Raw genomic sequence first — 57,671 nt, forward strand, 5'->3', positions numbered from 1 at the left:
CTATTGGTGCGCCCATTATTGACAAAGGACATAGCAATGGAAGCGTATTTGTACCGTGCGGGATAAGTACGCTTGGTCTTGCAATTATGTCTGCAATTAATAGAAATATAGCACCCAAAATTGCCGAAATAGGCAATATTTTAGAATGTTTGGACGTACGACACATTATCTTAGCGATAATGGGCGTAAACATACCTATAAATGCTATAGGACCCGTAAAAGCTACTATTGTAGCTGTGAGCATACAAGAGAGTAGTATAAGCACTCTTTTGAAAGATTTTACATTTAAACCGACGCTTTTGGCATAATTATCTCCCAAAATATTTGCGTCAAGCTTTTTAGAAAGCATTATTACTATTAGAATCAACAGCGGAATAACAATTATTGCCATTATAATCAAGTAATTAACCGTTAAATTAGAAACTGACCCCATTCCCCAACTTAAAAAGTGGCTAAGTTTAGAATTATCATCCCCAAACATATCCCCCGTATATACTAACATAGTCGTTATTCCCGAGGTTATTGCTCCTATCATTATTCCTGAAATCAGTAAAGTTGAAGTTTGACGTGAAAATTTTGCTATTGAGGATATAACAAGCATTACGGCAATAGAACCTACATAAGCAGATAATATCATACCTATTGAAGATTTTGGAAGGTCAGACCATACCAATACGGATGTAAAGCCATATAAAACTACACCCAATGTTGCACCATTTGAAACGCCCATTAAATAAGGGTCTGCTAATGGATTTCTGAAATAACTTTGCATTAAGATTCCTGCGGTAGAAATACCCAGACCTGCTATTATAGCCCCCAAAGTTCTTAATATACGGATTTTGAAAATTATAGTGTCTGTGAGTTCTGTGCCCGATGTTCCCGTCAATAAATATCTTAAAATTTCATAAAAAGTAATGTTTGAAGTTCCAACGGTTAAACTAAGCATGGATAATACGAATAATAGTCCTAAAAATCCAAATAATAGTAATATATATCTTTTATCCATAATTCACCAGTTTGTCCGTATTGTTTGTTTGCATATATTTTAAATGATATATTAAAGTAAATTTTAATAAAATTAAGATAACTTTAATTATATAGATTAATTATATAAATGTTGCGAATCGAAGTATAATTATGAAAAATAATAAAATAAGATATAAAAATGGATAAAAAATAAAAAATAAAAAATAATAAAAATAAAAATAAAAATAAAAAATGATAAAATAATAATTAAATATAATTATTTTCTTGTTTTTTTAGTTTTACAACTATTACAGGACGTACATAATTTATAACTCTTTTTTATAGTCTCAATTCCCGTTCCATAAGGACATAAGTACCTACACCAAAAACGAGCTATAAATATAAGCCCAAGTAGTCCAATAATTACTAAAATTATCCTTGAATTCCTCAATATCTCGGTTTTCGCAATATCATAAATATAAGTACCTGCAATTGCCCTATTACGTCCAGTAGGGTTTAATAAATACGAACGCATACTTAAAGAAGCTGCTACAATAGCAAATAAAAATATGGCGTATTTTACGCCAATTATTATGTTTTTTAAGGTCTTGTGCTTTGATAAACTATAAGTTGTTTTTGAAATTTTCATTCGTAGTTTAAATAGTATATGGTTTAAAGTACCGAATGGGCATATTTTTGCACAAAAGTCAACTTTAAACACTGCCATATACCCTAAAACGCCTATTAATAACGGTGTACGGGCATATTTCATCGGACAATCGTAAAATGTACAATAATCGCAAGCTATGAATGGTACTACGTATATACAACGAAATATGGAGAATAAAACTGCTGGTATACCTACTAAAAACAATAAATATCTACCTTTGTTTACTGTAAAATCCCGAAACTTTTTAAACTGGCTCTTTTTAGGAGAATTACCCATTATATTACTGTTCGATTTTTCCAAAGTATCGCCTTTTTGTACACTTTACATATTACATTCAATTAAAATACAGATATTATTAATTTATAAAGTTAAATATATAAAAATGTTGAGCAACTATAAATTATGAAAATAGATTCGGGGCTATAAAATATTTAAAAATATTTAAAAAATAAATGTATCGGATAAAATTCCCAATAGTGCACTGATTACGACTATAGATACTATATATTTTAAAGTTTTTTTCAATCCATAACATTTATTTAACGCCAAAATTAATGGTAAACCCGTGGCAGGTGCGGAAATTAAAAATGAGAGGATTATACCCTTTGGAATCCCATCTATTGCAAAATTATTTATTAGGGGGATAAGTGCGTAAGGGCATAAAAATATCACAAGCCTTATTGCGGAAATTATGAAATAAGTAAATATATTGTTAGACAATAACATTATAATAACTTCACTGGGGATTAATGTAGCAAAAAACCCGGATAAGATATACCCCAGTAATATAGAAGGCATTATAAATTTTAATTGACTTATTAAGACTGATTTAAACGTATTTTCTTGTTGTTTTCCCTCTTTGAAGTAGGGCGTATATTTATCATTTAAAAATAAAGTACCTACGCTAATGGACAGTATTAATGATAAAATTACTTGATAAATCGCTAATTTATAACCAATAATTGAAAGAGTCATAAAAAAGCCTATGGGCGTAATTGATGCCGCAGAAATTATAAAAGCCATACTTGTACCCATATTTACGCCTTTTGAATTCATAGCGTTAGCTACAGGTACACCACTCGCCGAACATAGCGGTAATATTGCCCCCATTAGTGAAGACTTTAGTAGTGAAAATTTAGAATAATTTAAATTATGTACAATTTTTTTCCTCAAATCTCCTTTTAATTTTACTTTTAAAAATGCAGATATTACAAAACCTATTAATATAAATAAAATTGAATCTTTTAAAAAATTAACCGATTTTTCAAACGATTTTAATATTATGTATATTATATTATCATAATTCAATGAAATTAGATTTACGTTTAAATATGAATCTAAATAAGTATCTAAATATTTATCCAAATTAGTATTTACAATAATAGTTAACGAATTGTTTAAAAGTTCTATAAAGTCCATATTATCCCGATTTTGCTATTAAATATATTAATATCTAAATTAAAGTTATTTATGACTATGATTAATTAACATAAATACATTTGTATTTTTTGTTGTATTTAGGGGGATTTTACGTAATATTATACAATTGTATTACATTCGAATTTAGTAAAATCATATAAATAAAGCTTTAAAAAAATATATAAATAGGGGTGAAATAATGGTTTTAAATTCCAAAGACTATAAAAAAGAGTTTTCAGAAGCAATTGTAAATGCAGGAATTGACTTTTTGGGAGAAGACAAAAGCAATTCATTCAAAAGATGCTATCAGTGCGGTACCTGTACAGGAGCTTGCCCAAGTGGTAGATTAACAGGATTTAGGACGAGAAAAGTAATCAGACAAGCCCTATTGGGTTCTGAAGAATTACTATCCAGTGATGACTTATGGATGTGTACTACTTGCTATGAATGCTATGAAAAATGTCCGAGAGATGTTAAAATAACAGATTTAATTAAGGTAATCAGAAATTTAGCATCAGAAAAGGGATATATTGCTGATGCACATAGAAAAACATCACTTTACGTATTTAAAACAGGACACGCAGTGCCTGTTAATGCAGATATCAAAAAAGCAAGACTTGAATTAGGTTTAACAGAAATTCCACCGACTACGCACAAATATCCGGAAGCTTTACAAATGATAAAAGATATAATGAGCGAATTAGAATTCTGTAAAAAAGTAGGCATTTGCGAAGAAACGGGAGAATTAACAGAGCTTGATTTAAAATATGCGAGTGAATAACCATATAATCATTTTTGCAATATTTAATATTAAATATTTAATATTCGATATTTAAAAAATAACTAAGTAGAAATAATTAACTTAAACTAAATCTAAAATGATAATTATATAAATTGAGGGGATTTTATGGCAAATGCTAGGAATAAAGATATGAAAGACGAATATATATTCTTCCTTGGATGTATTGCACCTAACCGATACCCAGGTATTGAAAGTGCTACATACAAAGCTCTTGATAAATTAGATTTAAAGCTAAAACCATTTGAACAAGCTTCTTGTTGTCCAGCTCCTGGGGTATTTGGGTCATTTGACTTGATGACTTGGTTAACCATTGCAGCAAGAAACATTGTACTTGCAGAAGAGGAAGATTTAGACATTTTAACCATTTGTAATGGGTGTTATGGTTCGTTATTTGAAGCTGACCATATTTTAAAAGAAAATGAAACAGCTCGAGAAAAAGTAAATAAAGTGTTGGAAAAGCACGGTTTAGAGTATAAAGGAACTACAAACGTTAGACACTTGACCGAAGTGCTTTACTTTGATTTAGGTACTGAATACATCGCCGATAGGATAGAAAATCCATTGGATGCAAATGTAGCTGTGCACTATGGTTGCCACTACTTAAAACCGACTGATGTAAAGCATATTGAAAGTTCAGAAGTTCCTAAATCACTCGACGGTCTCGTAGAAGCTATTGGGGCTACATCAATACCTTATCGTGATAAAAACATGTGTTGCGGTGCCGGTGGTGGTGTAAGGGCAAGAAACCCCGAAGTAGCCCTTCAAATGTCTGAAACCAAAATTAAAAATATGCTTGCTGCGGGTGCTGATTGTGTAACCGAAGTATGTCCATTCTGCCACTTACAATTTGATAGGGGTCAGATTGAAATTGAAGAAACGTTTAAAAGACAGTACAATTTACCAGTTATACACTATTCACAGCTTTTAGGTTTGGCTATGAATATGTCTCCGAAAGATGTGGCTCTTGATTTACATTTTAAATCTGCTGACCCGCTCTTAAAAAAATTAGGATATATTGATGAATAAATTAAATAGATTAATAGATTAATAGATTGATAGAGTAATAAATTAAATAATTTTCTTCTTTTATTTTTAGTTTTATTTTTAGTTTTATTTTTTATTCTTTTATTTTAATTTTGATTAGTTTTCTTCGGTGAATTCTTCTTTATGTTTCATTACATAACTTTTTAAGAATATTGGCGGTAAAGTGGACGTTATAAGGGACAATATCACAATTGCGACAAAATATTGATATGGCAATAGTCCTAATTCTAAACCCAACGTTGCAGCCACTAAAGCAGTTGAAAGGGACGGTATTGTGAATACACCTCCACAGAAACTTTTTTTATGATTGTACTTCAAAATTCTAAGTGATATGTAGCCCGAAAAAGTTTTTAAAATTGCTAAAACGGAAACTGCTACTAATATAAGCGACAAATTACTTAAATCGGTTAAAACACCTATATTTGTATTCATACCCACAGTTAAGAAAAACAAAGGAATAAATAACCCGTATCCTATGGCGTTTAAATTCTCATTTAATAAAGTATCGTGTTCTTCTTTTGTAAGTTCTTCAGAAACTGCAATTCCTGTAATAAATGCGCCGATAATTGGATGTATTCCGATGTACTCTCCCGTAATAATAGAAATAAGTATCAATAGTAGGATAAAGTGAATTTTCGGAACGTGGAGTTCTTCTAATTTTTTGAAGATGTATTTTGACATAAGTGGTATTACGAGTAAAAGACCTATAATATATACCAAAACTAACCCTATGAACTGAAATATTTCAGAATTTAAGCTTAAACCTATTGTTGTTGCTGTTTCAGTTGCTTTAACAATTATGGATACGATTATAAGGCTTATAAGGTCTACAACTACCGTAGCACTTAGTAAAGTTGTACCAAGTTTAGATTTAATCATATTTAGCTCATCCATAAGTCCATAAACGATACCTACAGAGTGAGACGAAAATATAACTGCATAAATTAATGAACCGAAGAAATCCAGCCCGAAAAATTGAGCTACAAAATAACCCCCAATTGCCGGTATTACCATTGAAAAGAGACTTAAAACAGTAGAATTCTTAAATTCTTCCCTTAAAGTATCATTATCTACCTCTAAACCTGCTAAAAACATTAAAAACAACATTCCAAATGCACCAAACTGCATAAGGGACTCACTCATAGGTATTAAGTTAAAACCATATGGTCCTACGAATATACCTGCTAACATCATCGCTGTGATGCCGGGAATGTTAAAACGCTTTAAAATTTGTGGAAATACGAATATTAAGAGCATTACGATAAATAACATAATATAACTGTCCATAATATGCACCGTGTAAAAAACTTAAAAGTTGAATTGGTTGATAATGCCGTAAATTATATAAATTAATAAATTTTTAAGGTTTAAGATAAAAGAAAATTAATAGTTTAAATTAGATATTGTATGTATTTAAATAGTCCATATACTAAATATGTTGATAATATTATTTAATTAATCCTAAAATAATATTGGTATATTATTAAATTATTATTAAATTATTATTGAAGTATCTAATTCATACTATGCTCATTTTCTATAAAGCCTACGTATAAATTATATACTATAAATACTTTAACAATTAATAAATGGATAAATATAATAAAATAAACGATTTTACATTGATTTTTTTAAGAAAATATTAAGATATGTAAATGATATTAATATTTTAATTATGGATATTAAATTATTTAATAATTAAGTACAAGATATGATAAATTACAATAATATTATAGATATGGAAAATGGTGAAATTATGTTAATTATGGCAGGATTAGGATTATACGATGAAAAAGATTTAACCTTGAAAACACTTGAAAATGCTAAAAAAGCCGATAAAATTTATGCAGAATTCTACACTGCAATTTTAACAGGCACTACTTTGGAAAAAATCGAGGAAACACTTGGGAAAAAGGTAAATGTCTTAGACCGTGAAAAAGTAGAATATGAAACGGAGCAATTAATTGAAGAGTCAAAAGAAAAAAATATTATGTTTTTAACTGCAGGCGACCCAATGGTAGCCACTACACACGTCGATATAGCAGTAGAAGCTAAAAAGAAAGGTATTGAAGTTATAATTATTAACGCACCTTCCATATATTCCGCCATAGGAATTACAGGATTGCAAATATATAAATTTGGTAAAACTACATCTATTGTATTCCCAGAACCGAATTATTTCCCCGAAACACCTTATAATGTTATAAAGGACAATTTATCATTAGGTTATCATACGCTATGTTTATTAGATATACACGCTCACGAAAATAAATTTATGACAGCTAATGAAGGGTTACAAGTACTTTTGGACATTGAAAAAAGAAGAGAAGAGAAATTATTGAGTGAAGATACTAAAGTCTTAGTTGTTGCAAGGGCAGGAAGCTTAAAACCTAAATTAGTCTATGGAAAAATAAAAGATTTGATAAAACAGGACTTTGGAGCTCCATTACATAGTATCATAATTCTCGGAAACCTCCATTTTATGGAAGAGGAAGCTCTTGAAATTCTTGCAGAAAATGTATAATTTATTTTTTTATTATTTATTTTATATTTTATTATTTATTTTATATTTTATTATTTATTTTATATTTTATTATTTATTTTATATTTTATTATTTATTTTATATTTTATTATTTATTTTTTAAGTTATTTTTTAAGTTATTTTTTAAGTTATTTTTTAAGTTATTTTTTAAGTAATCTATTTTTACAACGTATAATACGCTATAAATTTACAATAATTTATAGTTTTTACATTAAAAATTAATTTACAATCGCCGTACTAATTAACAATATATATATACCTTTAATTCCATAATAAAATGTATTAAAGACACATAAACAAATAAATAACTTAAAAAAAGCAATAAATGAGGTAAAGTATGTATAAAAAACTATTTATGATACTTGCTGTAGTTTTAGCGATTTTGATGTCTGGTTGTGTTAACGAACAACCTGCAGGGGATATTAATCAATCAGTAAACCCTGATGACACCGCTAATTCTTCAAAATATGATGATGTTAACATAACACAACATTCAGAAAAGATGACATACAGTATTACAATTCCAAGATTTGCATCAATTCCTATAAAACTCGTAGAAAATCCATCAACAGGTTACACTTGGAACTACACTATTGAAGGAGATACTGACGCTATCCAAATCACAAGCGACAACTACATACCTGCAGATTCAGGTCTTGACGGAGCTCCAGGAACTCACGTTTATGAAGTTGAAGGTATGATGCCAGGAACTGCGGATATAGTATTCAAATACGAAAGAAATTGGGAAAATAACAGTGAAGTTAAAGAATACACATACACAATAAAAGTTATAAGTGCAGATAGATTTGACTTAGAAAAAGACCCTAACGTTGTAATGAAAGATGCTTCGATAAATACAATAAAAGGCGAAGAAATGAAAATTTCATTACCTGAAAATCCATCAACAGGCTACTACTGGGTAGTAAGTAATGGTGCACCTAAAATATTAAACTTAGTTTCATCAGAATTCGTTAGTGATAAAGCTGAAACCACTGGGGACGCAAAAGAAACTATGGTGGGTGTAGGGGGCAACAGAGTTTGGACTTACAAAGGTACAGACGCTTCTGAAATTTCATTAACATTCTACTTAATGTCAACAGCAGGTAAAGTAGTACAATACAATCACTACGATGTTTACATTGACTTAAAAGACGCTGAAAAAATAACAGAAAACAAAACTGTTCCTGTTTCAGAAGAATTTATGATTACACACGATGCACCTTCAGATTACGCTGGATATGCAATTGAAATTCAAGATAAAGATATTATAAGTTATGCAACAGTTTCCAACGAAGATTCTGCTTTAAGTACCACCTGGGTATTTAACGCTACAAAAGTAGGAAGTACAAAACTTATAATTAGAGATTACTACGGTGAAGAAAGTACTACTTCTGAAAAAATAACCACATACAACATTGTAGTTGAAGATAACGAAAACGAAAATGGCGTATCTGTAATACACAGTAGTTAATTACACTTTGTAATCTTTTAAATAATTAATTATTACTTATTTTTTTATTTTGTATTATTATTTTGTATTATTATTTTATAGGATATTATTTTTATTTTTTTATTAAATAATTAATTTTATTCAGTTTGCTATTTTATAACTCGTAAATAATACGTCTAAATTTATAAGATAAAATAAAAAGTAATAAATCTTTTAAATTGTATAATTATACTATAATATAATATTCAAAATAACGGTGTTTTTATGAGATATTTAGAACTTTTAGAAATAAAAGATGCAAAAAAAATTATAAATGATAAACTAAGTGAATTAAAAAATGAAGAAATTGATTTAATTTATTCAAATGGTCGTATTTTATCAGAAGATGTAATTTCGGAAGTAGATGTGCCACCATTTGACCGTTCACGTATGGATGGTTATGCAGTGCTTGCAAAAGACACATATGAAGCTGACGAAAGCAATCCAATTACATTAAAAATTATCGATAGCGTAAAAGCAGGTGCTTTTAGCGATAAAAAATTAACGGAAAAAACTTGCATTGAAATAGCTACTGGCGCACCTATGCCAAAAAGTGCGGACGCCGTCGTAATGGTTGAATATACGGAGCAAATAAGCGAAAATGAGATAAAAATCTATGATGCAGTAGCTCCTCACGAAAACATACAATATTGCGGTAGCGATATTATGGTTGGCGAATTGATATTAAGAAAAGGCACTAAATTAACCGCTCGTGATATTGGGGCGATTTCAGCAATCGGAAAAAACAAAATAAACGTTGAAAAAAGTTTAAACGTTGGTTTAATATCTACAGGGAATGAATTACAAGCATTAGGCAATGATTTAAAACCAAACAAAATATATGACGTTAATACATACACTTTAGCTTCATCAATACAGGAAAACGGCTGGAATTTTAATTTTTACGGGATTGTTGAAGACAATGAAAATGATTTAAAAGAAAAAATCACAAAAGCACTAAATAACGATGAAGATGTTATCATATTAAGTGGCGGAACTTCTGCGGGCGTTGGAGATTTAACAAGCACCGTTATCGAAGAATTGGGCGGTGAAATATTAGTGCACGGAATAAAAATAAAACCTGGTAAGCCTACAATAATCGGACAAATACATTTTAATAATAAAAATAAATTAGTTGTGGGGCTTCCAGGTTATCCTACGTCTTGTTTAACAATATTTGACGTATTATTCAATGAAAAAGGGAATTTATTAACTGCACATTTCCATCCTCGCTATCTTTCAGCAAAAGGGCGAGAAGAATACCTGCCGGTATCAATTATAAAAGGTTTAGAGGGTTATGGGGTATATCCTATCGTAAAAGGCAGTGGTGCAATCACATCACTCACATATGCCGATGGATATGTGATAATCCCAGAAAATAAGGAAATGTTAGAGGATGAAGTTGTTGACGTTCACCTTTTTGGCAATATTAAATTAGGGCTCAATATAATAGGTAGTCATTGTATTGGAATCGACCATATATTACAAAAAAGTGATTTAATAGCCAAAACCGTTAACGTAGGTTCTTTAGGTGGTATTAGCTCTATTAAAAGAGATGAAGCGGATATCGCAGGCGTTCATTTACTTGGAAACGATGGAGAATATAACATACCATTTTTAAAAAAATATGGGGTAAAAAATGCTTCATTAGTTAGAGGATACTTACGAGAACAGGGTTTTATGTTTAAAAAAGAATTAAATAAAAAAATTGAGGATAAAATTGGTTTTGAATTAAAAACAATTGAAGATATTGTAAAATTATTAAAATCTCCGATTGCTGAAGAAATTGACTTTATTAATCGAAATAAAGGAGCTGGCACAAGGGTACTATTTGATAAATTTTTAAAAGACAATTTAATTAATAAATCTAATATAAACGGCTATGACTTAGAAGCAAAGACTCACTCGGCGGTTGGGGCTTCAATTGCAATGAATAAGGTTGAGATGGGGGTTGGAATTAAAACCATTGCTGAAAAATACAATTTAGAATTTATAAAACTTGCCGATGAAAATTACGATTTATTGATTAGAAATGAGAAATTAAACGACCCTGAGGTTTTAGAATTTGTTGAATTGCTTAAAAAAGTGGATTTACCATTTAAAAAACCGGATAACTGTGGGGAAATTATATATAAAAGCATATAAAAATATAAAAAAGTAAATAAGTAAATAAGTAAATAAAAAAAGTAAATAGTAATTTTTTATTTTATCCCTTTTTATTTTTTAATCATTTGATTCTAATTCCGCATCTAAAATTGTATAACTTATTTTATTCTTATCAATTTCATTTAACACGTTTTCAGTCATTTTTCCCGTAACGAAAGCGATTACGTCGCACCCTCGTGTGCAAGCATTGGTAATGCCACTTGATACGCCAAATCTAATGTCTGGTTTTATATCTAATTTATGTAGTAATACTGCGCTAACAGTACCCATAGTTGCAATTACAGCATCAGGATTTTCTCCCATTATCTTTTTAACAAACTCTACATTTACTACACTTGTACCGCCCTTTACTTTAGGAGGTATTTTTAAAACGATTACTTTTCCTTTCCTTACATCAACATAACCCTCGAGTTCGTGTATAGAAATGTCATCGCCTTTTTTACCATCTTCATAAACAATAGCTGATGCTTCAGTGGTTTTTGTTTTAGAAATGTACATTAAACCCTTGTGCATATAAAGATATACTTTATCGCCTTTTTTTACATCTTCATTTGCAATTGCTGGCCAAGTGTCTTTATAACGGTATAAATTTTGATTTACTTCCGAAAGGTAATCTTTAAAGTCCCCAATCCATAATTTAAGGTGTTCCATACCCATATCTGTTATTACGTACTCTCCTCGACCTCTTGATTTAATAAAACCATTTTTTGCCAAGCTTCTGACGTGTTCGGAAACCCCTTGAACGGTTATACCCAAAACTTCCGCAATTTCCTTCTGTTTTATGTGAGGTTGTTTACGTACAATTTCAGAAAGTATTTGAAATTCAGTAATATTTCTTTTTTTCATTTTCACACCAAAAATATTATACAATTTAATCATATTTTATGTTAAATTATGTTAAATTATGTTTTAGATTATAGTTTAAATTATATTATTCAAGTGAGTTGAATAATTTATTAAATTTTATTTGATTTATTAATTCTATTTTTTTTAAGATATATAAAGGTTTGTAAATATTTTGTTTTTGATTATCTGAATTATTAATGGAGTTATACCTATTTAGCGTATTTTTATTCATAATATTATATTAATACCTTCTTACTAATCCATTATTATTAATTCCTTATTATTAATTCCTTATTACTAATCCATTTTTATTAGATTATCATAAATTCGAAGTATATTTAATTCCTAATATTATTACTTTTAAATTTATTTTTTATTAAAAGGTAAATATAAACCCCCTATCCATATATAATTATGTCTTATTGTGATAATTTTTAAAAATTGTTTCGTAAAATACATATAGTAGTAATTAAAAGTATAAAACGTAAAGCTAAATACAATCATTAATCATTTTTTTAATTAACTATATTCGTTAAAAAAAAAGAAAAAAGAAAAAAGAAACTACATATAAAATTTATAAAATTTATACATTGTACAAATATACCCCGAGGTGTTTTTATTAAAAAAATTATCTTAGTATTGGGTTGTATACTTGTATTGGCATTTTCTGGTTGCGTAAGTACCCCATCAAATGACGGAGACATTCCTACAATTAAATTGGGACATTTACCATCTGACCACGATGCACCATTACACGTAGCAACAGAAAACCCCGAATTATTTAGGGAAAAATACGGCGTTTACTTGAAAAATGTAGACGGAAATAACTATGAATTGTACGAAAACGACGAAAAAATAGCAAATGTTGAATCAGTTCTCATCACACAAGGTGGAGCCCAGATTATGACATTATTATCACAAGGTCAGCTCGATATGGGTATTAACGGAGTTCCTCCAGTTGTATTTTCCGTAGATAGCGGTACAAAAGCTAAAATTTTAGCGGGAATCAACGAAGAAGGTTCTGCATTTGTTGTAAGAAACGATATACCTGCAGAAACCTGGCCTGAATTCATTGCTTGGGTTAAAGAGCAAAACGCAGCAGGTAAACAAGTTAATATCGGTCATCCATTACCTGTTTCAATCCAATATGTGATGATAAAATCAGCATTGGATTACGAAAATATTACATATACTGAAAATAGCGAAGATAAAAGCGCTATGGTATACTTAATGAACTGTAAAGGTCAAGGTTCAATGTCTAAATTACTTGAAAAAGGAGACTTGGATGCAGTAATTGCTTGGGAACCTACGCCTGAAATATTAAAAATAAACAATATTGCGAAACCTGTAGCATACAGTGCTGAATTACCACCTGAAGGTGCTTGGATAGGTCATTCCTGCTGTGTTTTAGTTGCTTCAGAAGAAGCAATTTCAGACAACAGAGATGTAGTTAAAGCTATGACTAAATTAATGTTAGCTGCAAACAAAGAAATTAATAATAACCCTACGTTAGCAGTGAACGCTTGTTCAAAACAATTAGGTACTCCTTTAGAAGTAGAAGAATTATCTATTCCTAACATCAAATTTGCTGAAAGTGTGGACAAATTACAAGTATTTGGCCCTCAATTCGTAAAAGTTATGGATGAACAAGGAATGATGCAAAATGAATTGAAAGGTTTATCTGAAAAAGAAATCCAAGATAAATTATACGATTTCTCAATATTTGAAGAAGTTTCAAAAGAAGTTCAGGAAGCTTAATAATTTAAAAATACAATATCAATACCATAAAATAATAAAATAATAAAATAATTATCTCTTTTTTATTTTTAGTTTATAGTAATTAATTACTAAGTAATAATTAAAAAAATAGAATTTAAAATTATTGATTTTCTTTTTTACTGAATATCAATCCAAATTTAAGTAATATTTTACCAAATTCTGTTAATTGTATTATCGCATTCTCTTTTTCTGCAAAACCGTGTTTTAATATAGGGTCCACCCTATCATAAGCAGAACGTCTATGAATACCTAATGCTTTAGCTAATTCTTCAACTTTAACGGAACCACCTAACTCATCAATTTTTATCAAGGTTTCTCGAGTTGCAGGGTGCTTGGTTATCATATGAATACCCTCTTTTGCACTTATACTTACAAGGTCTGGGCAAATACCGCACATCGTAATATCATAATTCCGTATATCTCCAAAGATAATTTCCCCGTAAGTAGATAACCCCAATAAATCCCCAAGTTTATACTGTTCTAATCGGTCAGTTAGTAAATCTTTATGGGTTTCCATTAGCATTGTAGATACAGTACAAAATGTAATTGCAGGTTTATTATAGTAAGGGGGCGAATTTTCCAAAATATCAATATTTTGATTAAATAAGTCATCTACAATGTTATTATCAATTTTGATATGTTTTAATTCTTGATGATTACGAATGTAGGATGCTGTAGCCATATGGTTATCCAATAAATTTACAGGTCCTTTTAAATAGATTTCTTCATTATTTGCAACCATACCCACGGGATTTGCTAAATAAAACTGTTTATCTTTCTTCAAATCATTTACTGAACCATTGTATTTGATAAGTTCTTTATATTGCTCTATTGCATCCTTACCATTTATTTTAATAATTTTTCTCTTTGTATTTTCAGTTATTAAAAGCTTATTTTCTAAATAATGTATATCATCAAATTTTTCGATTTTATTGTCGTTATCATCTTTAATATCTTTAATATTTTTAGTATTTTTAATATCTTTAGTATTTTTATTATCTTTAATATTTTTAGTATTTTTATTATTTTTAACAACTTCAGTAATATTCAAATCTTCTTCAGTGTTCTTATAACGCCCATAGGAGATTTTAGGTATTAAATCACCTCCAAAAGCTACACAAACTACACTATCAAAGTAAGAATCATTACAGTATTGATACATTTTTTTAAATTCTAAATTATCTGAAGAGATGCCCCCAAAAATTGGAATGGTATATCCTACTTCATCGATTATACTTTCCATTACGCTTACTTCAGATTTACAAAAATCCATTAATACATATATTAATTTAGGAGACATTCCTAAATTATCGATTGCATCACGAACTGCGTTTCTTCCTGCTTCTTTTGGATTTACACTCGCACCTAAATCCACACCGATGCCTACACTAATATATTTCGAACTTAAAATACCTACTGAAACACCATTTGAAACAACTTTTTTGTTTACAATTTGAAAATTAGAGCTACTGCCTACAATTGGAGTATTTTTATCTAAAACCAATCTTACACCGTTTAAAACTTCCTCAGGATTGTATTCCGGTGAAGAATATAAAAAGGCAATAGTCGGGCTTTCAGAATGTTTTTCTATGTTTTTTAGAGCATCAGAAGTTGCGTGAGCCCCTGCTTTTAAGGGGTTATTATCTTCAGATGTTCCAAATCCATATTGTATAAATTGCACAATAGCACCACTATAATATTTAATAAAGTTTAGTAATTCACCACGATATATTTCTATTTAAGATATCCATAGCATTATTAAATATTGATAATTATTTTTAATAATACTATTCTATGTCCCATCTTTTATAAACACAACAAAATTATTTTAATTTTAAATAATTTACCACATTATAATTATGATATACATATATCTGTTGCACTAATATATTAATCATATTATTTAATTTAACACAGTATATATTATATTAGTATTATGAGTATATATGATTATTATGTAATTTATTAATTATATTTGTAATATTAATGGCAATAATTTAATACACCATATCTGTGTGAAAATTTGACAAATATTAAGTAAGATAAACATATATAACTATACAATCAATTATTACATTTTAACAATATATCCTCAAAAATAATGTATTAATAGATTATAATATTTTAATATATGATATTATCAAATAGGTGTTAATATGAAAATACTTGTTGTGGAAGATGAAGAAGATATATTAAATTTAGTAAAATTAATCCTTGAAATTGAAGGACACGACGTGAAAACTGTTTCAAGTGGCTCTATGGCAATAGAAGAATTGAAAAATGGAATTCCCGACTTAATAATACTCGATATTATGATGCCTGAGATGAATGGTTGGGAATTTTTAGAAATATCTCGAGGAAAATACGGGAAAATCCCAGTTATTGTATTTACTGCAAATGCACAATGTAATAATATAAAAATAGCTCAAGAAAAAAAAGTGGACTATTTAATAAAACCATTTGATAAGCAAGCATTAGTTGATAAAGTAAAAGAATATGACAGTTCTTGGTAACTATTATCACGTTATAGATTTTTTATGTCTTTTTAACAAATAGGTAATTAGATAATGAAAAATAAGAAAAACAGAGCAGTAAATTAATCATTGAAATTTTAAATCTCTTAATAAGAATAAAAAAGTTATATCTATGTTATATCTATGTTAAATTATATTTTATTATATTATATTATATTATATTTTATTATATTATATTATATTATGCAAAATACGGTAAATTAATAATTATGCCAAATTGGTGTATATTAGTATATAGCATTTGTATTATACAATTGTAGTCATATCAAAATGGAGAGGATTTTATGAAAAAAGTTCCACTATTTAAGAGGTTTGGCACTAAACTACTGATATATGCGACCATTGTTGCAATTATCCCTATAATATTGTTAAGCGTTATATCAAACGGCACAATTAGCAATACTATGCAAGAACATTCGCAAAATAAAATTAATAGTGATTTAAAAGTAGCTGAAAATATATTAAATAATAGATTAGATGAAATGGATGCAGTAGTTTATTATTCTAAAAATTCGAATTTAACAAAATCCATAATTTACGATAAAGATGAAAAAAGTATTTATGAATTGGCAATATCCATTAAGCAATCCACTAATTCAGATTTTGTAACCATTTGCGATGCCAATGGAAATTCGATTGGTGGTTCAAATACCAATGAATCAGGTTATGGAGATTTTAAATACTTAATGGATGACAATTTTAAAAAAGATGGGCATAAATGTATTGAACTAATTAATGAAGAAATACTTAAAGAACAAAATGTTTACAATAGCAGTATTATCAAATTATCTGGCGTGGGTAATGGAGATAGATACTTGTATAAAGCGATGGGTTTAGTTTCTGCTCAGCCAGTTTATAAAGAAGGTAAACTTATTGGTTCCATTATTGCCGTAGATATACTAAATAAAGATAACAATTTAGTAGATAAGGCAAAAGAAGTATCTGGAGAAGCTACCACAATATTTTTGAATGATATAAGGATATCCACAAATGTTAAAGATAGTGAAGATAAAAGAGCTATAGGCACTATTGTTTCGGAAGATGTTTATAAAAAGACATTGCTTAGTGGAGAAACTTATTATGGTAAGGCTTTTGTTGTTAATGAATGGTATTTTACAGCATACGACCCTATAAAGAACTTTAAAGGCGAAGTTATAGGAATGTTATTCGTAGGAACTCCTGTAGCACCATATGAAGCTTTAAACAGCAACATTAAAGTTCAAACCGTGGTAATCGCATTCTTAGGTTTAATAATTGCGATGATTGTTTCAATTATGTTAAGTAAAAGCATAATAAGACCTATGGAAAATTTGAAAGAGGCAGCTCAGAATTTCAGTGAAGGTCGTTATGGAACTAAAGTTCCAGTCGATAGTCTTGACGAATTTGGGGAACTTTCAAAGATATTCAACAAAATGTCTGATGAAATAAGTATATCCCATACAAAATTACAAAAACACGCTCAAGAATTGAGTAAATCATACGATGAACTAAAAGAATTAGATAATTTAAAATCTGATTTAATTGCAATTGCTTCCCACGAATTGAGGACACCCCTTACCTCAGTGAAAGGTTATGTTGAGTTAGTACTTGACGGTACGATGGGTGAGGTCAATGAAGCTCAGAGTAAATGTTTATCAATTGCGAATGATAACATCGATAGACTAAGAAGATTAATCGATAGTATGCTTGATTTATCAAAAATTGAACGTGGAGAACTTCAAATGCAAAAAGAATTAATGAATATGAAAGTTGCAGTTGATGAAGTTTTCGAAAATTTAAAGCCATTATTTGATGAAAAGAATATACGATTAGTCAAAGATGTGCAAAATTTAAGCTTATACGGTGATAAAGACCGTTTAATGCAAGTAATAACAAATTTAGTTGAAAATGCAATTAAATTTAATCCTACAAACGGTGAAATATATCTTGGTGCTTACGAAGACGAAGGAAACATTCACTTGATAGTACAAGACCACGGTGCAGGTATTCCCGAAAAAGACCTCGAAAAAATATTTGATAGATTTTATCAAGTTGATTCGTCATCTAAAAGACCTAAAGGAGGGTCCGGATTGGGTCTTGCAGTATGTAAAAGTATTGTGGAAGCCCACGAAGGTATTATTTGGGTTGAAAGTGAACTTGGAAAAGGTAGTACCTTCCACGTGATATTGCCAATCTTCTCCAATACTTTTGGAATCGATGACGAAGAAAATCCGTTTATAAATAAATTAAACAAAGATAAATCAGAATAAGACAATATATAATAATAAAATAATAATAAAAATAAAAATACTCCTTTTTTAATTCTTAAATTTTTAAAAAATATTAAAAATAATCTTAGAAATGATATTTAACAATGCTAATAGTGATAATAGTAATGATATAAATATATCAATAATAGATTGTAAAAAAATAAGAAATTAATAAAACATTAATAAGAAAATAAAAAAATTATTTTATATATTTTATAATTAGTTAAATTATTGTTGTCCGCCACAAGGTGAATCCATTAATGGAGGCATTGTATCGTCGACACCTGCTTGGTATCCTGATTCTTTTCTCGTTCTTTCCTGAACTTTGTGGAATATCTTAGCCACTGGGATTTCCATAGGGCATACGTCTGAACATTGACCACAGTTTACGCAACTGTACGCCATATGTGCCATTCTTACACCGTGGAACATTAAAGGTTCTGGTGGTATCTGACCTTTTGTTGTGAAGTTAGGTATTGCACATTCTACACAGAAACATACAGGACACGCATCTCTACAACCGTAGCACTTGATACATCTATTAAAGTATTCGTCCCATTCTGATAAGTCAGGGTAATCAGTCTCTAATTGAGCTTTTTTACCGCTTTCACTCATTTTTATCATAGTTTGTTCTACTTTATCTCTGATTTCAATACCTTTTGGATTTGGAGCTTTGGTTTTAATGTATCCACTTTTTTCAGCGTCTTTTATTAAGTTTTGACCCTTTTCAGTGTTTACTTCAACAAAAGTCCATTTACCAGCATCTTCGCCGATAACTCCCCAGTTTCCACAAGCAACGTCTGCTTTTCTTGGTATTTTTACATCACATCTTTGACAGTTTTCTCTTCTTCCATAACCGTCGTGCTCCAAGTCGTGCATTTTGATACCCTTGTGGGTTCCGTCTTTTAATTCTATGATAAACTTACCTTTATCGATTTCTTCCTTAACTACATCGAATGGGTCTACTTCATAGAATAATTTAATCATTTCGAGAGCTGTTTGAGGAGGTACAGTACCACCACAGTTTAAACCTATCATATAAACGTTATCGAGGTCAATTTGTGCTCTTTTAGCCAATTCAACTATTGCTTTCATATCACAAGGTTTTACCGGTACAGCTATCTTTTGGTCTTTTAAGTGTTCTTTGATTATGCCTCCCCACATTGTAGGGGCACAGTGCAATGAACCTGCAGTTTCTAAAAGGTCCTCTGAGTTTGTGATGTATGTAGGGATTGCATCATAAACATCTTGACCTTTTTTAAGTGTTAATATACCATCTACGATTTTGTTATCTAAGAGGTATTTAAATAAGGCTGTTACTGCGCCACCGCATTCTCCCTTACTTACTATTTCGGGGTCGGAAGCTTGAACATAGTACATATCGCCCATAATTCCACCGTTTTAATTTTATAATTTACTTTATAATTTATAATTTACATTATAATTTAAAATTCATAAATTTTTACAACTGAGTTATTTATTATTAAATACGTTATTAGTATAATAATTATAATAAATTGTAATTTAAGGAATAAATAACTTCAAATAACTTCAATTTTTAATAATAAAGCTATTTAAACCTTATTTTAAATCCAATATGTATGTCCTTAAGCTTTTTCGATTTTTACTGCACATACCTTATACTCTGGTATCTTACAGTTAGGGTCTTGTGCTGGATTGGTTAAAGTGTTTGCCGCAGTTTCTGCAAAGTGGAACGGCATGAATACAACTCCTTTCTTAATGTTAGGTGTGATTCTTGCTTTAACTACAACTTCACCCCTTCGAGTAGTTGCTTTAATTGGTTGGTTGTCCTTTATACCCATTTTATTGGCATCTTCTGGGTGAATTTCGATGAAACCTTCTGAAAGCTCTTCATCTAAGTGTTTACTTCTTCTGGTCATTGTACCTGTGTGGTAATGGAATATTACCCTTCCAGTTGTTAATATCATTGGATATTCTGCATCTGGCATTTCAGCAGGGTCTCCATACTCAATTGGGAATAAAACTCCTAAACCATCAGCAGTTAAGAATTTTTCCTTGTGTAATATTGGAGTTCCTGGGTCTTCAGGGGTTTTACAAGGCCAGTGTAATCCATCTACGCCGAGTCTGTCGTAAGTCATACCTGCGTATTGTGGAGTTACTGAAGCAATTTCATTGAATACTTCCTCAGGTGTGTTAAATTCGAATAATTCAGGGTGTCCCATCTTTTCTCCGATTAATTTAACAATTTCCCAGTCAACCATAGCACCTTCTAATGGTTCTATAGCTTTATGTACTCTTTGAACTCTTCTTTCAGTGTTTGAGAATGTACCATCTTTCTCAGCCCAGGAAGCACCTGGTAAAACTACGTCAGCAATTTGTGCAGTTTCTGTTAAGAATATATCTTGAACGATTAAGAGGTCTAATTCACCCAAAGCGTGTTCAACATGGTTTAAGTCAGGGTCTGAAACCATTGGGTTTTCTCCCAATACGTATAAACATTTAACTTTTTTACCCGCTTCTTCAAGCATATCAGGGATTGCAAAACCTGCATCAGGGCTTAAATCTGTCTTCCAAGCTTCTTGGAATTTTTCCTGAGCAGCAGTCACGTTTTGGTATCCCGGATATACATTAGGTAAAGCACCCATATCACAAGCACCTTGAACGTTGTTCTGACCTCTTAATGGGTTAACACCTGTTCCTGGTCTTCCCATATTTCCGGTAATCATTGCAAGATTACAGCAAGATTTTACGTTGTCAACTCCGTGTGTAAACTGAGTTATACCCATACAGTACAATAATGAAGCAGCTTTTGCACTTGCGTACATTCTTGCAACTTCTTCGATATCTTCCGCAGGTACGTGTGTTATCTTGGAAACATATTCTGGTGTGTAGCTTTCAACTACTTTTTTAAGTTCTTCGTAATTTTTAGTTCTGTTTTTGATAAATTCCTCGTCGATGAGGTTTTCCTTAATAATTACGTGCATAATACCGTTTAACATAGCGGTATTTGAACCTGGAACTAATTGCAAGTACTTATCAGCTTGTTTTGCTGTGTGGGTGTATCTTGGGTCAATAACGATAATTTTTGTACCGTTTTCTTTTGCCTTGATAATTCTTCTTGCAATTAATGGGTGTTGTTCAAATGTATTCGAACCAACGATAAGAATGCAATCTGCTTCTTCTATATCGAGTATCGAATTTGTCATAGCTCCTGAGCCAAATGCTTGGCCTAATCCTGCAACAGTTGCGGAGTGTCACAACCTTGCACAGTGGTCAACGTTGTTAGTCTTCATGACCGCTCTTGCGAATTTCTGGAAAACGTAGTTATCTTCATTTGTACATCTTGCAGATGAGAAAAATCCGACTTCATTTTGACTGTAGGTTTTCAATTTACTTGCTACGAAATCGATTGCCTCGTCCCATGAAACTTTAACTAATTCTCCATTTTTTCTGATTAATGGACTGTTAAGTCTGTCTTCTCTGTGCACAAATTCGTGACAGTAAGCTCCTTTAATGCAAGTTTTACCTTCGTTTACAGGGTGCCTTTTGAATGGGTTTGTACCGACTACTTTACCGTCTTTTACGACTAAATCGATACCACAACCAGTACCACAATAAGGACAGACCGTATGGACAAATTTTAGACCTGTCATAGTATCACCGTATTAAATACTTTTTAATTAGTATAATTGATATAATTGATATATTTGACATAATTACGATAATTATTATAATTATTATAATTAGCATAATTATTATAATTATTATTGAATAAAGATGCCACCGCTAACATCTTTAGGATAAATTGATAAATTTGATAAATAAATAATTTTAATGGAAATATTTAGTATAAATATTACAATTAATGTAAATAGTTATTAAAAATCATTTTTAGATTATATAAGCTAAATCTAATGTAATATTTGGTGATGAAACTGTCGATAATATCACAAATACAAATAATTGATAATTGATAATTTAACATTTATTTTTAATATAAAACAAAATATGAGATTAATTATTAATTTATATGATTCAGGATGTATAAATCAATAATTTACCCATAATGATTGTTTTTATATTTCAAAATGTACGTTTCGTTGTATTTGAAATGTATTTAAATTTTTTAAGATTTCTTTGTATTTAATGACTTATCGTTTTACATAAAATTTCAGGTTATTTTATGTAAAATTAAATTTTTGAATATTTTTACATATTTTTAGATTTGATATTTTACAAATCTTTTGAATTTACTAAATTTTTGAATATGTTATTATTTTAACTGTATTAAATAGTTTAATATTTTAACATCTTTGTGATTAACACATACATTGTTAGGCTCGTTATGTTTATGCTAATTTAGACATTAAATAGGACTACGCAACTTCTCATAAACTAAACTAATGGGTAGCTTATAATCAATTAACGAATAACTATTTAGTAAATTTACTTTGACTCTATGTTAATTTTAAAAGGTGTCCGCAAGCATAACGAGTCATTATACTGCATCATCCAGATTTCAAAATTAACACAAATTCATTTGAAATATCCGATTTTAAATATTTAATTTTAAATACTGATTATTAAAAAATTATTTAATGTTTTTTAAGTTCTTAAAAAGCTCTTCTCAAGTTTATAATGGAATTTAATTGGATTTACTGAAATTAACTAAATTAACTAAATTAATCAACTAATTTAATTAAATTAACTTTTTAATCTCGCCAGTGTTAATGTCAATCATAAGCCCTTCAACTTCCACATCTTTAGGAATTGCAGGGTGATTTTTGATTAATTCGACACCTTTCAACACGTTTTCTTCTTCGTTATCCATTTTACCCATCCAAGCTTCAAAGTCTGGCGTAAAGTATGGATTTACTCCTCTTTTAATCATTTCTTTTCTTATCTCTTCAATATCTGCTCCTGCCATTCCACAGTCGGTATGACCTACGATAGCTATCTTTTCAACATCTAAACAGTATATTGCAACTACTAACGACCTTAATACATCGTCTGTAATAATATTACCTGCGTTTTTGATGACTTTTGCGTCGCCTCTTTCTAAACCCATTTTTTCAGGTAAGAAATTTACGAGTCTTGTATCCATACAAGTTATTACTGCTAATTTCTTTTTCGGTTTGGCTTCTGCTCCGATAGTTTCACCTATACTCAATTTTTATAGAATTGTTAATGAACAATAAAAAATTAAAAAATTAAAAAATTGAAATATTGAAGAATATATTTTAAAATTTGAGATTTTACATAATACTTTAAACTATATATTAGAGAGGTTTATCAATGTTCAATGTCTTTTTTGCTAAAAGATAGCAATAATAAGGATATTAAAAATTTTGAAAAGTTAATTAATATATTTCTATATGTCTTGTTTATTTTTGATGAGTATACTAATTTACTAATTAGGCCAATTAATTAATAATGCTTAATTAACCCAATACCGTATATCTTAGGCTTCCACATTTTTGGAATACCAATGAACCCAAATAAATAATAATGTTTGGCAACTACACCATACAATTCTACAGTGTCGCCTTTTTTGATGTCTTCAGGAATCGGAGCTATTAAATTAGCGTAGATTTTCCCGGATTCATCTTTTAAACGTATAGTTGGCTTTGTAGATATCCCGTAGATAACTTTATCCAACGTTCCAACCAACTTTACTTTTTCATTTACTTTTTCCTTCGTTATTTCTGAAATGTTATATTCTTTTGTCGAATCGATGTATTGTGGCAGTAAATCGTCTGACAAACTTCTATTCATTTTAGAAACTTTCAAAGGAATTAAAGTTAAACCTAAGATGAATGGAATACATACTATGAATAGCCAGGGATTGTTTGACTGTATAGTTGCCCATACAGAAAATATTGTCCATATTATTAGAGAAGCTGTAGCTGAGGGTGTAGTTTTAGCGTGATATAGAATATTTTTGAAACTTAATCCTGCTCTTATATTCATAGTTTCACCTTAGATTTGAAATTAGGTTTATTTTAAAGTATTTTCGTATATTATATTTAAATTGGCGTATTTTACAAAATTATACAAATAATTTACAACATTTTATACAATTTATCAATTAAAAGTAATTAATAATTATAAATAAATAAAATGTAAAGATTCTACATTTCGTCGTAAAATCTATTTTGAGATATATCGAGAATATATTGTTTGGGAATATTTTTGGGAATATATTAGGAATATTTTGGGAAATGATTATTTAAAATATGCTTATTTTAGATTTATTAATTAAATACTGTAATATATAATTTTAACTTAATTTTTAAGTTAATTCTTAAGTTATTTTTTTATTCAACCCGTAATTATGAATATTTAATGAATAACTATAATCTTTATCATTTCCAAATCTAATTATCTAATTATTAAAGATAATTTGGGGATAATTAATAACTCTTTAGTAATCAAATTTAATTAGATTTAGAATTATCATTTTGGATAAGTACTAAATTAGTTAAATTTGTAAATTTTTAGATTGTTAGATGTAATTAAATTCTTAGATTTTTTTGCTGTATGCGTAGTGGTAAACCATAGCTACAAAGATAACTGCACCTAAGATATTACCAATGGTTACTGGAATAATATTCCACATCCACCAGTCAGCTACTGAAACACCAGCTCCTAACATCATACCAGCAGGTATGAAGTACATGTTAGCCACACAGTGCTCAAATCCAGTAGCAACGAAGGCCATGATTGGGAACCATATCATAATAACCTTACCGAGGATACTTGTAGCAGCCATTGAACCAATTACCGCTAAGTTAACTAACCAGTTACAACCGATACCTTTAAGCATTGCTGCTAACCAACCCATACCGCCTGCAGCCATATAAGGTAAAACCTTAGCTTCAGCTGTTGCGATAGCGCTTTGGCCGAATGCGTTAACTGTTGCTGCACCGGTTGTTTTGTCGAATGATTGTAATGGTCCGTAAGCCATTAAGAATGCGTATAATAATGAACCAATTAAGTTACCGAGGTAAACAAAAATCCATACTTTCATTAATTTTGAAAATGATGTTTTCTTTTGGAACATTGCAATTGGCAAGAGCATCATATCTCCAGTAACTAATTCCATACCGGTTAAGATGATTAAAACCAAACCAACAGGGAACACAGCTGCTGCCATAAATTTACCAAATCCTGCACCCATTGCTGCACCAATACCAGTACCTACAACAGTAGCAAGTCCACCGCCCATAGCAATATAGGCTCCGCCCATAATACCTCTTAAAAGAAGCTGGTCCATTGATAAATTACCTTTTGTTTGTCCTGCATTTCCTGCAATATCAGTCATTTTGTCAGGTGGGTTCATATCAACCATAATACTACCTCCAAATATAATAATACCGTTTTTAATTTAGATAATAACTATTTTAGGATATATTTATTAATTATTAAATATTAAATATTAAATATTTAATAGTTATTTAATAGTTATTTAACAATTATTTAACATTTTAATGGACGTATCCAATAGAGACACGTTATACCGTTAATATTCAATATTTATTTGACATATCATTGTGATTGTGTTAAATAAATTACATAATACTTAGATATTACTTACATATTGCAATTTATTAGTATGGTTCATTCACATATTGTCATAACTACCCTTCACAAAATATGTATTTTGTAGTTTGTGGTCTTGTGGTCTTGTGGGGTACTATCCTCACATATGTAAGTATAAATATAAATAGGTATCAGTTGAGTTCATATCAAAAACGTTATATAGTAGATATTTAAGCATTCTACCTTGTAATTTCATTAGATTGCATTATTAAAATAAGTAATATAATTTAGTTAACCATAGGATAATTTAATTGGGATTTTATTAAATTATGGGTCCATCTGCATAATGATAAATAATTTTAAATGTTTACAGTTGCTCAATTAATAAATCAAATGTAGTATTTAATAATTCTAATATGTAGTATATATTATTTACTCATATGAAAGTTTCCAATTAAAAATGTGATTTAAAAATAAAAATAATATAAATAAAATAAATAATATAAATAATATAAATAAAAATAAAAATTAAATTTATGTAAAATATAATATTTTATTAAACATAATTCAACTATTTTCTAATGTGTTAATGAATTTATGTAAATTAAATTATGCAATTAATATACAATATAACATTATTTAATAAAAATGTAAAGTATATATTTAATTATTTATTATCTCAATACTTAACCCATTACGAACTGTCCTTCGTCTGCTTTTACAGCGGTTCCGTATCCCATCAATTCGTTATCTGTATATACCAATGTAAATCCGATTAATGCAAATCCTTCTTTCTCTTTTACAAGTACTTCAAGAGCTTGTATAATTTCGTCAACATTTGCATTTTTTGAAGTAGCAGAAACTATGCCTAATGTGTATAGCTCCACCCCTGGAATTTGGTTGGCAGTAGTTATTATAAATGTATCTTCAAAAACCATTTTTTTACACCTTTGCTATATATACAGTACCCCTAAGACCATATTATATTTTTTAAAAGATTGTATATATAATTTTCCATATGGTTTTTTATTTAATATATTCGTTTAATACCCAAAATTAGCTTAATAAAACGTTAATATGTCCATTAATTAATAAAATAACTAAAAATTAAGAATAAAAAATAATAAAAAATAATAAAAAACTAAAAAAATAATTAAAAAATAGAAAATAAATTATTTGTTTTTATTGAGTATATCGAGTTTATTGAGTTTATTGATTTTTAATTTTTTCAAGAGTATTCTCTGCTGCTAAGAATAACGGGTCTACGACCATAGAAACTGGTGGAGCGTATGAAAATTCCATATTTGCCAATTCTTCGATAGTTATACCTTTACTAATAGCAATAGACATTGCATCGACTCTTTCAGCGACACGTTCTTCACCGATTGCCTGACAACCAATTACTCTGTTATCATATTTTTTAACGATTAATTTAATATATATTGGTTTTCCACCGGGGTAGTACCTTGCTCGAGATGCTGACTTTGTAATTGTTGTAATTACTTCAATATCATTCATATTTGCCCCGATTTCAGACATACCAGTTCCTGCAATTTCTAACTTACCGATTTTAGTTACATTACTGTTTAAAACTGGTTTTGAAACTGGTGCGTTTTTCATACCTGCGATATTTTTACCAACGACTTTAGCTTGCCTAACTGCGGTAGTACCAAATGGTGAAAGTGTTTGCCCATCGGTTATAGCATCAATTACTTCCACACAGTCCCCTACTGCATAGACGTTTTTAACACTTGTTTCCATAAGTTCGTTTGTTAAAACTGCCCATCTGCCAATTTCACAGCCTGCTTTTTGAGCAAGTGCAATATTTGACCTTACACCGGTTGACATAATTACCATTTGTGCTTCGATTGTATCTTCGCCAACCATTACACCACAAACAGCGCCATTTTTGTCTGCTACGATTTTACCGACTGGTTTTTCGAGTATGATATTTAATTTAGCATCCTCGGAAGCGTTTTCCTCTTCAAGATAATCCTGAACGATTTTTGCCATATCTGGGTCTAATGCTCTTGGGAATATTTGAGGAACCATTTCTATAACTGTTGTATCGATACCGATTTCTTTTAAACAGTACGCCATTTCCATACCGATAGCACCAGCACCAGCCACCACAACCTTTTTAACGCCGTTTTCATTGATATAATTTTGAATATCCATTCCATCTTGGATTGTTCTTACTTTAAATACACCTTTAGAGTTTACACCGTCAATTGGTGGTATAAATGGAGTTCCACCGGTTGCAAGAACTAATTTATCGTATTTTATTTCCGTGGTTTCTTCTTCGGAATTTTCATTATTATCTTTATTACTATCTTTATTATTATTTATTTTTTTGTAAATAACTGTTTTTTTATCAGCATTTATGTCAACTACTTCAGAATTAATGAGAATTTCTACGTTTTTCTTTGCATAATCTTCCGGACCGTGCATAACGATTGATTCAAAGTCTTTAATCTCTTTGCCAATTACGTATGGTATTGCACAAGGGGAGTATGCGATATAGTTTTCCTGCGTTAATACGGTTATTTCAATGTCTGAATTGTATTTCCTAATTGTAGATGCAGTTGTTAAGCCTGCTGCACCAGTTCCTATAATTAAAACTTTCATAATATAGCCTTCATAATATTTTCATAATATTTTCGTGATGATTATAATTATTATATAGATTATTTTTATCTTTGTGGATTAATAATCAACGATTTCAATAATTTCGATGATTTCAATAATAACTAAGAATATATACTATATAATACTAATTTAGATTAATAATACTGTTTCATACTTTAAATAATTTTACAATGTGTATATAACAATATAATAAAATATTATTTTTATAAAAAGAATAATCAAATAATCAATTTAAATATGTTATAAAAATTAATAAAACACGTGATAACATGGCGAAAAAAAAGGTTAAAAAAACCTCATCAGCAAAATTAGTAGATGATAGGATTTTAGTACACGATAGGAACGCAATTTCAAGATTAAATGAAAAACGATACGGAGAATTGCACGACAATTTTTTATCACTATCACTCGTAGAAGGATTATATCTTACATATAAAGAATGGATAGTCGTATCAAAAGGAAATAAAAAAGATGGATATACAAAAATTGATTTTGAGGAATTATTTGAACTTGTAAATGAAATAAATCCTAAATTATGCTCTAAATATCTTGTATACAGGGATTTGAGGACAAGAGGTTATACTGTTAGAACTGGTTTAAAATACGGTTCAGACTTTAGACTCTATGAAAGAAACAACATTGATGAAATACACTCAAAATATCTTGTAAAAGTGTTTACCGAAGAAATGCCTTGCGAACTTTCGGAAATGACTGGATTTGTAAGAGTTGCACATTCTGTTAAGAAACAGCTTATTGTAGCAATATTAGATGCTGATGGAAGTGTAGTTTATTATAATATGGGATATTTAAGACTTTAAAACTTAAAAAATTAATAATAATAATAAATTATAATAATTAAAAAAATAAAAATAAAAAGTAAAACAGCAATAGGGTAAAATGATGAAATTTATTAATATTGAAGAAATGGAAAAATTTTTAAAAGAAAATAGGGCAAGACAATTAAGAAAAAGAAGAGAAGTAGACCCTGATAGAGCAATTGCAACGTGGATACAAGACGATATATTTGTAGACCAAACGATGGGAAACAGTTTTACAATTATCTTGCGAACAAAAGGGTGTAAATGGGCTTACGTGAGCGGTGGCTGTACAATGTGCAGTTATTTAATGGACGCCTCACCTGTCGAAATAACCACGGAAAATATAATAAATCAATTTACAAAAGCTCTTGAAAGAAATTTAAATATTAAGGAAGATGCAACTGATGAAGAAAAAGCTGAAAACATCAAATCACTTAACAAAAAATTCAAAAAAGGGTTTTCAATTAAGATGTTTACGTCAGGAAGCTTTTTAGATGAGTTCGAGATTACAAAGGATGCTCAAAAATACATCTTTAGTAAAATTTATGAATTGAGGGAAATGGGTTATAATATAAAAGAAGTAGCTATTGAATCACGTGCTGAATTTATAAATGATGAAGATATGAAATTTATAAGAGACAATCTTAAAGACATAAATATCGAGATAGGTGTCGGTATCGAGTCATTTAACGAACAAATAAGGAATATAGCGATACATAAAGGTGTTGCAACTGAAACAATCTATAAAGCTTTTGAAGTGGCTAAAAAATACAATGTAGGTATGAAATGCTATATTTTAATAAAACCGCCTTTTATTACAGAGCAAGATGCAATAAACGATGCGATAGCTTCAGCAAACAAATGTATTGAATTAGGTAGTAGTAGAATTTCATTCTGTCCAGCTTCAATTCATAAAGGGACAATTATTGAAATGTTATGGAAAAAGAACCAGTACAGACCGCCATATTTGTTAAGTCTCTTGAAAATAGTAAAAGATGTAAAGAAAGCACATCCTGAAGCTTTGGTAATGTGTGATACATCAGGTATACCTTCAAAAAGAGGAGCTCATAATATATTAGATTGTGAATGTAATTCAAAAATTAAGGAAATTTTAGGTGATTTCACAATTACACAAGATATTGAACTTTTGGATTATGAAAATGGACAATATGATTGTTGTAAAGAAAAATGGGAAGAATTTATTAAATTTGAAAATAATAATTACGTCCCTATTGGCGATGAAAAATTGATATTAAATAATTAAAAAAGAAATATGTTATTTTTATTAATTATTTATTTTATTTTATATTTATTATTCTTTATTTTTTTATTTTATATTTATTATTCTTTATTTTTTATTGTTATTTTTTATTGTTATTTTTATTAATTTCCGTGTACTGCTTCCCTAACTGATTTAGCAATGTTTGAAGAGTGGTCTGAAATTCTTTCAAAGTAGCTGATTACATCTAAAAATACAATTCCTGCTTTAGGACTGCACTGTTTTAATTTAAGCCTTTTAATATGTTTTTTACGGTATGATTTTTCTAATTTATCCACTTCGTTTTCTAAATAGATTACTTCCTCAATTACCTCTAAACGGGTAGATTTGTATGCATCCATAGTCCTTGCATAGGTTGATACTATCATATCGTACATTTCATTTAAATCCTTAACAGCATCTTCACTAAATGAAAGGTTTTCATCAATCATATACTGAGCTTTTTCAGCAATTTCCTCTGCAATGTCTCCGATTCTTTCCAAATCGGTAACTGTACTTGTAAGGACTGAAATTTTAGCGTGCTGTTCGTCTGATAAACTCTTATTTGATAATTCTATGAGGTTAACAGTTAATTCGTGAGCCATATAATCGATTACTTTTTCCTTTCTTCTCACTTTTTCGACTAATTTCTCATCCTTATTCATTAACGCTTCCATTGCATAATCGATATTACTACCAACAGTTTTACCCATTCTAAGAACTTCCTTAGAAATCAAAAGTAAACCGATAGAAGGTGTTTCCTCAACGATACGTTTATCTACATACTTCATTGGCTTCATTTCTCTCTCATCTTCTTGTATTGGGAGTATCTTTTCAGCAACATATACGAAATAGCCTGCAAAAGGCAACAACATTAATGTGTTTGCAACGTTAAATAACGTGTGAGCGTTTGCGATTTGTCTTTGTATGTCTGTAGAACTTAAACTTTGTATAATGGTTATAATCGGCGTAATGTAGATTAAAATCATAAATATTGAAGTACCTATTAAATTAAACAACAAGTGCATAATTGCCGCTCTTTTAGCGTTTCTACTTGCCCCAATACTAGAAAGGATTGCTGTAACACAAGTACCAATGTTTTGACCGAAAATTATCGGGAATGCGACTTCTAAGCTCATACCACCTGAAGCTGCAACTGCTAAAAGCAAACCTGTTGTTGCACTACTACTTTGAAGAATTACCGTAATGATAAAACCTACAAAAATACCTAAAAATGGATTTTCTAAGCCCATTAACATTTCTTCAAATGCAGGAGTACCCGCTAAAGGTTTTAAAACTGCTGACATCATTGCCATACCTAAGAACAGTATACCAAAACCGATTAAAACTTCCGCAGTATCTAAGTGCTTTCTTTTCTTTGAAGCAAGATATAATGCAACCCCTGAAGCTACAATTAAAGGAGCTACGTGTGTTAATTTAAATGCCACTAATTGGGCAGTTACGGTAGTACCAATATTTGCACCCATAATAACACCGATAGCTTGGTAAAGAGTCATTAATGAAGCGTTAACAAAACCAACAACCATAACGGTGGTAGCACTACTACTTTGAATAATCATAGTAACTACAGCACCCACTAAAACGCCCATATACTTATTTTTGGTAAGTACTTCTATCATTTTTTTAAGTCGGTCTCCAGCAACCTTTTGAAGACCATTGCCCATTAAAGTCATACCGTACAAAAATAAGGCAAGACCTCCGACAACTCCTGCTATAGTTTCAAACAAAGCACTTTCAAACATGAACGATTACCTCGAGGTATCAAATTCGATTTTTTGTGAATTTACATATATACGTAATATACGTAATATACATAATATACATAATATACATATATTTAGGAAATAATGTTTTAAATACTATTTTTAAAGAAGATATATTTTTTATTTGAATATCTTTATCATTTAAATATATTTATCAATTATATTTCTCATTTCTTTTGAAGAATTTACAATATTATTGGAGTTTAAAATTGCGGAAATCACTGCAAGTCCTTGAATATCGCAATTAAGCACATCTTCACAATTTTGATGATTAATACCACCAATCGCCACAATTGGAATATTAACTGATTTTGAAATGTTTTTCAATCCTTCGACACCCAAATAACGAGCATCTAACTTGGTATTTGTTGAATAAACTGCACCTACGCCTAAATAATCAGCACCTGCATTTATCCCGTAATTAGCTTCCTCAAGATTATATGCGGAAGAACCTATTATTAACTCTGGTGCCATCTCTTTTACATATTCTACAGGCATATCATCCATACCAACGTGTATACCGTCAGCGTCAGAAGCCATTGCAATATCTAACCTGTCGTTTACAAAAAAGAGAGCATCATAATCTCTTGTCAACTTTCTTAAATCTTTAGCAGTATCTAAAAAATGCCTTGTAGATACATCTTTTAATCGCAATTGTATCGAAGTAGCGCCTCCTTCTAACGCTTGTTTAACTTGCTCTACTTCTTTACCAAAACGACTATCTGTTATCACATATAATTTTAGTTTTTTATCAAATCTCATAGTTGCACATAGTTATTTTATTAATATTCAACACCATATTAACTGATATTAATAATCTATTTTAAACCTTATTTTATATATAGTTAATTTTAACCATTTTAAAAATATTTATTTAATTAAATATCACAAAGATGGAATTGTAATTCTCAAAATATGAAATTAATTACTCTTTTAAGATAAATGGTATTTTAAGTATATATAATTTACTGTAAAGTAATAATAAAAATAAAATAAAATAAAAAATAAAAATTGTAAATTATAGTATTCCATATATCATAGATATTTTAATATTTTAATATTTTAGATTTTAGATTTTAGATTTTATGATGTTCAATTTTCATACCTGTTTTTAATACGTCTTCATTCGTCAAATAAAGCCAATCGTACATTTTTACGTTAAAACTACCAGGATACGGAGCTTCAGAATATGCTTTTTCAGCACATAATCCGTATGTTGATAAAGCTGAAGCAACAGCTTTTGGAGTTCTTTCAACGGTTAAAAATGCGCCGATTACACAAGTGCTTGCACAACCTGTTCCGGTAATCCTTCCCAACATTTCATGACCGTTTTTAACTGCAAAATACTCATTATTTGCTTTATTCGCAACATAATCAATTTTTCCGGTGATTGCAACAGTAGTATTAAACTCTTTTGAAGCATTTAAACAAGTTTCAAGTGCTTCTTTTGAATCACATTCTGCACTATCTACACCTCTTGTTTTACCGTGTTCTCCCAAAAGTGCGGTTATTTCTCCAAAATTACCCCTAAGGGTTGTAATATTGCCCATATCTAATAATTCGAGTGCAAGATTTGTTCTTAATTTTGTAGCTCCTGCACCTACTGGGTCAATAATTATTGGCTTATCTAATTCAGTAGCAATTTTTACGGCTTTTTTCATAGATGGTATCCAATATTCGTCGAGTGTACCAATGTTTATAACTAAACTACTGGCTATCGCAACCATTTCATCTAATTCATCTTTTGCGTGTGCCATTACTGGAGAAGCACCTAATGCAAGTAATGCGTTAGCTGTGGAGTTCATAACTACGTAATTTGTAATACTTTGAACCAATGGATTTATTTCCCGTACTTTTTTTAAATACTCGTAATAATTTAAACTCATAATATCCCTTTTATCCCGTTTTATTCGTTATTTATTGTCATATGTTGTTATGTATTAGTATTTATTGTTATTTTTAAGAAGTGATTATTTAACACTTGTTTTTAAGTTATTATATTATTTATATGTATTGTATATTTGTCATTATTATTAATTATAAATTATAAGATATAAATTATAAATTATTAATTATAAGTAAAATAACAAAATATTATTTGTGAAAAACAAAATTACGACGTAAGTTATATATAGTGTATCGGAAATATATTTCCGATAGAATTAAATATCATAAGTACTAATTAACCACTAATAAACTAAATAATATTATAAACTAATAATTAATATAAAATAATAATTAATATAAAATAAAAAAACGAGATATGCAACGGGAGGCAAAGTATGACTTCACTTGAGATGGCATTGGAGTACATCAAAATAAACAACGTGAAATTTTTAAGATTTCAATTTGTAGACATACACGGAGAACCTAAAAACATAGCATACCCTGTAAAATTAGGAACAGCAGACGGCGAAGAAGAATTATTGGGCGTTTTAGAAAACGGTCTTTTCTTTGATGGTTCATCAATTGAAGGATTTGTGGAAATTGAAGATTCAGATATGGTTTTAAAACCTGACTTATCAACATTATCAGTTTTACCTTGGAGACCATCTGAAAAATCAGTTGCAAGAATAATCTGTGATGTATACAGGAAAAACGGAAAACCATTCGAAGGAGACCCAAGAGGTTGCTTGAAAAGAGTTTTAGGAGAATTTAAAGAAGAATTCAAAGGGGAGTACTTTGTAGGTCCAGAACCAGAATTCTTTATCTTAAAAAACGAGAATGGCAAATGGGTTCCAGGAGACAATGCAGGATACTTTGATTTAGAACCTGTTGACGAAGGAAACGATTTAAGAAGAAATATCGTATTTGCGTTGGAAAACTTAGGTTTCCACGTTGAAGCTTCCCACCACGAAGTAGCAGATGGTCAGCACGAAGTTGACTTTAAATACGACAACGCTGTAAGAACAGCGGACAGTGTGGTAACATTTAAAACTACAATTAAAACACTCGCAAAACAAAGCGGTTCAGTTGCTACATTCATGCCTAAACCATTCTTTGGTATTAACGGAAGCGGTATGCACTGTAATCAAAGTATCTGGTTAGACGGTAAACCATCATTCTATGATGAAAACAACCCATACCAGTTAAGCGATATCTGTTTAAGCTACATTGGCGGTATCTTAGAACATACAAAATCACTTGTGTCAATTACAAACCCAACAGTAAACTCATACAAGAGATTAGTACCTGGATACGAAGCACCTGTAAACATTGCGTGGGCAAACAGCAACAGAAGTTCCATTATTAGAGTTCCAGCTGCAAGAGGAAAAGGTACAAGAGTTGAATTCAGAGCTCCTGACCCAACTTGCAACCCATACTTAGCATTTACAGTTATGTTAGCTGCAGGTCTCGACGGTGTGAGAAAGAAATTAATTGCACCTGAACCAGTTGAAGAGAACATCTTTGCAATGTCAGAAGCACAAAAAAGAGATGCAAACATCGCTTCAGTTCCATCAAACTTATGCGAAGCTATTGAAGAATTAAAACAAGACAAAGTACTTAAAAAAGCACTTGGAGACCACATCTTCAATAAGTTCATTGAAATTAAAACACAAGAATGGGATTCATACAGAACTGCTGTCACAGATTGGGAATTCAATAAATACGTGAAATTCTAAGGATATAGGTATAAACATATATTCCTTTATTTCTTTTTTAACTTACATAATGATTTTATTTTTTTAAATTTGATTTATTTTTATTCATATCTTTTAATAAAAATTATAAAATTATATATACTATTTTTTACTAATTTGATTAATATTTGATTAATAAAACAATTTGATAAAGGTTAATTCAGTCAAAAATTAATTTATTTACGAAATTATAAAAAATTAGGGTGTAAGAATGGCAAAATTTATAATGGTTGCAGGAACGGCCTCAAATAGTGGTAAAACAGTTATGGTATCGGGTATTTGTAGAATGCTTGCCAATAAAGGCTATAAAGTAGCCCCATTTAAATCACAAAATATGAGTTTAAATTCACGTGTGAGCAAAGAAAACGGTGAAATTGCAGTGGCTCAATATACTCAGTCTGTTGCGGCAAAAGTTGAACCTTCAATCCATTTTAACCCAGTACTCTTAAAACCAAAAGGGAATTTTATTTCGCAAATTATAACACAAGGTAAACCTTATAAAAACCTTGATTATAACGAATATAGGTATGAAAAAGACTTTTTCATTGGAAAAATAAAAGAAAGTCTTGAATATTTGGATAAAAATTACGATTATGTAATTATGGAGGGTGCAGGTAGCTGTTGTGAAATTAATCTATTAGATGACGATATAGCTAACTTAAGGGTTGCTGAAATGGCAAATGCCGACGTACTTTTAGTTTCCGATATAGATAGGGGCGGTGTGTTCGCATCTCTCTACGGTACTGTTGAACTTTTGCCCGAAAATTGGAGAAAACTCATAAAAGGCTTTATCATAAACAAATTTAGGGGAAATGCTGACGTTTTAACAGATGGTTTCAAAAAAATAACCGAGCTAACAAATATCGAAGTTGCAGGTCTTATCCCATATGATGAAAGTTTGATATTACCTGAAGAAGATAGTCAAGCTATACAGTCTAAAAAAGTATTTGGAAATATGCGCAGCCCTATTGAGATAAACGTACTAAAATTCTCGAAAATAGCGAATTTTACAGACGTAGATGCACTTTCTACAGATGCAAGGATTAAATTTATAGATTTCGATGAGGATATAACCGGAGATATGTTAATTTTACCGGGGACACGATGTTCTACATTGGAAATGGATAAACTAAATAATAGTGGAATGAATGAAAAAATAAAGGAATATGTTAACACTGGTGGGATTTTGTTGGGTATCTGTGGGGGATATCAAATAATGGGCACTAAATTAGTTGATGAGGATAATGTAGAGTCTGAAATAGGTACTATTAACGGTTTGGGTCTTTTTGACGTAATTACAGAATTTAAATCCGAAAATAAAAAGGTAATTAAGAATTCCAAAGGAACTTTATATATTAAAAGTCCTGAAAACGAAAATACAGTTAGTTTTGAAGTAGAAGGCTATGAATTACACGAAGGAATTACACAAGTTAGTGAATTCAGCGATTCAGAAGAATGCGAATTAATAAGACTATCTGAGGGTTTTGGGAATAATGGCAAAGGATTTGACGGTATGGTTAAATCAGACGATAAATCATTGTTAATAGGTACTTATTTCCACAGTATATTAGATAATAAAGAATTTAAAAATTATTTATTAAATTTAATTATAAAAAGAAATAATTATAATTACACATTGTCAACTAAATCGTCAGAAGATGTATTCGATGAAAATTTGGACAAATTGGCAAAAATAATTGAAAATAACATAAAATATGATTTTGAAGGCATTAAAAACTAAATTAAACTAAATTAAACTAAAATAAAATAAAATAATTAGGGATACTATGGATAAAAACATTAAAAAAAGCGTAGAATTATTATCTCCTGCAAGAGACCTATCTGGATTAATTACTGCATATAATAACGGTGCTGACGCAGTATATTGCGGATTAAAAGAGCTTAGTATGCGTGCAACCACGAAAAACTTTGAAAGAGACGAACTTATTCGAGGCGTAAAAATAGCACAGGAAAACGATAAAAAAGTATACCTATGTACGAATACCGTTTTATATGAAAAAGACCTACAAAAAGCACTTGAAATATTAGACTTTGCGAAATCTGCGGAAGTTAACGCCGTAATAGTAAGTGATTTAGGACTTATGCAAGAAGCAAAAGAAATGGGACTCGAAGCACACGTTAGTGTACAAAATAACATCACAAATTCACTTTCTGCAAAATTCTTCTCAAAATTTGCCGATAGGGTGGTATTATCAAGAGAATTGAGTTTAAATCAAATAAAAGAAATAAAAAATAATCTTAATGCTCAGAAGATTAATTTAGAACTTGAAGGATTTGTTCACGGTGCTCTATGTGTTGCTATGAGTGGAAGATGCTTCTTAAGTTCTTATCTATTCAATAGGCACGCTAATTGTGGAGATTGTCTACAACCTTGCCGTAGAAATTGGAAATTAGTAAATGAACATTCGGACGGTACGCACGAATTAATCTGTGAAGGTAAATATTTATTGTCCCCTAAAGATTTATGTACTATTGAGTATGTACCAGAGCTTATGGACGTATTTAACTGCTTTAAAATTGAAGGTAGGGCTAAAAACCTTGATTATGTAATGAAAGCTACTAAAATATATCGGGAAGCTATTGATTCAACGTATGACGGCACCTACTTGGAAAAAATCCCGTATTTTAAGAAAGAGCTTCAAAAAATATATAACCGTGAATATGACACAGGATTCTACTTTAGGGATACTTGTAATGCCTCTCACGATTTACAGTACGAAATAGAAGGTAATGCCTCACCTTATCGAAAAATTGAAGCTGGAAAAGTTGTAAATTACTATAAAAAGGTCGGAGTTGCCGAAATTAGTTTAATGAACGATATTGAAAACGGAGATGAGCTAATAATAACTGGTGAAACTACGGGTTGTGTTGAGCAAGTTGTTAAATCAATGCAAATTGAGGGAACAATTGTTGAAAAAGCTTTGAAAGGTCAAAATGTCGGTTTAAAAATCGACAATCTCGTGAGGGAAAATGATAGAGTATTTTTATTAAAAAAATAAGATAATAAAGATATTTAAATTAAATCTTTATTTTTTATTATTATCTTATTATTATTATTATTATTATTACTTTATTATCTTATTATTTTATTATCTTATTATTTTATTATCTTATTATTTTATTTTTATTACTTATTTAACCATTCAGCAACTTCTTTTGCCCAATAAGTGATTATGAAATCTGCTCCTGCTCTTTTAATACATAAAAGTGTTTCTATTATTGTTTTTTGTCTATCCAACCATCCGTTTTGAGCTGCTGCTTCAACCATTGAATACTCACCACTTACACAATAGCCACCAATTGGTATATTGTAATTGTCTTTTGCAAGTCTTATGATGTCTAAATAAGGTAAAGCTGGTTTTATAAGCAATAAATCTGCTCCTTCTTCGATATCGAGTTCTATTTCTCTAAGTGCTTCTTTTGAATTAGCTACATCCATTTGATAAGCTTTCCTATCCCCAAATTGTGGTGCACTATCTGCTGCGTCCCTAAAAGGTCCATAGAACGCTGACGCATACTTTGCTGAATAACTCATAATTGAAACGTTTTTATAGTTATTTTCTTCGAGAGTCTTACGAATTTCGTATACTCTGCCGTCCATCATATCTGAGGGGGCTACAATATCCACGCCAGCTTTTGCATAAGAAAGTGCTATTTTAGCCAAAATAGGGAGTGTTTCGTCATTTAAAACTTCCCCATCTTCTGCGATTATACCACAATGTCCATGACTCGTGTATTCGCACATACAAACGTCCGCAATTATAATTAAATCGTCATTTAATTTTTCTTTTACGTTTCGTATTACTTTTTGAACTCCGCCGTTATCGTCATAACCTGAAGAAGCTATTTCATCTTTTTCTTTTGGAATACCAAATAAAATAACTGCAGGAACGCCTAATTTAGCTATTTCTTCACATTCTTTAACTGCTGTGTTTATTCCAAATCTATATTGATTAGGCATTGATTTTATTGGCGTTTTTTCATCATCATTTAATGTTTCGTCAATAAATACCGGCATTATTAAATCATTTACTTTTAAATCATTTTCCCTAACTAAATCTCTAATTTTTTGAGTCTTTCTCAATCTTCTTGGCCTAATTATCATAAAATCACCGAATTAATTATTATATTAACTTTATAGCGTATTATTTTATTATTTTATTATTTTATAATTATTAGTATTACTTTATAATTATTTTATTATTTTATTATTTTATTTAACTTTAGTTTTAGAGTATATAAATTACATTATATGGTTATTATGCAGGACTTTATATATATTTGAAATTATAAACTAATATACATTTAGTAATAAAATTAGAATAATATGACAAATTATAACTATAAATATTAAATAAATTATTATAAATTACATTGTTTTGAGGTTAAAATATGAGAATGAATTCTGTTGATAATGAGGATAAAGAAGTGGTTATACGATTTATGCGACCTGTTGACCAAAATTCAATCACTTCACTAATTACAGCTATTGATAAAGAAATGAGTAGCGGAGTATATCGGTTTAAATTGCTTATTTCATCACCCGGGGGTGATGTAACAGCAGGATTAAGCGCATATAATTATTTAAAGGGAATACCTGCTTATGTAACAACCCATAATTTTGGTAGTGTTGATTCTATTGGTATTGTAATATTCTGCGCCGGTCAAGAACGATATGCTTCACCACAATCAAGGTTTTTAATCCACGATGTAAGGTCAGTTTTTAGTAGTACATCTAATTTAGGCGAAAAAGATATCGAAGAACGTTTAAAATCATTAAAAGTAGATATGGAAAATATTTCAAAGGTTATATCTTCAAATAGTAATTTAGAAGCTTCCCAAATCCAGGAGTTTATGCTCGAAAGAACTACGTTAAATCCAGAAGAAGCGGTTAATATGGGATTAATAACTGAAATACGTTCTGAATTGTATTCCAAAAGAAGTAAAATAATATCTATACACTGAAATATCTACACTTGCATAATTGCATTATATTATGCAAATTATTGCATAATCAAATTTTTATTAAAATTTATTACTATTTTATTAAGAAATTATAACATTGTAATTCAAAATCTATAAATATAATAAAAAGTTTAATATCTTTAAAGATTTAAAGATTATAGGTATTGGTACGATTACGACAATTTAAGATTATTAAAATTATTAAAGTTAATAAGCTTATTATAAATTGGTAAGTTGGATATACTTTAAAATTTAATCAAATAGGTTATGTATTATTAGACAATAAATTTATAAAATTTACAATGAGGAAAATTATGTTTGAATTTATTACTTCAATTTTTGATAGTATATGGAATGCGTTTATAGGGGCAATGAACATTGTATTTTTGCCTTTGGTAAATAGCATGGACCCTGCGCTATTTATTTTAGCAACTGCATTCATAGTATCATTTATCATCAATTTAGCAACTAAATTTTTGGTTAACCAAGATAGAATGGCCGAAATAAAAGAAGAGATGCAGGCTTTCCAGAAAAAAGCAAAAGCTGCGGGAAGAGACCCTGAACAGATGCAAGCATTACAAGCTGAACAGATGAAAATGATGGGAACTCAAATGGAAATGATGAAAATGAGTTTTAAACCTATGATTTACACCTGGGTTCCAATTATTGCAATATTTGCTTATTTAAGATACATTTTTGATGTAAATGGAGTTTATCATTTAGCAAATCCTGAGTGGAACGGTGCAATTGTACAATTACCGGTAATCATCTCAAAAATATTATTTATTGATATTTGGCATTGGATAGGTGGTATATTCTATAGGGGAGGCTTTGAAATAATTTCTGGAGCAGTATTGGGCTGGTTAGGCTGGTATATCCTCTGTTCAATGGGTACATCTATGTTATTAAGGAAACTTATGGGAATTAAATAATAAAACTAATAATTAATAAACTAATAATTAATAATTAATAAATACTCTTTTTATTTTTTTACAACGTTGTAATAATTTAATAATATCCGATTAGATTTTAAGTTATGATTATTTTTAAATTAAAATTAAATAAAATTAAATAAAAACAAATATATCCAATAAAAATAATAATTAAAAAAATAGAGAAATATATAAAAAATTGCAATATATCCTATTATATGCTACCGAATTGTATAAATTACTATAAAAACTACTGGTGAATGTATGGTCAATATTAAACCCTACAAAGTTATTTCAGAACTTAATGAACAACATAAATTATCCAATGTTGAAAAAATATTGCTTGGTACGGATGGAAGTATCACTAACTTATTAGAAATCATTTTCGAAGGCAAAGTCGCCGTAAAAACAGTTTATCAAGAAATAATCGATAATGTTAACTACAGGGCAGTTGCCCTTAGTGTTAAAGATATCCCTTTAATATATGCTACATCAAAAACGCCATTGAGCAACATTGAAGACTATTATATCAGAGAAAGTGTTAAGAAAGACCTTCTTTCTGCAGATATACCCATTGGAAAAATTTTAAAAATTCATAATTTAGAAACTCGTAGAGAAATTGAAAACATATCTGTTTCAGAAGTTCCCGAGGATGCTAAAAAGTTGTTAAATCCACTTAGGGAAGAATTACCTCAAAGAAAATACTACATAATCCATAATAATAAACCGATTATGGAAATTGATGAATATTTCAATATTGAAGACCACCTAACAAAATAAAAATAAAAATAAAAATAAAAAAAATTGATTTATTCTATTTTTAAAATTTTTAAAATATTACTTAAATCTTTTTCGTCAATACAATAATCTGCCCTATCTTTTAATATAGGTTTTGCACAGAATGCAATCCCCAAACCTGCAATATTAAACATACTGATGTCATTTGCACCATCGCCAACTACTACGGTATCTTTTAAATCAATATTTTCTTTTTCAGCGATTTTCGTTAAGATTTCTCCTTTAGCAAGTTTGCTTGAAACATTTTTTATAACTTCTCCAGTGAGTTTTCCATCTTTATATACTAATTCATTTGCAAATTGATAATCTAAATTTAATACATCCTTAATTCTTTCTGTTGCAAATGTAAAACCGCCACTTACAACACCTGTAATATATCCATTTTCCTTTAATTTAAAAAGTGTTTCTTTTGCCCCATTCATTAATTGAATACTTTCTAAAAATTCCAAAATTTGTTTTTCAGATAATCCTTTTAATAATTGCACTCTTTTTTCAAGAGCTTGCTCAAATTCTAATTTGCCATCCATTGCATCTTTTGTAATTTGTTCGACTTCTTTTTCAACGTTATTAAGTCTTCCCAATTCATCAATTACTTCACAATCGATTAATGTGCTGTCTAAATCAAATAAAATTATTTTTCTCTTACTACAGGGTTTTTTTTCATCTTTTGTATTATCGTTTATATTTTTTTCTTGCTTGTTATCATTCATTAAATTCACCGAAGTTATTAATTATTAAAAAATATGGTTGATATATGCGTTAACATATGCGTTAATGTTTAAGATAATAGTTATTTTCTCTATCTATTAATAGCATATATCGATTAGAGGATTTAATTATTTAAATTTTATCTAAAACCATCTAAATATTTATATAGTTTTCAAAGATATGTAAATTAAAGTAAATTAAATTAAAATCAAAACAAATAATTTAATTAAAATAGATAATATATGTACTATATTGTGATAAAATGGATAATGTTGAAAAATATGATAAAAAATTTGATATTAAAAATTATGTTTTAATTTCCTCGAAACAAGACCCTGCGAGCCAGAATTTAAAAGAAGAAATGGAAAAAAAAGGCTATAAAATTTTTGAAATTGATGAAAGAACGACGAGAACAGATAAAACCATATATCCTAAAGCAGAATGCTACATTTTTTTATCAAAACACGCCAGTGCGACAGGCAAGCCGACACTTACCGTACATACACAAGGAAATCTTACGGAAGACAATTCACACGGTGGAAATCCTGAAGAAATACCTTATTGTATGCCCGAGTTAAACACGATTCTCTTGCAAAAAATAAATGACTATAATAACGAATATAATAAAGAATATAATAAAGAATACGTCGAAAACAAAGCTGATGAAAAAATAACCTTTGAAGTTAGCTTCGAAGTACTACATCACGGCCCTACGGATTTAGATGCGCCTTGTGTATTCGTAGAAATAGGTAGTACTGAAGAACAATGGCAAATGAAAGACCCTGCAAGAATAATTGCTAATGCACTTGATGATACATTGAATATTTTATTAAAAAACGAACAAAAACCATTAAAAAAAGCAATTGGACTTGGAGGTGGTCATTATAGCCCAAAATTCACAAAATTAGCTTTAAAAGATGAATATTATTTGGGTTATTTAGTACCAAAACACGCCAAGTTGTCAAAAAATATGTTTATGCAACTTTTAACAAAACAACCTGTAGATGTTGTTTTAATCGACTGGAAAGGATTATATGGTGAAGATAAACGTAGATATATCCAATGGCTCGAAGACTTAGGTATTGAATGGTTAAGAATTTAAAAAAGAATATTTATTTTTATTTTATTTTATTATTTTTAATATCTCCTAAAATGATTAAAAATTTTCCTTAAATTCCTAAATGCGTGATATCTCAAAATTCTACGATTTTTAGGTTTTTTCACAACAATTACCGATGACAAACCTACTGCAAAACTTATTACTGTTAGTATCATATATAGAACTACTGAATTAGGCGATATTACTTCAATTTTCTTTGTAATTTCATATTCTTTTACTTCAGGTATTTTATTTACTTTAAAAGTCATTTCTTGATTGCCTAAATTGATATCCCTGTAATTTGAACTACTACTTAATGAAGATATGACCCCTTCGAGTGATTTTTCCACAAAATTCCACTCGTAATATTGCAAATAAAATTCTTCATCTTGTGTTTTAGAACTCGGATAATATCTAACATCAAATTTCAAATCAAATGGCTTATTTGACGAAGACGTAATAATCATTGTAAGATTTCTTGATTCATTTGCCGGAATCATCACTTCTTTACTACTTTTAGTAATTGCACTATTTTCTATTACTTTGTATGCAGAAGGGTTTTTAAATGATACAAAAGCACTTACATCTGCACACAACGGATTATATAGCTCAAAAGTTGCTAAATAAGTGATATTTGTATTTTCGCTATTATTATCATTAATATTGTCATTACTGTTAGTATTATTATTATTATTATTATCTGCAAGTGCAAAGGAGTTATTCACCTTTTCGATTGTGTAATTTAAAACGTTATATTCTTTTAAAACTAAATAACCTTGCATATTTCCTGTTGCGTTTAATTTATCTTCTACGGTGCAAGATACAGAATACTGACCGTAATCATACCTGTGAGAAGGTTCTTCCGTAGTAGATTCCTCATCATCTCCAAATTTCCACTCATAGTCTAAATCGTCTATGTCATCATCAGGGTCATAGGGGAATGGAAGAAATGAGACATAGTTATTATCTGAAATTACATACCCTGCTGAAATAGTAGGTGCTACATTCGCATCTTTTTCAAATATATTAATGGTAATATCCTCTAAATCAACATTGACTACCGATTCATTATTAGATACGCTGAAATTTCCCAAAATTAATGGCGCACTTGAATTTTGATTGCTTGCAGGCGTTAATCTAAATTCTAAAACGGAATAATCATCTTCTTCAATTCCCTTCTCTAATGTAATATTATAAATTAAATAACTCTCATTTATCTCTAATTTTGAATAATTTACTTTTTCATAAACTTCAGAAAATTGAGATATTTTAAATTCATCTGCGGAGAATTTATTTTCATCTACGTAGATATAACCGGAAAACTTAGTTAAGTTATTGTCTTCCATATTATATGCCTTAAGCCTAAATTTTTCGTATTGACAAAATGTTAAGTCTGTAGATGATACAGCCGTTGAAGAACTGGCTGGAACTACTGCAAAGTACGGTTTATCATCTACTATTACGCCTCCTGCGTACGAAACTGATTTATTACCTATTGGAGTGTTTCCCACGCTTACATTGTAGGTTATCACACTTTTTAGGTCATCTATTGGATTATTTAATTTTAAAGGTATTGATATAATTTCACTATAAGTATAACTTTTATCATATTCATCATCAGAAGTATTTTTTAAAGAAATAAGAAATGAATTTTTTGAATTATCGATAATATAATAATTATACTGAGAATTTGCAACTTTAATATCATAATTACCGATTATTTCAACATTATCATTCCCATCGTTGTTAAAATTAAAACTACCGGATATATTACCCAAATTTGGATTAGATGCATCAATGCCATAAATTTTTAAAACGGCTTCGTTATCTACGTTGGGTGTTGCCTTGTTTATAATTAATTCGGCTTTCATACCTTCTGAAACTGATATATTGGCTTTATTAATAACAGGAGTTATTGAAACACCAGTATTATCTGAAAACTCATAATTTCGAGGAACTATTGACGTATTACCGCCTTTTAAAACTTTAAATGATAACGTTGCAATTTTATAATAACCTTCAGGTGCAGTACTTGGGTCAAACCACAACATAGTTATTAATGACGATGAAACCTCTGCACGTTTACTTGATGCAGTATCTGCAATCGTACCAAGTTCTATATCAGTTAATTCCAACATAGCAGTATCATAATTAAATTTTGACTGTATAGCAGATACTTTTGGAGTATTACCCCATAAAGTTAATTCAAAGGAGTCCCCTACTCCCGCTGATTTAACTGTGGGGCTTAAAGTCATTGAATAATTTGTATTCGCATTTTCGTTGAGTGCAAATGTATTTGGGATAGCAATTAACATAATAAATAAAAAAATTGCAAATAATAATTTAGAATTTAATTTTAGATTTTTACTTAAATTTGTATTTTTACTTAAATTTTTATCTATTTTCATATTATTTACCCCCAAAACGTGAGAATAAACCGAAAGCTACCCCTGAAATTAAACCCATTCCTATTGCTAAAAATACTAATTTAATATCAAAAACTGTCTCCGTATCTACATTTACACTTATTTTGGGTTCTATTTGTGAAACATTAATTTCCTGCACATGAACCACAGTTTCGCCTTGATTTACACGAATATTCAAACTTGAAGAGTCGGCCATATCTGTATTTTGGCTTGATTCATCTACTTTTTCAGTAGTTTTTGTTTCTCCGGTGTAATTAGCTTCTTTTTTAATATCCAACTTTAAATCATAATAGTTTATAGAAGGATAACGCCCTGCAATTTCTACTTTTTCTATATCTTTGTAATAGGGGTTATTTCCATTATAAGACAATCCATAGTTAGATGTTATGTCCCCGCCCATAGTTAATTCGGTTTCCCCAGCTTTTATTGGCGTATAAATAATTGTACCTAAAATGAAGTCTTTTTCAACAACATCTTCAAATGAAATCGATAAATCAAGTTTTCCATCTTCCATTTTATAACGCTTAAGTTTTGTGTCTTTAAAATCTTCACTCCAATTAAAACTTACAGGTTTTAAATATTCTTCAGAGTAGTTCATTAACACATCTAAACCTTTACAACCGCCGTCCTTTTCATCAGAACGTTCAGAATAACCTAAATTAGTGGGAATGTTTTCCACAACCACGTCAAGAACTATATTAGTACCATCGTACTCTAATTCTTCACGATATTTTGTTTTATCGTGTTCTATTAATTTAACTCGCAAATTGTCCTTTTCATCGTCATCACTGGATGCGGGGGCAATATTACAAGTAGCTAAAAAAAATACCAACAATATACATAATATGAAATATTTATTTTTTCCATTAATGCCATAGTTTTTAAGATTTAATTTCATAGTAAACCATCCAATATCAAAAATAATCAAAAATATAAACAATACAACAATTAAAAAGGTAAAGAAAGTTATTGAAAGTTATTAAATGTTATTTAATCGTTATTTAATCGTTATTTAAAAATACTTAATATCATATCAATTAATGAATCAATAAAACCTTTATCACTGGTTTCTTCCCCTTTAACATTTATTTCACTCTTTAAATATTCTGTAGGGGTTGAATCACCCTTACTATTGGAATATTCATACTTTAAAAGTGAATAATAATCCCCTGGGGCATTTGCTTTGACTTTAACAATATACAAATCTGCACTTTTATCTATTGTTCCATCAAAAACTACAAATGAATTTATTATGATATTATTATTTGTTTTTAATTTATAGAATTGTTCGGTTGCCAATTCTTTTAAGTGGTCATTTCCGGTGAGGGATATTATTTCTAAACTGCCTGGAAGTTCTAAACTTGTTTCAACGCCTGCTAAATCATCAATACTTTGGTCATACTTAACAGTTATCTCGAATGTTTGTCCAACGCTTATATTGGTCAAATCGGTGCTTGGAATTACTTCTACATTAAAATTAGAATTTTGAGAATCTTCCGGAGTTTCTGCAGATACTACGGACATTCCAAGTCCTAATAATAAAATTAAGCCCATAATTAAGCTTATTTTTATATTTTTCATAGTGATACCTCCCATTTTTGGGTAATGTGCTTAAAAAATATAGGTGTATGTATATAATAAGCATATATAAAGTTAATTTTAACGAATATAAAGTAAGCTATAACAAATTATGATATTATTGTATATTATAATATATATAACTTTACTATAATTAAAATAAAGTAGAATAAAATAAAAAAATAGAAAGATAAAAATAAAAATATTAAAAAATATAAGAATAAAATAAAAAAATAAAATAATATATAAAATTTTAAGTAAGTCGGTATTTGCCAAATTTAGGCGAGAATACTTCTGCATTCTTAGCTAATTTTTCCAACAAGTCTTCGACTTCAACTTCTTTTATATGGCACTCTTCCGCCCTATTAATAATATCATCTTTATTAGCAAGTTTAGTCTCGCTTAATGCAGATAATTCTCGGATAATTTCCATCACTACGTTCATTTTATCCATTTTTGACTTTGGAATCTTACCCATACCTTTATCAATATCAAAAGTACCGGTTTCTGGGTCAAAAGCTACCTGTCGTAAACATTCGTCAATTATGTCAATAGCCACTTTCGTGTCTTTTTCGTTTACTTTATCAGATAATCTTGCCTTTGCGTGCATTTCGGATATCCTAACGACTGCTTCGAGCTGTCTCGCAGTTATCGGTATAGGATTGTTTCCCTCACCGTGCTTACGCATGTCCACATAGAAATCTTTAATCATTTTCATAGAATTTTTATTCAAATTAGGCGTCTTTATAAGTTTTGAATCAGTTTCTCGCAAATATAAGTTTTTATTGTCTTCCATATAAGCGCAAGTCCTTGCAAAGATGATATAATTCTTTAAAAGCTCGTCATCAACCGTTATACCGCCAATATTTAAATCTGCCAACACATCGTACTGTTTAGTAGCACTTTCATAGTGAGTACTTAAAATGTGGTCTGCAATCTCTGCATCCCTCTTTCTGTCAGGGTTGTCCTTCAATGGGAAAATTAAATCAAATCTACTTAATAAAGGTTGGGGCATATTTAATTGTTCCACTACGCCTAAATTTCTGTCAAATCTACCATATTTAGGGTTGCAAGCTGCAAGAACGGCACATTTTGCAGGTAATTTAACATTTATACCCCCTTTGTTAATATGTATAGTTTGGCTTTCCATAGCTTCTAATATAAACTTCATAACGTTTTTATCAACTGTTAACTCATCAATACAAGCTGTACCTTGGTTTGCTTTAACAAAAACCCCTGGTTTAACTACCCAACCATCACCTATTTCCGTAGCTTCCCTTACTACGTTAGCAGTTAAACCTCCCCCTGTAGCCGTAGTAACAGAGGCATAACCATTTTGAGGGAATAATCTTGCGATTCTTCTTAACATTGTAGATTTACCGATACCCGGGTCGGTAATTAATAAAATGTGGCTATCATTTCTTAATTCTGAACCGTCAGGTAGGTACTTAATACATCCTTTCACTTGTTGCAATAAAATTGCCTTTTTTACTAAATCGTGCCCTTTAATTTGAGGTATAAGGAATTTTGAAAGAATATCTATGATATTTTTATTTTTGCCGAGTTCCTTAAGCAAATCTACTTTTTCGCCATCTCTTAAAAGGTCCTTAACTTCTATTTTTTGGAAATTTTCACTTAAATTTACGTGATTACTCCTCGTATAAATCTCATAAACTGGCATATTAGGACGAGATTGTTTTTTCATCACCGTTCCCACTACGTCAACCCTACCCGAGTAAATTCCGTTTGAATTTTCCAAAAAAGTCCTTATGCTCCTTGGTGGGTCGTCAGGATTTTTCATTAAATCGATTGGTTGCTGTATCTCTAACTCTTGGATATTTGCATAAGTTGAATTTTCCTGGTCGAGTCTCATTTCAGTTCCGCAGTTTTGATTTCTACAGTACATCTTTAAAGGCGTAAAATAATCACGAACTGTTTTATACTGGATATTTCCACAACTTGCACATACAAAACAAGCTCTTTTTAATAAAGCGCATACTTTAGCTGCTTTTATAATATTGCCCTCAAATTTAACCAAATTATTAATTTCGGAGGATGTAATTTCATCTATCTTTCTATCGCAACCGATTGGATTTTTGAATGCAATTTGTATTTTTTCGAGTTCTTTCTCTACTTTTTTAGAGTTATCTATAGGGAAAAGCTCTAAATAAGCCTCTTTAAAGATTTGAAAAATGGTATCTTCGGATAATTTTGGATTTTCGTATATATGGTCTGTAATGTCGCAGGCTTCTATATTTTCGTGTAAAAATTTTTTAATATCAAATTCAAAAACGTTATCACGAACCGTATTTATCGCTAATTCGTCCTTTATGAATTTTTTAATTTTTGAACCGTACGTATTTACGAAATATTCTTCATCAAAGTCTAATTCAAGGTTATACATATTATTATCCCTACAATGAGATGTTTTTAAATTAAAATATGAGAATTATTAAGTATATTTTCTATATTTTTATTTCTTTTTTTTAATTATTATTTTATTTTATTCTTATTTTATTCTTATTTTATTCTTATTTTATTCTTATTTTATTCTTATTTTATTCTTATTTTATTCTTATTTTATTCTTATTTTATTCTTATTATTATTACTATTGTTTATTTCTTAGTTTTATGATTCTTTCTTTAATCTTTAATTCAATAATTCACTTTCAAATTCACAGTTTCTAAGTCTTTGGATAATTTTAGTTAATTCGGGGTTTACCGTAATTTTTACATCTTTTTTTTGCGGAAAACCAAATGCTATTTTTTCAAATAAGCAAGCTGTTTCAGGCATTTTCATAAGAACGTTATGTGCACATATTTTTGATATACGGGTGCTTAGTAAATCGTCTAAATGATTTATACAAGCGATAGTGGCCATATCTTGATTTGATATTAAAGTTCCCGAACTTTCAGAATTTAAGAAAGATATTCCAACCAGTATTTCCTCAAGATTTAAATAGGTCAAATCAGGATTTCTTCTCTGGTCTTTGAGTATATCAAACAAAGTTATTGCCAAATCTTGAATACTTGACCAAGGTAAGTCAAAATTTACATTTTTGGCTTTTATATCTTCTTTTGTGATTTGCCAGAGTGGAACCTTTGTTTCTCCTTTGTAAACCTCGTATTCCGTACATTTTAAAAATAATAACGAATAAGCATCCAAAATATCATCCTCAAGTTTATGTCTTATTATTATGTCATACTATTGTTTCTTAATCTTACGTATGATTTTTATTGTAAATTAAATATGGGTAAAAATAATATATAAACATTATATACTAAAATTAATCGTAGTACTTACTAATTAATTTATAATATTACAGTATTGTATAATTATAAAAATTATCGTAATTATCGTAATTATCGTAATTATAATAATTATAATAATTATAATAATCGTAGGATTTAAATATCTAATTAAGTTATTATAATATGTTAAATTCTTGATAAAAGAAATAACACTAATAATACTAAAAATACCAAAATAAAATTAAAAAAAATACTTGTGAGGAAAATTATGCCGAATTTAGAAAGATTATCAGAAAGGACTCAAACAATAATTAACGATGAAAGAGAAAATATAATCCATACCTATGGACGATTACCTGTCGTACTTACAAAAGGAAAAGGTATGAAAGTTTATGACATTGACGGGAATGAATACCTTGACTTTTTGGGCGGTATTGCTGTTAACAATATGGGGCACTGTAATCCTGAAATTGTGGAAGCCCTAAAATCACAGATTGACAATTTGATGCATATTTCAAATATTTATTACAATGTTCCACAGGTTGAACTTGGTAAAATGCTTGTCGAATTAAGCGGTTTGGACAAGTCATTCTTTTGCAACAGCGGTGCAGAAGCAAATGAAGCTGCAATAAAGCTTGCTCGACGATATGGTAAACAAATTAGTAGCAAAAAAGGATTTATTAAAAGTGGAGAAGTTATATCCATGGAGCACTCTTTCCACGGTAGAACATTAACGACCGTTACTGCTACGCCAAAACCAAAATATCAGGAAGGTTTCGAACCATTACCTACAGGTTTTAGATATGCTCCTTTCAATGATATAGAAGCGCTTAAAAGTATGGTTTCAGAACATACCTCTGCAATAATCATTGAACCTGTTCAAGGTGAGGGTGGAATTTACCCTGTTGATAAAGAATACTTAAAAGAAGTTAGAAAAATCTGCGATGAGCTTGATATCGTATTGATATTTGATGAAGTTCAATGCGGTATGGGCAGAACTGGCAAAATGTTTGCTTGCGAGCACTACGGCGTAAAACCAGACATTATTACACTTGCTAAGGCACTTGGAAATGGTTTCCCAATCGGTGCAATCATTGCTAAAGAAGAAGTTGCGGAAGCTTTCCAACCTGGAAGCCACGGCACCACATTTGGAGGTAATCCAATGGCTTGCGCTACAGCAATAAAAACTTTAGAATTACTTAAAAATCAGCTTGATTATACATTGGAAATAGGTAAATATTTCAAAATGAGATTAGAAGAATTAAAAAATAAGTACGGATTTATAAAGGAAGTAAGAGGATTAGGTCTTATGTTGGGCATAGATTTGTCATTTAATGGCTCAAATATTGTGCCTGAAATGCTTGAAAAGGGATACCTTATAAATTGTACGTCTGATACAGTATTAAGATTCTTACCACCATTGATTGTTGAAAGGGAACATATTGATGGATTAATAAACTCATTAGATGAAATATTTTCAAAAATAGAACAATAATAAAATAACTATAATAAATAAAATAATTAATATAAACTAACTAATATAAACTAACTAATATGAATAAAATAGATAAATTAAAAAAAAATTATTTTTATATTTTATTTTTTTATTTTAATTTAATTTTCTTTTCTTCTTTTTTTCGTGTTTAATTAATCTTGAATACCTTTTTCAGTAATTCTAAATATTGCTTCGGAATCAGGTAAGTGAGGTGAGTCGTACAATTTAGCAACTCTTTTGTCGCCTTTTCCTTTTCTAACAAAGAATCTGAATGTAGCTGCGTGCCCTACGATGTGTCCACCGATTGCTTGCTCTGCCATACCAAAGAATGCGTCCGGTTTTGCTGAAACCTGGTTTGTAACGAGTACTACACAGTTGAAAAGGTCTGCTAACTTGTTTAATGTTGCCATATGCCTACCTAATTTTTGCTGTCTTTCAGCTAATTTTCCTCTACCGGTGTATTCATTTCTGAATGTACTGGTTAAAGAATCAATTACGACTAATTTAATGTTGTTTCCATCATTTATAAGGTCTTCTATCTTTTCAGCAAATAACATCTGCATATCTGAGTTATAAGCTCTTGCTACAAATGTATTATCCAAAATTGTTTGACCTTCAATTCCTGCGTGTTCTGCCATTTGCATAATTCTCTCAGGTCTAAATGTACCTTCGGTATCGATGTAAACAGCTTTTGGTGCAGCTAATTCCTCATCCGAAACTGCACTTTCGTCAAAGAATATGCAATCAGGACGTTGTAAGTTTACACAGCTTTGGTGCATAATCTGAGTTTTACCGCTTCCGAAAACCCCTGCAAATTCAGTCACTGATTGACTTTCTAATCCGCCACCTAAAACGTTGTCTAATTCTCCGCTGTTAGTGGATAATTTCCATACTGTGCTTCTTTGTTTCAATAAGTCTATACCACTTTTAAAACCCAAATCACATAAGTCTCTTGCACCCATAATCATTTTAGCGGCTGCTTTTTCACTTATGCCTTCAATATCGGTTAATTCACCCACTGTAGCAGTAGCTATTTTCATAAAATCTATGTATCCACCTTCTGCTAATTTTTCAGCGGTTGAAGGACCTACTCCCGGCAAATCAGTTAAATTATCACTCATAAACTCACCTTATTATTAACTTGTAATATATTAACAAATACAAATATAATAATTTTTATGTTCATTATATTCAAAGTATTTAATTTTAGGTTTTTAATTTTAGATTTTTAAGTATGGGTTTAAAAATAGAACGATATCCATTAAATTTTACTAAAATTGATTTTTATTCGTTGAAATTATAATTTTAGTAATTGCTCTTTGCGATACACATTAAATTGTTATTAACTTATTTTAAATAGTATTCATATGTCTCGAATGTGTATAAATTTTTATTAATAACTACAGAATATTAATAATAATTTCATATATTTTTAAAATTATATATTATTTTGTAATTAATTTTATTTTATTTGCAAATGGATATAAGTTCATAAAGCTGTTTAAATTTATTTAAAATGTATTTATAATATATTTAACCATATTATAGATTAGTCCTAAGAACTATATAATCGTAAATCTAAATTTATTTATTTTTTGTAAATTTATTCATTTTATAGATTGATTATATAGTATATATATTTTATTAATTAAAAAATATGGCGATTAATAAATATAATAAATCTACTGAAAAACTAAACTACAAATAATTATGATAAAATAAGATAAAATAAGATAAAATAATATAAAATAATATAAAATAAAAAAAGGTAATTAATAAAGTAATTCATAAGTTGCCGAATAAATATTTTGCCCGTCAGCAATTGATAAGCCTATCACAATTGCAATAAGTATGATTCCTAATATTAACGAAGGTATTTCGATAATAAAACCGTTTTTATAGGTTGTTTTAAAGAATTCTTTATTTATGTAGAAATTCATCACATAACTTAATATAACCCCTAAAGGAACGTATGCAAAGACTATTCCCACAAAAAATTTGATAATAGACACTTTAGTAATTAATGTCATATCACTATCCATTTTAGCAATTTTTACCCCCAAATAAGTTAGAAAAATTTGCAAAACCATTCCAATTAATAATAATGCAACAATAAAAACCGCAGAAAGTCCTGCAACAATTTCAAAAGTATTCATAATTTCACCAAACTATAACCCGTATATATTAATTCTAACTATATATTATCATAAATTATATAGTTTTTCATAGGGTTTAAAAATACAGAACTTTAATAAATATATAATATATAAAAAATAAAAAAATAAAAAAATAGTTAGTTAAGTTGAGTAACCGTAGCTGAAGATGGGTCAAGGGTTAAATAACCTACCCCGAGTACCATAAGGATTATTAATACGATTCCCAAGAGTATTCCAAAGATTATTAATGGTAATTCGATAATAAAACCATTTTTCCAGTCTGTTTTAAAGAATTCTTTATTTATATACGTTGCAGCCAATAGGGCGAGTATAAATCCCATTGGAAACATATTTAAAATTGCACTGGCTAACGATTTATACAAAGATACTTTAGCAATTTCTTTAAATTCAGAATCTATTTTAACGATTTTTAAACCAATACATGTATTTATAAGCTCTAAAACAAAACTAATAACAAAAGCTAACGCGAAAACTGCTATTACGCCCATTCCCAAAAATCCAAGTCCTAACATAGTGTCTGCAGGCATTTTCTCACCAACATTATAATTTTTTTAATAGAATTAATTTATTTATTCCACATATTATATAGGTAATATATCCCAAATTTTATTTATTATCCAATATTCTATATTCCATATTTTAGCAATTTTATTAATTTTATTAATAAAATATAATTTAAATTAAATTATGTTATTATATATACCATTAATTATGTACTTAATAGTATAAAAGTAATTAGTAATTAAAATATCAAATAAACAATATAAAGGCGATAAGTTGATTAAAGATGAAGATTTTATTAGGAACGAAAGTGTACCTCTTACAAAAGAAGAGATTAGAGCATTAAGTTTATCAAAACTAAATTTAACACACGACGATATTGTTATAGACATTGGTTGCGGTAGCGGAGGAATGACTGTTGAGATAGCTACTATAGCTAAAAAAGCTTATGCGATAGATAATAATGAAGATGCAATCAATACTACAAACGCCAATTTGGAAAAATTTGATATAAAAAACTGTGAAGTAATATCTGGGGACGCTAAAGAAGAATTGGAAAAAATACTAAATAATATATCCTCCGAAACTGTCAAAACTGAGGAAACTGCTAAAAATTTAAAAATATTTATCGGCGGTACTCAAAATATTGAAGAAATTTTAAGCATAATAAATAAGTATGGTATAAAAACAGTTGTATCAAATACCATTGTTGTGAATACGGGCTTAAAAATTGCTGAAATATTGGAAAACTATGATTATGAAATTGATTTAATTAATATGACTGTTTCATACGGTAGAAGGATAAAATCAGGATATATGATGATGGCAAGGAATCCTATTACCATAATAACGGCTAAAAAATAAATATGAAAAAATTAAGTATAATTAATCATATTTACCTACGAGTGCTATTTTGTAGCCAGTAGACTGAATTACCTTTAATAACGTATCTATTCGGGGTTTATACTCCTTATCAGATTTAAGACGATGTGCAATTGAAAAAGATATGCCATTTTCCTTAGATAAGCAGTATGTAGATTTATCTTTTAAAATTTGACCAAATTCCTCCTTAAATCCTTGAAAGTCATCTATTACAAATATTTCACATATTTCAGAATATAATTCTGAATTTATTGAGTTATTTAAAACATTATTATTAGTTTTATTAATTTTGCTAAGTTTATTATTAATATTATTTCTATTAATATTTTTATTAGTTTTATTATTTTTATTAGTTTTATTAGTTTTATTATTTTTTTCCATATTTTTATTTTTCGTGAGATTTTTAATGATATACACCCCCGTGAGAGAAAGATATGAGTGTGTATTTTAAGTACATATATGGAGTAATTAGGCATTTGAATTCATTAAAAGCCTTATATATATTAAATTCCGAAGACTCTTTATAGTTTTCTATATATAATATCATAATGAAATTAGTTAATAATTAATAATTAAGAAGTAATAATTAAGAAGTAATAATTAAATAATAGATATTAAAATTTAAATTTAAAATTTTAAATAAGAATTATCGATTA

Annotated in this window: 46 protein-coding genes (1 of these 46 running past the window's edge); 19 read left to right on the forward strand and 27 right to left on the reverse strand. The window is 29.4% G+C overall.

The genetic code is table 11. The features are described 5' to 3' along the window. The 3 genes from J3E06_RS04995 to J3E06_RS05005 all read right to left on the reverse strand — a co-directional run. Positions 1-1,006, reverse strand: the 5' portion of a protein-coding gene (locus tag J3E06_RS04995) for a FecCD family ABC transporter permease (RefSeq protein WP_013180191.1). The gene continues 41 nt to the left of window position 1, outside the view; 1,006 of the gene's 1,047 nt are visible here — the first part of the coding sequence; it begins with the start codon at positions 1,004-1,006; its stop codon lies beyond the left edge, outside the window. Positions 1,007-1,243: 237 nt separating this feature from the next. Further along, a complete protein-coding gene (locus J3E06_RS05000; protein WP_013180192.1) occupies positions 1,244-1,936 on the reverse strand; it encodes a 4Fe-4S binding protein in 693 nt (230 codons plus the stop codon). A gap of 141 nt (positions 1,937-2,077) precedes the next feature. Next, positions 2,078-3,055, reverse strand: coding sequence for a permease (locus tag J3E06_RS05005; protein ID WP_013180193.1), 978 nt, complete (start codon positions 3,053-3,055; stop codon positions 2,078-2,080). 199 nt (positions 3,056-3,254) lie between these two features. Between J3E06_RS05005 and hdrC the strand changes: the two genes are divergently transcribed. After that, on the forward strand, positions 3,255-3,836 hold the full coding sequence (gene hdrC, locus J3E06_RS05010) for a CoB--CoM heterodisulfide reductase subunit C (protein ID WP_013180194.1): 582 nt from the start codon (positions 3,255-3,257) through the stop codon (positions 3,834-3,836). Positions 3,837-3,962: 126 nt separating this feature from the next. After that, on the forward strand, positions 3,963-4,883 hold the full coding sequence (hdrB, locus tag J3E06_RS05015; protein ID WP_013180195.1) for a CoB--CoM heterodisulfide reductase subunit B: 921 nt from the start codon (positions 3,963-3,965) through the stop codon (positions 4,881-4,883). 114 nt (positions 4,884-4,997) lie between these two features. On the opposite strand, the gene J3E06_RS05020 is transcribed toward hdrB, so the two are convergent. Continuing rightward, positions 4,998-6,188 (reverse strand): cation:proton antiporter, encoded by a 1,191-nt coding sequence (locus J3E06_RS05020; protein ID WP_048187133.1) that lies wholly within the window; start codon positions 6,186-6,188, stop codon positions 4,998-5,000. Between the two features lie 469 nt (positions 6,189-6,657). On the opposite strand from J3E06_RS05020, the gene dph5 reads away from it, so the two are divergent. From dph5 to J3E06_RS05035, 3 genes are all read left to right on the forward strand, one after another. Then, the gene (dph5, locus tag J3E06_RS05025) at positions 6,658-7,425 is read left to right on the forward strand and encodes a diphthine synthase (RefSeq protein WP_013180197.1); all 768 of its coding nucleotides are present in this window, start codon (positions 6,658-6,660) and stop codon (positions 7,423-7,425) included. Between the two features lie 356 nt (positions 7,426-7,781). Beyond that, a complete protein-coding gene (locus J3E06_RS05030) occupies positions 7,782-8,915 on the forward strand; it encodes a protease inhibitor I42 family protein (RefSeq protein ID WP_013180198.1) in 1,134 nt (377 codons plus the stop codon). Positions 8,916-9,158: 243 nt separating this feature from the next. Next, the gene (locus J3E06_RS05035; protein WP_013180199.1) at positions 9,159-11,078 is read left to right on the forward strand and encodes a molybdopterin biosynthesis protein; all 1,920 of its coding nucleotides are present in this window, start codon (positions 9,159-9,161) and stop codon (positions 11,076-11,078) included. Positions 11,079-11,156: 78 nt separating this feature from the next. Here J3E06_RS05035 and J3E06_RS05040 read toward each other — a convergent pair whose 3' ends face one another. Continuing rightward, positions 11,157-11,945 (reverse strand): winged helix-turn-helix transcriptional regulator, encoded by a 789-nt coding sequence (locus tag J3E06_RS05040; RefSeq protein ID WP_013180200.1) that lies wholly within the window; start codon positions 11,943-11,945, stop codon positions 11,157-11,159. Between the two features lie 657 nt (positions 11,946-12,602). Between J3E06_RS05040 and J3E06_RS05045 the strand changes: the two genes are divergently transcribed. Beyond that, positions 12,603-13,703, forward strand: coding sequence for an ABC transporter substrate-binding protein (locus J3E06_RS05045; RefSeq protein ID WP_259164480.1), 1,101 nt, complete (start codon positions 12,603-12,605; stop codon positions 13,701-13,703). Positions 13,704-13,824: 121 nt separating this feature from the next. On the opposite strand, the gene J3E06_RS05050 is transcribed toward J3E06_RS05045, so the two are convergent. Then, complete coding sequence (locus tag J3E06_RS05050) at positions 13,825-15,405, reverse strand: FIST N-terminal domain-containing protein (RefSeq protein ID WP_013180202.1); 1,581 nt, start codon at positions 15,403-15,405, stop codon at positions 13,825-13,827. Between the two features lie 475 nt (positions 15,406-15,880). Between J3E06_RS05050 and J3E06_RS05055 the strand changes: the two genes are divergently transcribed. Both J3E06_RS05055 and J3E06_RS05060 read left to right on the forward strand, forming a co-directional pair. After that, the gene (locus J3E06_RS05055) at positions 15,881-16,237 is read left to right on the forward strand and encodes a response regulator (protein ID WP_013180203.1); all 357 of its coding nucleotides are present in this window, start codon (positions 15,881-15,883) and stop codon (positions 16,235-16,237) included. Between the two features lie 305 nt (positions 16,238-16,542). Continuing rightward, positions 16,543-18,507: a cache domain-containing protein gene (locus J3E06_RS05060; protein WP_013180204.1), complete on the forward strand. Its 1,965-nt coding sequence runs from the start codon at positions 16,543-16,545 to the stop codon at positions 18,505-18,507. Between the two features lie 228 nt (positions 18,508-18,735). Here the strand turns inward: J3E06_RS05060 and J3E06_RS05065 are convergent, their stop codons facing one another. From J3E06_RS05065 to J3E06_RS05095, 7 genes are all read right to left on the reverse strand, one after another. Next, positions 18,736-19,896: a Coenzyme F420 hydrogenase/dehydrogenase, beta subunit C-terminal domain gene (locus tag J3E06_RS05065; RefSeq protein ID WP_013180205.1), complete on the reverse strand. Its 1,161-nt coding sequence runs from the start codon at positions 19,894-19,896 to the stop codon at positions 18,736-18,738. Between the two features lie 218 nt (positions 19,897-20,114). Further along, positions 20,115-22,142, reverse strand: a complete 2,028-nt coding sequence (locus J3E06_RS05070; RefSeq protein ID WP_013180206.1) for a formate dehydrogenase H subunit alpha, selenocysteine-containing — start codon at positions 22,140-22,142, stop codon at positions 20,115-20,117. 1,046 nt (positions 22,143-23,188) lie between these two features. Then, the gene (locus tag J3E06_RS05075; RefSeq protein ID WP_048187460.1) at positions 23,189-23,641 is read right to left on the reverse strand and encodes a beta-class carbonic anhydrase; all 453 of its coding nucleotides are present in this window, start codon (positions 23,639-23,641) and stop codon (positions 23,189-23,191) included. Positions 23,642-23,916: 275 nt separating this feature from the next. Then, entirely contained in the window at positions 23,917-24,459 is a 543-nt protein-coding gene (locus J3E06_RS08515; protein ID WP_013180208.1) for a hypothetical protein, read from the reverse strand. A gap of 553 nt (positions 24,460-25,012) precedes the next feature. After that, entirely contained in the window at positions 25,013-25,840 is an 828-nt protein-coding gene (locus J3E06_RS05085) for a formate/nitrite transporter family protein (RefSeq protein ID WP_013180209.1), read from the reverse strand. An 877-nt stretch (positions 25,841-26,717) separates the two neighbouring features. Continuing rightward, complete coding sequence (locus J3E06_RS05090) at positions 26,718-26,969, reverse strand: selenium-binding protein (RefSeq protein WP_013180210.1); 252 nt, start codon at positions 26,967-26,969, stop codon at positions 26,718-26,720. A gap of 271 nt (positions 26,970-27,240) precedes the next feature. Continuing rightward, positions 27,241-28,659, reverse strand: a complete 1,419-nt coding sequence (locus J3E06_RS05095) for an NAD(P)/FAD-dependent oxidoreductase (RefSeq protein WP_013180211.1) — start codon at positions 28,657-28,659, stop codon at positions 27,241-27,243. A gap of 290 nt (positions 28,660-28,949) precedes the next feature. On the opposite strand from J3E06_RS05095, the gene endA reads away from it, so the two are divergent. Both endA and J3E06_RS05105 read left to right on the forward strand, forming a co-directional pair. Then, positions 28,950-29,498 (forward strand): tRNA-intron lyase, encoded by a 549-nt coding sequence (gene endA, locus J3E06_RS05100; RefSeq protein WP_013180212.1) that lies wholly within the window; start codon positions 28,950-28,952, stop codon positions 29,496-29,498. Between the two features lie 79 nt (positions 29,499-29,577). Beyond that, a complete protein-coding gene (locus J3E06_RS05105; RefSeq protein WP_013180213.1) occupies positions 29,578-30,762 on the forward strand; it encodes an archaeosine biosynthesis radical SAM protein RaSEA in 1,185 nt (394 codons plus the stop codon). 119 nt (positions 30,763-30,881) lie between these two features. On the opposite strand, the gene J3E06_RS05110 is transcribed toward J3E06_RS05105, so the two are convergent. The 3 genes from J3E06_RS05110 to thiM form a co-directional block, all read right to left on the reverse strand. Further along, positions 30,882-32,519 (reverse strand): Na/Pi cotransporter family protein, encoded by a 1,638-nt coding sequence (locus J3E06_RS05110; protein ID WP_013180214.1) that lies wholly within the window; start codon positions 32,517-32,519, stop codon positions 30,882-30,884. A 162-nt stretch (positions 32,520-32,681) separates the two neighbouring features. After that, a complete protein-coding gene (gene thiE / locus J3E06_RS05115; protein WP_013180215.1) occupies positions 32,682-33,302 on the reverse strand; it encodes a thiamine phosphate synthase in 621 nt (206 codons plus the stop codon). Between the two features lie 314 nt (positions 33,303-33,616). Next, complete coding sequence (thiM, locus tag J3E06_RS05120) at positions 33,617-34,426, reverse strand: hydroxyethylthiazole kinase (RefSeq protein WP_013180216.1); 810 nt, start codon at positions 34,424-34,426, stop codon at positions 33,617-33,619. A gap of 396 nt (positions 34,427-34,822) precedes the next feature. On the opposite strand from thiM, the gene glnA reads away from it, so the two are divergent. From glnA to J3E06_RS05135, 3 genes are all read left to right on the forward strand, one after another. Continuing rightward, a complete protein-coding gene (gene glnA, locus J3E06_RS05125; RefSeq protein ID WP_013180217.1) occupies positions 34,823-36,163 on the forward strand; it encodes a type I glutamate--ammonia ligase in 1,341 nt (446 codons plus the stop codon). A gap of 229 nt (positions 36,164-36,392) precedes the next feature. After that, positions 36,393-37,922, forward strand: coding sequence for a cobyric acid synthase CobQ (gene cobQ, locus J3E06_RS05130; RefSeq protein WP_013180218.1), 1,530 nt, complete (start codon positions 36,393-36,395; stop codon positions 37,920-37,922). Between the two features lie 46 nt (positions 37,923-37,968). Beyond that, a complete protein-coding gene (locus J3E06_RS05135; protein WP_013180219.1) occupies positions 37,969-39,201 on the forward strand; it encodes a peptidase U32 family protein in 1,233 nt (410 codons plus the stop codon). A 128-nt stretch (positions 39,202-39,329) separates the two neighbouring features. On the opposite strand, the gene hemB is transcribed toward J3E06_RS05135, so the two are convergent. After that, positions 39,330-40,307 (reverse strand): porphobilinogen synthase, encoded by a 978-nt coding sequence (hemB, locus tag J3E06_RS05140; RefSeq protein ID WP_013180220.1) that lies wholly within the window; start codon positions 40,305-40,307, stop codon positions 39,330-39,332. A 287-nt stretch (positions 40,308-40,594) separates the two neighbouring features. Here hemB and J3E06_RS05145 point away from each other — a divergent pair, with 287 nt between their 5' ends. The 3 genes from J3E06_RS05145 to J3E06_RS05155 all read left to right on the forward strand — a co-directional run bounded on the left by J3E06_RS05145 (position 40,595) and on the right by J3E06_RS05155 (position 42,879). Further along, positions 40,595-41,167, forward strand: a complete 573-nt coding sequence (locus tag J3E06_RS05145; RefSeq protein ID WP_013180221.1) for an ATP-dependent Clp protease proteolytic subunit — start codon at positions 40,595-40,597, stop codon at positions 41,165-41,167. Positions 41,168-41,502: 335 nt separating this feature from the next. Continuing rightward, entirely contained in the window at positions 41,503-42,099 is a 597-nt protein-coding gene (locus tag J3E06_RS05150; RefSeq protein WP_048187467.1) for a DUF106 domain-containing protein, read from the forward strand. Between the two features lie 264 nt (positions 42,100-42,363). Then, entirely contained in the window at positions 42,364-42,879 is a 516-nt protein-coding gene (locus tag J3E06_RS05155) for a chorismate pyruvate-lyase family protein (RefSeq protein ID WP_013180223.1), read from the forward strand. Positions 42,880-42,908: 29 nt separating this feature from the next. Here the strand turns inward: J3E06_RS05155 and serB are convergent, their stop codons facing one another. Then, the gene (serB, locus tag J3E06_RS05160) at positions 42,909-43,607 is read right to left on the reverse strand and encodes a phosphoserine phosphatase SerB (RefSeq protein ID WP_013180224.1); all 699 of its coding nucleotides are present in this window, start codon (positions 43,605-43,607) and stop codon (positions 42,909-42,911) included. 260 nt (positions 43,608-43,867) lie between these two features. Between serB and J3E06_RS05165 the strand changes: the two genes are divergently transcribed. Then, positions 43,868-44,707: a D-aminoacyl-tRNA deacylase gene (locus J3E06_RS05165; protein WP_013180225.1), complete on the forward strand. Its 840-nt coding sequence runs from the start codon at positions 43,868-43,870 to the stop codon at positions 44,705-44,707. A gap of 35 nt (positions 44,708-44,742) precedes the next feature. Here the strand turns inward: J3E06_RS05165 and J3E06_RS05170 are convergent, their stop codons facing one another. From J3E06_RS05170 to J3E06_RS05190, 5 genes are all read right to left on the reverse strand, one after another. Continuing rightward, entirely contained in the window at positions 44,743-47,112 is a 2,370-nt protein-coding gene (locus J3E06_RS05170; protein ID WP_013180226.1) for a cohesin domain-containing protein, read from the reverse strand. A gap of 1 nt (position 47,113) precedes the next feature. Beyond that, positions 47,114-48,028, reverse strand: coding sequence for a hypothetical protein (locus tag J3E06_RS05175; RefSeq protein ID WP_013180227.1), 915 nt, complete (start codon positions 48,026-48,028; stop codon positions 47,114-47,116). A gap of 110 nt (positions 48,029-48,138) precedes the next feature. Continuing rightward, complete coding sequence (locus J3E06_RS05180; RefSeq protein ID WP_013180228.1) at positions 48,139-48,711, reverse strand: hypothetical protein; 573 nt, start codon at positions 48,709-48,711, stop codon at positions 48,139-48,141. Between the two features lie 250 nt (positions 48,712-48,961). Beyond that, positions 48,962-51,112: an ATP-binding protein gene (locus J3E06_RS05185; RefSeq protein WP_013180229.1), complete on the reverse strand. Its 2,151-nt coding sequence runs from the start codon at positions 51,110-51,112 to the stop codon at positions 48,962-48,964. Between the two features lie 246 nt (positions 51,113-51,358). Continuing rightward, on the reverse strand, positions 51,359-51,874 hold the full coding sequence (locus tag J3E06_RS05190; RefSeq protein ID WP_013180230.1) for a hypothetical protein: 516 nt from the start codon (positions 51,872-51,874) through the stop codon (positions 51,359-51,361). A 354-nt stretch (positions 51,875-52,228) separates the two neighbouring features. Here J3E06_RS05190 and J3E06_RS05195 point away from each other — a divergent pair, with 354 nt between their 5' ends. Further along, entirely contained in the window at positions 52,229-53,455 is a 1,227-nt protein-coding gene (locus tag J3E06_RS05195) for an aspartate aminotransferase family protein (RefSeq protein WP_013180231.1), read from the forward strand. Between the two features lie 152 nt (positions 53,456-53,607). Here the strand turns inward: J3E06_RS05195 and radA are convergent, their stop codons facing one another. The 3 genes from radA to J3E06_RS05210 all read right to left on the reverse strand — a co-directional run bounded on the left by radA (position 53,608) and on the right by J3E06_RS05210 (position 56,159). Next, positions 53,608-54,576 (reverse strand): DNA repair and recombination protein RadA, encoded by a 969-nt coding sequence (gene radA / locus J3E06_RS05200; RefSeq protein ID WP_013180232.1) that lies wholly within the window; start codon positions 54,574-54,576, stop codon positions 53,608-53,610. Positions 54,577-55,227: 651 nt separating this feature from the next. Further along, complete coding sequence (locus tag J3E06_RS05205; protein WP_013180233.1) at positions 55,228-55,611, reverse strand: hypothetical protein; 384 nt, start codon at positions 55,609-55,611, stop codon at positions 55,228-55,230. A gap of 137 nt (positions 55,612-55,748) precedes the next feature. Further along, positions 55,749-56,159, reverse strand: a complete 411-nt coding sequence (locus J3E06_RS05210) for a hypothetical protein (RefSeq protein ID WP_013180234.1) — start codon at positions 56,157-56,159, stop codon at positions 55,749-55,751. A 250-nt stretch (positions 56,160-56,409) separates the two neighbouring features. Between J3E06_RS05210 and cbiT the strand changes: the two genes are divergently transcribed. Next, positions 56,410-56,997, forward strand: coding sequence for a precorrin-6Y C5,15-methyltransferase (decarboxylating) subunit CbiT (gene cbiT / locus J3E06_RS05215; RefSeq protein ID WP_013180235.1), 588 nt, complete (start codon positions 56,410-56,412; stop codon positions 56,995-56,997). 21 nt (positions 56,998-57,018) lie between these two features. On the opposite strand, the gene J3E06_RS05220 is transcribed toward cbiT, so the two are convergent. Beyond that, complete coding sequence (locus J3E06_RS05220) at positions 57,019-57,396, reverse strand: hypothetical protein (RefSeq protein ID WP_013180236.1); 378 nt, start codon at positions 57,394-57,396, stop codon at positions 57,019-57,021. Between the last annotated feature and the right edge of the window lie 275 nt (positions 57,397-57,671).

This window comes from Methanococcus voltae (assembly GCF_024807655.1).
Taxonomy (GTDB): Archaea; AGJL01; Methanococci; order Methanococcales; family Methanococcaceae; genus Methanococcus; species Methanococcus voltae_D.

Excerpts from the sequence above, each read along its gene's own strand:
- J3E06_RS05105 (WP_013180213.1), top strand. The coding sequence starts at position 29,578 with ATGATGAAATTTATTAATATTGAAGAAATGGAAAAATTTTTAAAAGAA.
- J3E06_RS05205 (WP_013180233.1), bottom strand. The coding sequence starts at position 55,611 with ATGAATACTTTTGAAATTGTTGCAGGACTTTCTGCGGTTTTTATTGTT.
- J3E06_RS05170 (WP_013180226.1), bottom strand. The coding sequence starts at position 47,112 with ATGAAAATAGATAAAAATTTAAGTAAAAATACAAATTTAAGTAAAAAT.
- J3E06_RS05180 (WP_013180228.1), bottom strand. The coding sequence starts at position 48,711 with ATGAAAAATATAAAAATAAGCTTAATTATGGGCTTAATTTTATTATTA.
- J3E06_RS05065 (WP_013180205.1), bottom strand. The coding sequence starts at position 19,896 with ATGGGCGATATGTACTATGTTCAAGCTTCCGACCCCGAAATAGTAAGT.
- J3E06_RS05030 (WP_013180198.1), top strand. The coding sequence starts at position 7,782 with ATGTATAAAAAACTATTTATGATACTTGCTGTAGTTTTAGCGATTTTG.
- thiM (WP_013180216.1), bottom strand. The coding sequence starts at position 34,426 with ATGAGTTTAAATTATTACGAGTATTTAAAAAAAGTACGGGAAATAAAT.
- J3E06_RS05090 (WP_013180210.1), bottom strand. The coding sequence starts at position 26,969 with ATGGTTTTTGAAGATACATTTATAATAACTACTGCCAACCAAATTCCA.
- J3E06_RS05210 (WP_013180234.1), bottom strand. The coding sequence starts at position 56,159 with ATGCCTGCAGACACTATGTTAGGACTTGGATTTTTGGGAATGGGCGTA.
- radA (WP_013180232.1), bottom strand. The coding sequence starts at position 54,576 with ATGAGTGATAATTTAACTGATTTGCCGGGAGTAGGTCCTTCAACCGCT.
- thiE (WP_013180215.1), bottom strand. The coding sequence starts at position 33,302 with ATGAGATTTGATAAAAAACTAAAATTATATGTGATAACAGATAGTCGT.
- serB (WP_013180224.1), bottom strand. The coding sequence starts at position 43,607 with ATGAATGATAACAAGCAAGAAAAAAATATAAACGATAATACAAAAGAT.
- J3E06_RS05005 (WP_013180193.1), bottom strand. The coding sequence starts at position 3,055 with ATGGACTTTATAGAACTTTTAAACAATTCGTTAACTATTATTGTAAAT.
- J3E06_RS05035 (WP_013180199.1), top strand. The coding sequence starts at position 9,159 with ATGAGATATTTAGAACTTTTAGAAATAAAAGATGCAAAAAAAATTATA.
- J3E06_RS05220 (WP_013180236.1), bottom strand. The coding sequence starts at position 57,396 with ATGGAAAAAAATAATAAAACTAATAAAACTAATAAAAATAATAAAACT.
- endA (WP_013180212.1), top strand. The coding sequence starts at position 28,950 with ATGGCGAAAAAAAAGGTTAAAAAAACCTCATCAGCAAAATTAGTAGAT.
- J3E06_RS05185 (WP_013180229.1), bottom strand. The coding sequence starts at position 51,112 with ATGTATAACCTTGAATTAGACTTTGATGAAGAATATTTCGTAAATACG.
- J3E06_RS05165 (WP_013180225.1), top strand. The coding sequence starts at position 43,868 with ATGGATAATGTTGAAAAATATGATAAAAAATTTGATATTAAAAATTAT.
- J3E06_RS05055 (WP_013180203.1), top strand. The coding sequence starts at position 15,881 with ATGAAAATACTTGTTGTGGAAGATGAAGAAGATATATTAAATTTAGTA.
- J3E06_RS05040 (WP_013180200.1), bottom strand. The coding sequence starts at position 11,945 with ATGAAAAAAAGAAATATTACTGAATTTCAAATACTTTCTGAAATTGTA.
- cobQ (WP_013180218.1), top strand. The coding sequence starts at position 36,393 with ATGGCAAAATTTATAATGGTTGCAGGAACGGCCTCAAATAGTGGTAAA.
- glnA (WP_013180217.1), top strand. The coding sequence starts at position 34,823 with ATGACTTCACTTGAGATGGCATTGGAGTACATCAAAATAAACAACGTG.
- J3E06_RS08515 (WP_013180208.1), bottom strand. The coding sequence starts at position 24,459 with ATGAATATAAGAGCAGGATTAAGTTTCAAAAATATTCTATATCACGCT.
- hemB (WP_013180220.1), bottom strand. The coding sequence starts at position 40,307 with ATGATAATTAGGCCAAGAAGATTGAGAAAGACTCAAAAAATTAGAGAT.
- J3E06_RS05060 (WP_013180204.1), top strand. The coding sequence starts at position 16,543 with ATGAAAAAAGTTCCACTATTTAAGAGGTTTGGCACTAAACTACTGATA.
- hdrC (WP_013180194.1), top strand. The coding sequence starts at position 3,255 with ATGGTTTTAAATTCCAAAGACTATAAAAAAGAGTTTTCAGAAGCAATT.
- J3E06_RS05110 (WP_013180214.1), bottom strand. The coding sequence starts at position 32,519 with ATGTTTGAAAGTGCTTTGTTTGAAACTATAGCAGGAGTTGTCGGAGGT.
- J3E06_RS05175 (WP_013180227.1), bottom strand. The coding sequence starts at position 48,028 with ATGAAATTAAATCTTAAAAACTATGGCATTAATGGAAAAAATAAATAT.
- J3E06_RS05095 (WP_013180211.1), bottom strand. The coding sequence starts at position 28,659 with ATGAAAGTTTTAATTATAGGAACTGGTGCAGCAGGCTTAACAACTGCA.
- J3E06_RS05085 (WP_013180209.1), bottom strand. The coding sequence starts at position 25,840 with ATGGTTGATATGAACCCACCTGACAAAATGACTGATATTGCAGGAAAT.
- hdrB (WP_013180195.1), top strand. The coding sequence starts at position 3,963 with ATGGCAAATGCTAGGAATAAAGATATGAAAGACGAATATATATTCTTC.
- J3E06_RS05135 (WP_013180219.1), top strand. The coding sequence starts at position 37,969 with ATGGATAAAAACATTAAAAAAAGCGTAGAATTATTATCTCCTGCAAGA.
- J3E06_RS05195 (WP_013180231.1), top strand. The coding sequence starts at position 52,229 with ATGCCGAATTTAGAAAGATTATCAGAAAGGACTCAAACAATAATTAAC.
- J3E06_RS05145 (WP_013180221.1), top strand. The coding sequence starts at position 40,595 with ATGAGAATGAATTCTGTTGATAATGAGGATAAAGAAGTGGTTATACGA.
- J3E06_RS05020 (WP_048187133.1), bottom strand. The coding sequence starts at position 6,188 with ATGGACAGTTATATTATGTTATTTATCGTAATGCTCTTAATATTCGTA.
- dph5 (WP_013180197.1), top strand. The coding sequence starts at position 6,658 with ATGTTAATTATGGCAGGATTAGGATTATACGATGAAAAAGATTTAACC.
- J3E06_RS05155 (WP_013180223.1), top strand. The coding sequence starts at position 42,364 with ATGGTCAATATTAAACCCTACAAAGTTATTTCAGAACTTAATGAACAA.